The organism is Tardiphaga sp. 215_C5_N2_1, assembly GCF_052076055.1.
Classification (GTDB): domain Bacteria; phylum Pseudomonadota; class Alphaproteobacteria; order Rhizobiales; family Xanthobacteraceae; genus Tardiphaga; species Tardiphaga robiniae.
The window spans coordinates 3803885-3859156 of the sequence record NZ_CP197240.1 but is presented as its reverse complement, the minus strand read 5'-3'; the positions used below and the strand labels follow the sequence as shown (position 1 = coordinate 3859156).

Sequence of the window (55272 nt, the reverse complement as noted above, 5' to 3'; positions counted from 1 at the left end):
ACCAGAGCGACATCATTCGTCTGGAGCCGACCGCGGAACATTACGATGCGCGCGGGCAATCCTATGCGCGCAACAACGCCTATGGCCGCGCGATTGCGGATTTCGACGCGGCGATCCGGCTGGAGCCGAAGGCCAGCTATTTCGTGAACCGCGGAAATTCCTTCAGCCTCAGCGGCGCATATGATCGCGCTATCACCGACTACACGACGGCGCTGCAGCTTCAGCCGGAGCTGGCGATGGCCTATAACAATCGTGGCGTCGCCTGGCGCGACAAGGGCGACCCTGCGCGGGCGCTGGCCGATTTCGACGCAGCCGTTCAGATCGATTCAACGCTGGATGTTGCTTTGCGACATCGCAAGCAGCTTGAGAAATATCGGGTGGCGGCGCGCAGGCCGGCGATCGGATTGCATCCATCCGCCGATGCGAGCACGCGATAGACAATGACTTTTCGCAATTCATATGTTGGCAGTGTATTGCGCGTTATCGGCGTCCTGCTCGTATTATGTTGCGTGGCTCCCGACAGGGCATGGCCGGCGGTCAACGAGCCCGCAGCCACCGCGCCCGTCGATCCCGCACTGTGCGTTGCGGCTGTCGCGTCAGGCGATGACGAGAAGATTCTCGCAGTTTGCAGCACGCTGATCGACAACGAAAAGACCGAGCGGCCCGACCGGCTGAAAGCGCTGATCGCGCGCGCCGGCGCCTATATGCGTAAGGATCAGACCGATCGCGCTATCGCCGATTATGACGCGGCGCTGCGGCTCGATCCGACGCAGGCCGTTCTGTTCAATGCGCGCGGCGAACTCTGGCGCAAGAAGGGTGATCGGCCGCGCGCAGTCCGCGATTTCGGTGCGGCGATCAAGCTCGATCCGCAACTCGACGTGGCGCGCGCCAATTACAAGGCGCTGGCGCAGGAGATCGAGCGGATCGGCGTGGAGATGTCGGTCAAGCCACAACCAAAGGCACCCTTGAAATAGCCTGTCATCCCGTGACAATGACGAGATAATGAACCCCGGCGGTAAAGCCGGGGCGGGAGAGACGCCATGACGACCAACGCATCCAGCCGCTATCACGACGTCCACGCGCAGTCGCTGTCCGATCCGGAAGGCTTCTGGGGCGAGGCGGCGAAGGCGATCGACTGGATTGCGCCAGCGAAGAAGGTGTTCGATCCGTCCATGGGGCTCTACGGCCGCTGGTTTGTCGGCGGCCTGCTCAATACCTGCTACAACGCGCTGGATCGCCATGTCGCCGGTGGCCGCGCCGATCAACTCGCGCTGATCCACGACTCGCCGCTGACGCGTGAGGTCCGGAAATTCACCTATGCGCAGCTGCTGCATGAGGTGCAGGTGCTCGGCGCCATCCTGCAGGACCTTGGCGTCGGCAAGGGCGATCGCGTCATCCTCTATATGCCGATGGTACCTGAAGCCGTGGTCGCCATGCTCGCCTGCGCGCGCATCGGCGCGGTGCATTCGGTGGTGTTCGGCGGTTTCGCGGCAAAGGAACTCGCGACACGCATCGACGATGCGCGGCCGAAGCTGATCCTGTCCGCGAGCTGTGGAATCGAGCCCGGCCGCATCGTGCAATACAAGCCGCTGCTGGATGAAGCGATCGCGCTCGCCAGCGCGAAGCCCGATGCCTGCATCATCCTGCAGCGCCCGCAGCATGGCTGCGATCTCGTGGAGGGCCGCGATCACGACTGGGCCGAATTGCGCAGCAAGGCCATCGCGGCGAAGAAGTCCGCGGAGTGCGTGCCAGTGCTGGCGACCGATCCGCTCTATATCCTCTATACGTCCGGCACGACCGGCAAGCCGAAGGGCGTGGTGCGTGACAATGGCGGCCACGCGGTCGCGCTCGCCTGGTCGATGTGGAATCTCTACGGCGTGAAGCCGGGCGAAGTCTGGTGGTGCGGCTCCGACATCGGCTGGGTGGTCGGCCATAGCTATATCGTCTATGCGCCGCTGTTCCATGGCGCGACCTCGATCATGTATGAAGGCAAGCCGGTCGGCACGCCCGATGCCGGCGCGTTCTGGCGCGTCATCTCCGAACACAGGGCCGTTGCTTTCTTCACGGCTCCAACTGCCTTCCGCGCCATCCGCAAGGACGATCCGGACGGCAGTTTCATTCGCAAATATGACCTGTCGAAATTCCGCACGCTGTTTCTGGCCGGCGAACGCGCCGATCCGCCGACGGTGGACTGGGCCGAGAAACAACTGAAGGTGCCGGTGATCGATCACTGGTGGCAGACCGAGACCGGCTGGTGCATCGCCGGCAACCCGGTGGGCCTTGGCCAGTTGCCGGTGAAGCATGGTTCGCCGACGGTGCCGATGCCCGGCTACAAGGTCGAGGTCGTCGACGAAGCGTCGAAGCCGCTGCCCGCGGGCACCATGGGCTCTATCGTGATCAAGCTACCGATGCCGCCGGGATGCCTGCCCACGCTGTGGGAGCAGGACGAGCGCTGCAAGGAAGCCTATTTCAACGAATTTCCCGGCTACTACAAAACCTCCGACGCCGGCTATCTGGATGACGACGGCTACGTCTATGTGATGGGCCGCACCGATGACATTATCAATGTCGCCGGCCATCGCCTCTCCACCGGCGGCATGGAGGAGATTCTGGCCTCGCATCCCGACGTCGCCGAATGCGCCGTGCTGGGCATCAAGGATGCCATCAAGGGCGAGGTGCCATGCGGCTTCCTAGTGCTGAAGGCCGGTGTTGAGCGGCCGGTTGCTGACATCGAGAAGGAAGTGGTCGCGCTGGTGCGCGACAAGCTCGGCCCCGTCGCGGCGTTTAAGCTCGCCATCGCCGTCGGCCGGCTGCCGAAGACGCGGTCCGGCAAAATCCTGCGCGGCACCATCAAGAAGATCGCGGACGGCGACAGCTGGACCATGCCCGCGACCATCGAGGATCCGAAGTCGCTGGACGAAATCGGCGCGGCGTTGAAGGGCAGGGTCTGAGCAGACCTTACAAATCCCGCATTTCGCGCTAAACACTCTCACGTCATGCCCGGGCTTGACCCGGGCATCCATCTTCCTTTCAAACGGCAAAGCTGGATTGCCGGGTCAAGCCCGGCAATGACAGAGAAGATCAAGTAACGGAACCATGCATGCGACTGACCTCGACCTCTCTCATCGCGCTGACGCTGACAGCAATGCTGCTCAGCGCCTGCGCGCGCCGCACCGACATTCCCATGTCGAGCCTTGGCGATGACGATGACGCGATCTGCCGCGCCAATGGGGTTGCTGTCGGCTCGCAGGAATATGCGGCCTGCCGCAAGGACCGCGACGTTCAGCGCAGCAATTCGATCCAGCGCGCCGATCGTGCGCAGCGCAATCTCGGCGAATACATGCTGAACAATCCGAGCCGGCCGTAACATCCGCGGATTGATATTCCGCAATATTGTGTCTCCCAAAGGCAACGACCGCGCAGCGAGACGCTGTGCGGTCGTTTGCTTTTGATGGAGATCAACGTGTGAGCGCCGCGGCGAGCGTCTTTCGGATTTGATCGGGTGAGATCGTTCACCCCGAACGAATCGAAAGACAGGGCGCTTCGCGATGAAGAGAATTCTGACGACCGTGTCGTTGCTGATGGCAGCAACGGCGATGACCAGCATGGCGACAACGGCAGACGCCGCCGATCTTCCGGCCGCGACGCCGTACACCAAGGCGCCGGTGGTCGAGGCGTGGAATCCATGGATGATCCGCCTGCGCGTGCTCGGCGTCATTCCGGAGAATGGCGGGTCGGTTCACCAGGTGCCGGGCTCCAGCCTGAAGACCTCCGATCAGGTCGTTCCCGAACTCGACATTTCGTATTTCTTCACGCCGAACCTCGCAGCCGAACTGATCCTTGGCGTCACCAAGCACCACGTCACCGGCGACGGCGCCATTGCCGGCCTCGATGTCGGCAAGGCCTGGCTGCTGCCGCCGACGCTGACCTTCCAGTATCACTTCACGCAGTTCGGCGCCTTCAAGCCCTATATCGGCGCCGGTGTGAACTACACCTGGTTCTTCAGCCAGAGTGCCAGCGGCGTGGGCGTGACGAGCAGCCGTCTGAAAGACACCGCGGCGCCGGTGCTGCAGTTCGGCTTCGACTACATGATCGACAAGCATTGGGGCTGGAACGTCGACGTGAAGAAGATGTGGATGCGCCCGGATTGGGAAGGCACGCTGGCCAGCGGCGCGGCGATCACCGGTCAGGTCAAGCTCGACCCGTGGCTGGTCGGTACCGGTATCACCTACAAGTTCTGATCCCTGGTATTTCTTGCTTCCCCTCTCCCCTTGTGGGAGAGGGTGCCTGAGCGAAGCGAAGGCGGGAGAGGGGAAGTGTTTTGCACCACCCCCTCTCCCGTCTCGAACCCGCTTCGCGTGTTCGATCCACCCTCTCCCGCCTTGCGCAGCTTCGCTGCGCGGGGGAGAGGGGAAGACAGGCACCCCGCAAAGGACAACATCATGGACATCAAGGTCAGGGATTCGAACGGCGCGCTGCTCGCTGAAGGCGATACCGTCACGCTGATCAAGGACCTCAAGCTGAAAGGCTCCTCCACCGTGCTCAAGCGCGGCACCGTGATCAAGAACATCCATCTCACCGATAATGAAGACGAGATCGAAGGCCGCACTGACAAGGTGAAAGGCCTAGTGCTGCGCACGGAATTTCTGAAGAAGGCGTGACGGCTACGATATCACTCCCGGCCTTCCTCATGCTCGCGGAACGTCGATAGCCGCGACAGGAATGCCAGCATCAGTCCGATGCCGCAGATCGAGAACAGCATCGTGAAGATTTTCGCGATGGCGGTGGTCGGCGACAGCGTGGCGTCGCCAACGGTGGTGAGCGCCATCGCGCTGAAATAGGCGGCGTCGATCCACGGCCAGCCTTCCACGGCGTGAAAGAATACGGCGCCGCCGGTCATGGCGATGGCCAGCAGAAACAGGATCGCGCGAAATTCGGGATCGCGCAGACCGCGGCGGAAGCCGGCCAGCAAGCGCATCAGACCAAGCCAGAGAGATGCCATCGTCGCCACTCCATGCGTTGCCGTCCATGCGCGATGTCGCAGGATTCGATGGCGTTTGGAAAGTGAAGATTATGCGTCGGGCGCGGCCATGAACCTTGCCTTACCTCTGCAGCACCAAGGAAGGCACCGCTCAGGCGGGATCCCCTACGCATAAGCGGAGTACATGATGGCAAACGAGTTCAGGTTCGAAGACTATCCCGATGCGATGACATTCAAGCCGGTGATGGACAAAGCCATAGCGGCTTTTGCCGCGGAGCAGGGCATCGAATTCTCGTCCGATTATACGGCGTTTCTGAAAGCGCATAACGGCTTCTATTTCGATCTCGACACAGCCGGCCCGCTGGCCGATGGCGTCGAGACATTCGATTCGGTGCGCTACCTCCGCGGTCTCGACACCGGCTTCGAATACAACGACCTGCGCGTGTTCCTCGCCGACGCCGATCTCTGGGACAAGGCCTTCCGTGCCTTCTGCTATCCGGTGGCGGAAAGTCACGGCGGCGATCCGATCGTCGAAATCTACAAGGGTAAGGCGAAGGGCAAGATCTACTTCGTCGATCACGAGGTCATCCCGGACATCAGCGAACTGGCTGATGCAGGCGTGAACCTGGAGAATGCCGACGACGTCCTCGCTTACATGATCGACAGACAGGGCTGCTTCATCGAAGTCGCCACGTCGTTCTCGAATTTCATCGGCAAGCTGGTGGCATATGACGATGACGGCAGCATCAATGTCAGCATCCGTCGCCCGCTGGCGTAAGCGGGCGGCGCATCACCTGAAACAAAAAAAACGCGGCGGGATGAACCGCCGCGTTTTCAATTCTGTCCTTGCCGCCGCGCATCTGCGCGCAGCGCAGGCGCTTATTCGTCGTCGTCCTGCTTCTTGCTGCCGCCGATGCCCTTCAGCTTGGCGAACACGGCGTCGACATTGAGGTCGCCGCTGCCGCTCTCGGCGGTCTCGAGCTCGTCCTTGCGGGTGGTTTCCGACGCGGGCAGCAGGGTCGCGCCGCCGTAAGCCTGGTCGGTCGGCTTTTCCTTGGCCGCGCGCTGCACTTCGAAATCGAGTTCGATCTGCGAGCACAGGCCGAGGGTCACCGGATCCATCGGGGTCAGGGTCGAAGCATTCCAGTGGGTGCGGTCGCGGATCGAGGCGATGGTGGTCTTGGTGGTGCCGACCAGCCGCATGATCTGGCTGTCTTTCAGCTCGGCATGGTTACGCACCAGCCACAGGATCGCGCTCGGGCGCTCGTGGCGGCGCGACACCGGGGTGTAGCGCGGGCCCTTCTTCTTGGCGGCTGGCGGCAGGATCACCTTGCTCTCTTCGAGCTTGAGCCGATAATTCTTGTCCTTCTCACCCTTTTCGATCTCGTCGCGGGTCAATTGCCCGTTGGAAATCGGGTCCATGCCCTTGATGCCCTGGGCGGCGTCGCCGTCGGCAATGGCGCGGATCTCGAGCGGGTGCATCTTGGTGAAATCGGCGACTTGATCGAAGGTCAGCGCCGTATTGTCGACCAGCCACACGGCCGTCGCCTTTGGCATCAGCGGGGCATTGCTCATGGCACATCTCCTTTGCGCTTCGCCCACCTCTTTCGGAGGCGAAGCCGTCTGGTCATCGGTGATGACGGGAATTAAGGCTCTATATAATCTGTCAGAGGGCAACCGCGCAATGCCCGGCAGTTCGGCCTTGACAGCGCCGCAAACCGGCCCCAAGTCCTTATTCAGACAAGCTCTTTGGCTGAATTTTGCCAATCTGACCCATAGCACCTGCCATTTTGGTGCCCAGGCCCCTGGATCGCCCCGATATGACGACCAAACCGTCCCTGAAAATCGTTCTTTGTTCGCCGCGCGGCTTCTGCGCAGGCGTCGTCCGGGCGATCGATACGGTCGAACGCGCACTCGCCATCCATGGCGCACCGGTCTATGTCCGGCATGAGATCGTCCATAACAAGTATGTGGTGGACAGTCTCAAGACCAAGGGCGCGATTTTCGTCGAGGAACTCGCCGAAATCCCGGACAATACCTCCGCGCCGGTAGTATTTTCCGCCCATGGCGTGCCGAAATCGGTTCCCGAGGATGCCCGTCAGCGCAATTTCTTCTCGCTGGACGCAACCTGCCCGCTGGTCACCAAGGTGCACCGCGAGGCGGCGATCCACTTCAAGCGCGGCCGTGAGATCCTGCTGATCGGGCATTCGCATCATCCGGAAGTGGTCGGCACCGTCGGCCAGCTGCCGCCTGGCGCTGTGCAGCTCATCGAGACCGCTGGAGACGCCCAGACCTTCCAGCCGAAGGATCCGAACAATCTCGCTTTCGTGACCCAGACGACGCTGTCGATCGACGACACCGCCGAGATCGTCGAAGTGCTGAAGAGCCGCTTCCCCACGATCAACGGGCCGCACAAGGAAGACATCTGCTACGCCACCACCAACCGCCAGCTTGCCGTGAAGAAGGTGGCGCCGGTGGTCGATGCGCTGATCGTTGTCGGTGCGCCGAACTCGTCGAACTCGCAGCGTCTGCGCGAAGTGGCCGAGCGCGAGGGCTGCAGGGTTTCGGTGCTGGCGCAGCGCGCCAGCGATCTCGACTGGAGCATGTTCGAGGGCATCACCAGCCTCGGCATCACCGCGGGCGCCTCGGCGCCGGAAGTGATCGTCGAAGAGATCATGGATGCCTTCGCGCAGCGTTATGAGCTGCATGTGGAGACGGTGTCGGCTGCTGAAGAAAACGAATTCTTCCCGCTGCCGCGTTCGCTGCGTCCCGAGGCCGCGGCGTAACCGCGATGGCGGTCTATACCGATGTTGCCGCCGATGATCTCGCGGACTTCCTGAAGAGCTACGATGTCGGCGAATTGCTCTCCTACAAGGGCATCGCCGAAGGCGTCGAGAATTCCAACTTCCTGATGCACACCTCCAAGGGCGCGTATATCCTCACGCTCTATGAGAAGCGCGTCGAAGCGGACGACCTGCCTTACTTCCTCGGTCTGATGGCACATCTCTGCGCGCGCGGCGTGAATTGCCCGCAGCCGCAGAAGAATCGCGACGGTGCGGTCTATGCATCGCTCGCCGGCCGGCCCGCCGCGATCATCAACTTCCTCGAAGGCATGTGGCCGCGTCGTCCCAACGCGATGCATTGCGCCGGTGTCGGCGAAGCGCTGGCGAGGATGCATGTCGCCGGGCGCGATTTCCCGCTGGTGCGCAAGAACAACCTGTCGGTCGATGGTTGGCGCGGTTTGCTCGACCTCGCAGCACCGCGCGCCGATACGGTTCAGCCCGGGCTGCGCGCTTTCCTGCAGACCGAACTCGACTATCTTGCCGCGCATTGGCCGAGCGATCTGCCTGAAGGCGTGATCCATGCGGATCTGTTTCCGGACAACGTGTTCTTTCTTGGCGACAAGCTCTCCGGCCTGATCGACTTCCCGTTCGCCTGCAATGACATGCTGGCCTATGACGTGGCGATCTGCCTGAACGCCTGGTGCTTCGAGCCGGATCTGTCGTTCAATGCCACCAAGGCGCGCGCTTTCCTCAATGCCTATGAGGCGGTGCGTCCGTTGACCAGTGCCGAGCGCGCGGCGTTTCCGCTGCTGGCACGCGGCGCGTCGATCCGTTTCTTGCTCACGCGTCTCGTGGATTTCCTCAATGTGCCGGAAGGCGCCTTCGTGAAGCCGAAGGATCCGGTCGAGTATGTCCGCAAGCTGCGCTTCCACCAGTCGGTGACGTCGATGGCCGACTACGGCGTCGAAGCGGCGAGGCAGCCCGCGTGACCACTGCGACGCCTGTGACGATCTATACCGACGGCGCCTGCTCGGGAAATCCCGGCCCCGGCGGCTGGGGCGCGATCCTTCGTTTCGGCGATGCCGAGAAGGAGCTGAAGGGCGGCGAGGCCCACACCACCAACAACCGCATGGAGCTGATGGCGGCGATTTCCGCGCTGGAAGCGTTGAAAAAGCCGTGTTCGGTGGATCTGCACACCGACAGTCAGTATCTGCGCAACGGCATCATGAGCTGGATTCACGGCTGGAAGAAAAACGGCTGGAAGACGTCGGACAAGAAGCCGGTGAAGAATGTCGACCTGTGGCAGCGCCTCGACGCCGCGCTGAAGACCCATGACGTGCGCTGGCACTGGGTCAAGGGCCATGCCGGCCATGCCGAGAACGAACGCGCCGATCAGCTGTCGCGCGACGGGCTGGCGGAGAACCGGGGCAGGTAGAAGCGGGCGGCATTTTGCGCTGACTGCACACCAAACTCTGCCGTCATGCCTGGCGAATGCCGGGTATCCACGTCTTGGCTCGCGGCGAAGACGTGGATGGCCGGGACATCTAGCGAAGGTTCGCTTCGCGCTGCCCGGCCATGACGGAGTTCGTGGTTCTCTAATCGAAGATCTCAGCTCAGAGCTGACCTAGCAGCGTGTCGCCGCCGGAGACTTCGACCTTGCCCGGTGCCGGCTCAAGGTTGAGCTTGGTCACCTTGCCGTCTTCCACCAGCATCGAATAACGATGCGAGCGGATGCCGAGGCCGTTGCCCGACGCGTCGAGCTCCATGCCGATGGCCTTGGTGAAGTCGGCATTGCCGTCGGCGAGGAACACCGCTTCGTCGCGCAGGTCGGTGTCTTTCTTCCAGGCGTTCATCACGAACACATCGTTGACGGAGATGATCGCGATGGTGTCGACGCCCTTGTCCTTGATGGCATAGGCGTTGAGGAAGATGCTCGGCAGATGCATCTTGTGGCAGGTGCCGGTATAGGCGCCGGGCACCGCGAACAGCGCCACTTTCTTGCCCTTGAAGATGTCGTCGGTGGTCTTCACGGCCGGACCTTCGGAGGTCATGACACGGAGCTTGGACTCGGGCAGCTTGTCGCCAACTTGAATGGTCATCGTCGATCTCTCCTGAAAGTAAGGGTGAGTGTGTTTAGACCGGCTGCATGACGCGGGCAATATTGAGGGGCGCTCAAAGGCAAGGCAGGGGCTTCTCATCTTCGTCATTGCGAGCGTAGCGAAGCAATCCAGAAAGCAACAAGGGAAGACTGGATTGCCGCGTCGCTTCGCTCCTCGCAATGACGAAGAGGGTCGGAGGCCAATTCTACCCGCCGAAGCCGCCGGCATCGAGAAACGCCTGTTCCTCCGCCGTGGTGCTGCGCCCCAGCACCCGGTTACGGTGGGGGAAACGGCCGAAGCGCCGGATGATGTCGGCGTGCTCGTCGGCGAATTTCAGGTTGTCGGTCTCGCCGGTGGCGCGAAACAGTGCGCAGCAGCGCTCCTGATCGGCGAGGTCTTCCGAATGCATCAGCGGCATATAGACGAACTGCTGCATCTGCTGGTCGACGCGCTGATCGACGCCGCGCGCGACGGCCCTGATCGTGAGCTCGCAAGCGAGGCGATCGCTGGAAAAGGCCCGCGCATCGTTGCGGAACATGTTGCGGGGAAACTGGTCGAGCACGAGGATCAGGGCGAGCGTACCCTCGTCACTGGCCTCCCATGACGCAAGGTTGCCTGCGACGGCCTCATCCCACAGCGCGCGAAAGCGGCGGGTGATCTCGGCATCGAAATCGTCGTTCTTGGCGTACCAGCAGTCCCAGCCGGCGTCTGTCCAGAAGGCGATGATGTCGGCGGGAGTCGTTGCAGTCATGCTGAGATCCATAGGGTGGGCCATGCGAAAGCGGGCCCACCCTATAGCAGTGTGTCAGGCCGCTGAGGCCTGCTTCTTCTCGTCGCGGAGTTCGCGGCGCAGGATCTTGCCGACATTGGTCTTCGGCAAAGCGGTGCGGAATTCGATCTGTTTCGGCACCTTGTAGTTGGTGAGCTGGGTGCCGCAGAACTTGATGATGTCCTCGGCGGTGACGTTCGGGTCCTTCTTGACGACGAAGGCCTTCACCGCCTCGGTGGTCTTCGGATCTGGCACGCCGATCACGGCGCATTCCAGCACGCCGGGATGGCTGGCGATGACGTCCTCGACCTCATTCGGATAGACGTTGAAGCCCGAGACCAGCACCATGTCCTTCTTGCGATCCACGATCTTGGTGAAACCGTCGGGGCTCATGATGCCGATATCGCCGGTGCGGAAGAAACCGTCTGCGGTCATCACCTTGGCGGTCTCGTCCGGCCGGTTCCAGTAGCCCGACATGATCTGCGGACCCTTGGCGCAAATCTCGCCGGGCTCGCCGAGCGGGACTTCGTTGCCGTCGTCGTCGCGGATCGAGATCCAGGTCGATGGCACCGGCACGCCGATGGAGCCGTTGAACTGATCGACATCGGCCGGGTTGCAGGTCAGCGTCGGCGAGGTTTCCGACAGGCCGTAGCCTTCGGCCACGAAGCAGCCGGTCGTCTTCAGCCATCGTTCGGCCACGGCCTTCTGCACCGCCATGCCGCCGCCGTTGGAAATCTTCAGCTTTGAGAAATCCACCTGGTCGAAACCGGGCGTATTCAGCAATCCGTTATAGAGCGTGTTGACGGCCGGGAAGCTGTTGACCTGATACTTCATCAGCTCCTTCACGAAGCCCGGCATATCGCGCGGGTTCGGGATCAGGAGGTTGACGCCGCCGGCGCGCACGGCCAGCAGGAAGCAGGCCGTCAGCGCGAAGATATGATACAGCGGCAGCGCGCAGACGATGAAGAGCTGGTCCACATGCGGCGGCTTGCGCAGTGCCGGCTGCAGCCAGGCATCGTTCTGCAGCACATTGGCCAGGATGTTGCGATGGCGCAGCGTGGCGCCCTTGGAAACGCCGGTGGTGCCGCCGGTATATTGCAGGAAAGCGACGTCGTCGGGCCCGAGCACCGGCTTCTTCATCTTCATGCTGCGCCCGGCGGAGACTGCATCGTTGAACCAGACGGCGCCCGGCAATTCATAAGCCGGCACCATTTTCTTTACCCGCCGGACCACGAGATTGACGATCACGCCCTTGAAGCCGAGCATGTCGCCCATGCTGCCAAGGATGACGTGCTTCACATTGGTCTTGGCGATCACCTGCTGCACCGTAGAGGCGAAGTTCTCCAGCACGATGATGGCTTCGGCACCGGAATCCTTGAGCTGATGCTCGAGCTCGCGCGGCGTGTAGAGCGGGTTGACGTTGACCACGGCATAGCCGGCGCGCAGCACCGCGGAGGTGGCGATCGGATATTGCAGCACGTTCGGCATCATCAGCGCGACACGGGCGCCCTTGGCGAGGCCCTTGCTCTGCAGATAGGCGCCGAGCGCCAGGGACATTTCGTCGAGCTCACGATAGGTGATCGACTTATCCATGCAGATGAAGGCTTTGCGATCGCGGAATTTGGCAAAGCTCTCTTCGAGCAGATCGACCAGCGACGGATACAGGCTGACGTCGATGTCGGCTGGCACGCCTGCCGGATATTGTTTGAGCCAGATACGCTCCATGACACTTCCCCCTCGATTTGATTATTTCGTCGAAGTATTGAGCAAAGCTGCCCTTGATAGCAAGGCGCGGCGCAACATGACGCAGCCGGAAACCGGCCGCGTTAACGATGATAGTTGAGCCTTGTCGACGAAGGTCTAAGTGCGCGGAGCTGCCGCAGCCGGCTTGGCTTCGCCGGTGGTAGCTTTCGGTGCGGGTTTGGCCGCTGCCTTCGGCTTGGCCGGCGTTGTGGCCGGAGCGGCGGTGGCCGCCGTGGCAGGCTTGGCAGCCGCGGGCTTGGCGGCGGCTGGCTTAGCTGCAGCGGCCGGTTTCGGCGCGGCTGCATCCGGTTTCACCGCTGCCTGTTTTGCAGCCGGTTTGGCCGCAGGTTTCGCGGCCGTTTTTGCCTCGGCCGATGCTGCGGTTTTGGCGTCCTTGCTGTCGGCTGCCGCGTCAGGCTTCTTGGCCGCGGTCTTGGTGCCCTTCTTGCCCTTGGGCTTTGGCGTCTGCCGGGCTTCTTCCACCGCATTGGCGGCGATCAGGTCGGCGCCGGTCTTCTTCGGTCCAATATAAACGATCACTGGCTCGACCGGTGCGGCGGCTGCGGCGATCATGTCGACCGGGCGCAGCGTTGGCGGCTGCAGACCGGCGGTGAAGAACGACATGGCCTGGCTGCTGGCTTCGTTGCTGGCGACGACTTCGTCATCGGCGTCGCTGGCCGGGCGCTTGCGTTTCGGTCCGCACATCTCGTCGCGCAGGTTGGGTGGCGCGGCGTCGATCGGTGCGAGGGCATCCACGGTGCCGAGCGCCGGCTGCAGCCAGGTCAGGCCGCCTGTGCCGGTGTTGAAGCCGCGCTCCAGCAGCTGCGCTGCCTTGACGGCGCGCGCCTGGCCGGACGAGGCGCCGAGCACCACCGCGATCAGCCGCTTGTTGCCACGGGTGGCGGTGGCGACAAGATTGTAGCCGGAGGCGCAGATGAAACCGGTCTTCATGCCGTCGGCGCCGGGATAGCGGCCGATCAGCTTGTTGAAGTTCGGCGTGATGCGGCGGCCGAATTTGATCGCGGGAATATGGACGAAATATTCGTATTCCGGCAGGTCGCGAATGATCGCACGCGCAAGGATCGCGAGGTCGCGCGCCGAGGTCACCTGCTCGTCCGCGGGCAGGCCGTTCGGATTGACATAGTGGGTTTGCGTCATGCCGAGCTTCTGCGCCGTGGCATTCATCATCGCGGAAAATCCGTCGACGGAGCCGCCGACGCCTTCGGCAAGCACGACGGCCATGTCGTTGGCGGACTTCACCATCATCATCTTCAGCGCGTTATCGATGGTGACCTGCGTGCCGGCCTTGAAGCCCATCTTCGATGGCGACTGTGCGGAGGCGATCGGCGACACTGTCACCACCGTGTCGAGGTTGATGCGTCCCTGCTTCACCGCCTGCAACGTGACATAGGTCGTCATCAGCTTGGTGACGGAGGCGGGATGCCACGGATAGGTCGCGTTCTCGGCCTGCAGGACCTTGCCGGTATCGGCTTCGACGAGCAGAAGCGCTTCAGCACTGGCCGTGCGCGGCGCAGTCACGCCGAGCGCAAGTGCCGCGGCGAGAATGAACCAGTTGAGTGATAGCAGGCGGCGCGATGCGAAGTGAAACTGCACTATCCGATTCCGGTCCTTTGCGGCCCGCCTGCAGTGCTCCAGCACCGCGCGCAGCAATTCTTGGATTTGAGGTTCGGGGCTCTCATGTCGGTCTGCCGTCACGCGGTGACGGCTGCAAACCTATACCGGCCGAGAGCATCAGAACAGTGGCGAGCCGGTTAAATCGGTGATGAAAGGGGCCAAATTTCGACCGGTTCTCCAAAGACATCAAAGGGGTTCGGCGACATCGGGCAGGGCCATGCTGGCGCGTGCGTCCTCCTGAACCATGAACTGGGCGGCGGCCAGACTGGCGAAATAGCCGCCCTGCATCACGAGTTCATCGAAAGTTCCCGCTTCGATCACGCGGCCGTTCTCAAATACGAGGATGCGCGTGGCGTTGCGGATGGTGGACAGCCTGTGCGCGATCACGAAGGTGGTGCGGCCCTTCATCACTTCATCGAGAGCGACGTTGAGCTTGGCCTCGGTCACGGCATCGAGCGCGCTGGTGGCCTCGTCGAGGATCAGGATCGGCGGATCCTTCAGCAGTGCACGCGCGATCGACAGCCGCTGCCGCTCGCCGCCGGATAGCATGCGACCACGCTCGCCGGCATTGGTGTTGAAACCGTTATCGCTGCGTTCGATGAAATCGAGCGCCTGGGCGCGGGCAGCGGCAATGCGCAACTCTTCGTCCGTCGCATCCGGCTTGCCGACGCGCAGGTTGTCGGCGATGGAGCGATTGAACAGCAGCGCCTCCTGGAACACGACGCCGATGTTTCGGCGCAGGCCCGACAGGGTGAGTGCACGGACATCCATACCGTCGATCGAGATGATGCCGGATTGCGGGTCGAAAGCCCGGTGCAGCAGTGCGATAGCGGTGGATTTGCCGGCGCCGGTGGCGCCGACCAGCGCGATGGTCTCGCCGGGCAGCGCCGTGAAGGACAGATCCGCGATGGCCGGCCGCTTGCCGTCATAGGAGAACGACACGTCGTTGAATTCGACCATGCCCTGCAGCCGGCCGGGATCCATGGCGTCGATGCGGTCGCGCACCGCGGGTACTGCATCGAGGACGTTCATGAAATCGCGCAGCCGCGGTGCTTCCATGAAGATGGTGTTGATGAAAGAAACCACCTGTTCGAGCTTCTGGATCAGCATCGTCGCAAAACTGACGAACATCACGATTTCGCCGACGGTGGTGAGACCTTGCTGATGCAGCGCGATGCCGACGGTGAAGATCGCGAGCACGGTGATGGTGGTGGAGGCGCGCGTCATCACCGAGACCAGTGCCCACCACGACAGCACCGGCATTTGCTTTTCGAGCAACTGGCTGGAGACGCCGCGCAGGCCCTGCACCTCGGCATCGATGCGCGTGAAGCTCTGCACCAGCGCGACATTACCCAGCGCATCGGAAGCACGCGCGGAAAGGTCGCCGTAATGCTCCTCGACGTCGCTCTGCATGCCCGATGTCTTGCGCACGACCATTGTGGTCAGCACCGTGAACACGACGCACAGGATCACGAGCAGGATCGCCAGCCGCCAGTTCAGATAGATCGACAGTGGCAGCAGCACGAACAGCGAGACGATGGAGGCGAAATGCTCGCGGAAGAAGCCGAGCCAGACACGCCAGAGGGCATCGGTGCCGGCCAGCATCACTTTCATCAGGCGTCCTGAATGCGTGCCGGTGTGGAAGGTCAGCGGCAGTTGCATGATGTGTTCGAAATAATCGGTTAGCACCGCCTGGCGCTGGCGATGCGCGAGGCGATCCGCATGAAGCGCCACCACCGCGCCGCAGACGATGGTGAACAGGCCGAACGCAACCCAGGCCGCCAGCAGCGGCCAGGGCGATGCGCTGTCCGTCTGCATCGCGGCTGTCGAGAGATTGCCGGAGAGCACATCGATGATCCGGCCGAACAGCACCGGTTCGGCGAATTGCGCGCCGGCGAGCAGCAGGTTGGCGCCCGCAAGGATCCAGCCAAGGCGCTTCTCCTTGCCGAGCAGCTCCAGCACACGGGTGTAAAGACGGATCATGGGAGGTCACTCAGCGCAGCGCGAACGGGATAACCGATTGCGCATAGTCTAAGCGGGGATGGCAGCCGAATACAGCTTCGGGAAAAGTTGTTCAGTTGAACTTCTTCAGTTCATCTTGCGGCCGACCGAGCCCGGCAGGAAGCTGTCATCGAAGATGTCCGCGGCTGAGGGGCGCTTCTTGAAGGTAAAATCTTCGGCGATCTCGTTGAGCGACGCCTCAAAGCGTGCGGCGTCGATGCCGCCCAGTCCGTCGCGGCGGACGTCGTCGGTCAGGATATTGTCGGTAATGGCAATGTGGAGCCGCGTCAGTTCGAGCTCGCGCGAACCATTCTCCATCTGGGTCACGACGTCGGTGATCGCCTTGGCCGGGTCCTGGATCGCCAACTGCGTCCCGGCGGTGACGGCACGAATGAAGGCTTTCACGGCCTCGGGTCTGGCGGCAGCGAATTTCGGATTGACGATCAGCGCGAGGCCATAGGCGGCGGAGCCGAACTCGGCGAAACGAAACACCGCCAAGTCATCCGCGGGGACGCCGCGGTCGCGCAGGTTGACCGCCGAGAGATAGGAGAAGCCGGTGACCGCATCGACCTGACCGGCCGAGAGCATCGGTTCGCGCACCGCGGCGCTGATCCTCTCCAGCTTCACGGCTGCAAGCTTGATGTTGTTGCGCTTGGCCAGTGCCGGCCATAGCCGGATCGCGAGATCGCGATCAGCGACCCCAAGCACTTTTCCTTCAAGGCTACCGAGCGAGATCACGCCGCGGCTCTTGCGGGCGACGATGGCGTAGGGGGCTACATTGAGCAGCACGAAGACGGCTTTCACTGTCGCGGCATCGGAATCGCCGCGATAGCGGATCAACGCATTGAGATCGGCCAGCGCCATGTCGCAGGCGCCGGAAGCGATCCGCGCGATGGCCTCCTTCGATCCTGCGGCGACGGTGGTGGTTACATTCAGGTTCTCGGCCCGGTACAGGCCGCGGGCATCGGCCAGCACGAAAGGTGCGGCAATCGCATCGACTGCGCGATCGAGCGCAAACTGGATATTGGTCGGTGTTTTGTCGTCAGCTGCCTTGTTGTCGTCGGCGGCCTGTCCCGATGATGCGCAAAAAGCGACGGAGCCCAGCGCACTCAGCGAGAGGAGGACATGCCGCCGGGAAATGTTGGTCGCGTTTCTGGGCATCAAGATACTTAACGACTGACGGACCGGCAGTTACCCCGCCGGGCATGTCTGATTGATGGCGGTATGGTGCGACATCTTGCGCGTCGTTTCTAACCGTAAAAGGCTGAACGGGAGATGACTGCCCCGATTTGGACACCGATCGTTCAGCTGCCGTTGGGGTTGGGGAACTCATAGTGGCCGAAGTGGTTGGCTATACAGAGGCCCACAGGGCCAGACGACCACGGAGGACATTGAGATGTTCGTACGAAATGGATTGTTTAATAAGACTGGCCGCGCCGCCATCGTGGCGAGTGTTGCGGCCATGACCATCTCGGCAATCGCGCCGACCGGAGCAATCGCGGCGCCTGTCGCCAAGAGCACGAGCCAGGCTGTTACAACTCACGGCACGAGCGATGCGACCGATTTCAGCAGCGCCCGTCGTCGCCATTATCGCGGTGGCGGCAATGCCGCTGGCCTTGCGGCCTTTGGCGCCATCGTCGGCACCATTGGCGCAATCGCTGCCACGCAGAGCCGTCGCGACTATTACTACGATAATGGCCCGGGCTACGGCTACTACGGCGGTGGCCCAGCCTATTATGATGGCGGTCCTGCCTATTACGGTGGCGTACCGTATCGCGGCTACGGCGGTGGTCATGGTTATGATAATTCGCGTCGTATGACCTGGTAGTTCGCGATCGGTCACAACTTATTCCGTCATGCAACTGTCACTTAACTATCAAACGCCGGTCGCGCTTGCGGCCGGCGTTTTGACGTCGTTGCAGACACTTGAATGGCAGCCGTTAACGCGCTGGCCACGGCTTTGGGATAGTGTAGTTGCATGAGTGATTCGCTCGACCGGCTTTATCAGGCGGTGATCGCGGCCAAGGATCTCGATCCCTCGGTCTCGCGAACGGCCCGGCTTTATCAGCAGGGGCCGGAAAAGATGGCGAAGAAGCTGGCCGAGGAGGCCATCGAGGTCGTCATCGATGCGATCAACCGCAAACCGGACGCCGTGATCCGTGAAAGCGCCGATCTTCTCTACAATTTGACAGTATTGTGGGCGGCCGCGGGCGTGCGTCCTGAGCAGGTCTGGGCCGAGATGAGCCGGCGTGAAGACATGCTCGGTATTGCCGAAAAGCTCCCGAAACCGCCGAAACGGCCCAAATCCATCGAGCAAAGCGCTGCGCGGCGGCCAATTGTCGCGCTCGAAGGTCGTCGCCTTCGCAAGTTGAGTTAAGCTTTTCGTCTCGCGCGTGTCAGCCCAGCCATAGACAAATCGGCTTCAGGATGGTTCATCGCGAACCATGCTCAGACGAATGTATGACTGGTGTATCGACGCCGCCCACAAGCCCTATGCCCTCTGGATTTTGGGCATCGTGTCCTTCGCGGAAAGTTCGTTCTTTCCGGTGCCGCCGGATGTGATGCTGATTCCGATGGCGCTGGCCCGGCCACAGAAGGCCTGGCTCTATGCGGGCATTTGCACCATTACCTCAGTGCTTGGCGGTGTGGTGGGATATCTCATCGGCGCGGTGCTGTATGACTCCGTCGGCCAATGGGTCATTCATTTCTATGGCTATGGCGACAAGGTCGAGGCATTCCGCGCCGGCTATGCCGAATATGGCGCATGGATCATCCTGCTGAAGGGGCTGACGCCGATCCCCTACAAGCTTGTCACCATCACGTCAGGCTTCGCCAACTATAATATCTGGATGTTCATCGCGCTGTCGGTGGTTGCCCGCGGCGTGCGCTTCTATGTCGTCGCCATCCTGCTCAACCGCTACGGCGTCTGGATTCGCGAGACCATCGAGAAGCGTCTGGGTCTGTGGGTTGCGCTGGGCGTCGGCGTTCTGGTGCTCGGGTTCATCATCGCATTCCGGATGTTCTAGATCTGGATGCTTCCCCCGGCGCAGGTGCCGGGATACGTTCCGCATCATGTTCGATTTGACCCGTCTCTTGGCTCCGGTAACCCGCAACTGCGTCGTCGCTGCGATCGCGGTGCTGACCGTGGTCGCAGCTACGATGTGCGCCTGGTCGCAGGCGATGCAGCAGCAGCCAGCGCCGCAGAAGTCGATCACGATTCAGGTTGTCCCGGCTCCCTCGGCCGCACCCCCGCCTGCCGCGGCTTTCGCGCCGGCGCCAATGGCTGAACAGGCGCCGCCGCCGTCACCGCCCCCGGCGCCCGAGAATCCCGGCCTGTTCAACGAGATCGGCAAGCTGTTCAAGAATTCCACCTCGCTGCTGCCGTCGCTGCCCACCATGCCGTCGCTCGGCACCGACAGCCTGACCAAGCTGAACACGGTGGTGAAGGGAAGGGTAGTCTGTCCGGTCGCTGCCAATGGCGCACCCGACTGCAAGGCGGCCTCAGACAAGCTCTGTCAGAGCAAGGGCTTCAAGGACGGCAAGAGCCTCGACACCGATGCAGCGCAAAGCTGCTCGCCCAGGGCCATGATCCCCGGCCGTGCGCCGGAGCCGGGCGATTGCAAGACGGAAAATTACGTCACCCAGGCGCTCTGCCAGTAGGTCTATGTCGGCAACAGACCCGCTGCGCGATAGCTCTCGATGAGCGTGTCATAGAGCGAGACATCCGCGCGGCTTCTTGCCATCAGCTGGGCGCCGGTGATGGCGGCGAAGATGGCGCGCGCACGAGGTTCGCTCTTCTCAGGGCTCAGCGCGGTTACAGCGACGAGAACCTTGCTCAGCCATGTCACATTGATATCGGTGAAGGTCCGGATCTCTTTCTTCACCGGCTCCGGCAGGTCGTCATATTCGGCGGCCATGAAGCTGCACAGGCACATGCGGTTGCCGCTCTCCAGCGCCTTGCGGAACGTGCCGGGATATTGGCGCAGGCAGGCGGCCGGATCCTTGGACTCGGCCAGCAGTGCCTCCAGATAGGCGGCCGAGTCCTCCCAATAGCGCCTGGCAACCGCGGCGCCTAGATCGGCCTTGCTCGGGAAGTGGTGGTAGATGCTCGCGGCCTTGATGCCCACATCTGCCGCAAGATCACGGAAATTCAGGCCGCTATAGCCATGGGCCTGCGCGGTCAGTTTCGCGGCCGCCAGGATGGCTTCTCTGGAATTCGAACTCATATCCCGGTCTCACAACCCCGTGTTTGCGGCCTACCAAGTGATAGATAGGCGTTGACGCCTGTAAATCAAAGCCGTAAATCACCCTACCAACTGATAGGTAGGATAGGCTAATGAATACTCAGATCTCCAATGGCGACGCAACAAAGCTGCCGATGATGACGATTCACGATTGGAGCACAGGGCCTTACCCGGCGCGCGTCCGGATTGCTGTGGCCGAGAAGAATCTTCGATCGCGCATCAATTTCGTGTCGGTCGATCTCACCAAAGGCGAGCACAAGAAGCCCGAATTCCTCGCCAAGAACTATTCAGGCACGTTGCCGGTGCTCGAACTCGACGACGGCACTTTCATTGCCGAATGCACGGCCATTACCGAGTATCTCGACGGACTTGACGGCTCCCCCACGCTCACCGGCGGCACGCCGCGGGAGAAGGGCTTGATCCACATGATGAGCAAGCGTGCCGAGCTGGAGCTGCTCGACGCCATTAGTGTCTATTTCCATCACGCGACACCAGGGCTCGGACCCCATGTCGAGATTTATCAGAATGCCGAGTGGGGATTTCGCCAGCGCGACAAGGCGCTCAGGGGCATGGCGTACTTTGACGGGGTGCTGAAAAAGCAGCCGTTCATTGCCGGCGAGTTTTTCTCAATGGCCGATATCACGGTAATTGGCGGCTTGATCTTCGCCGGCCTCGTGAAGCTGGAGGTGCCTGCGGAGTTCGCGGCACTTCAAGCCTGGTACGCAAGGATGAACGAGCGCCCCAGCGTCAAGAACCGTGTGACGATGTCAGAACCCGCTTGATGGGGCGCTTGCCGACAATCGATCAGTCATCCTGATAATGGGGCGCCACCTGGATAATGTGGTGCCCCATTATTCCGCGTACCGGACGAACGCCGCTCGGGGTCCGGCTTTTTTCTCCCGCAGCGCAATTGCCATCCGCCCCACGCTTCTGGCATCGTCCGCCCGCACCCGGATCGACCGGGAGCAGGCGCGCAGGATCGCGCACAAATCAAGAAAAGAAGTCGAGGAATTTCCCATGTCGATGCCGGCTTTGTTCAAGAACCGCCTGTCGCTGCCCGTGATCGGTTCGCCGTTGTTCATCATTTCGGTGCCGGATCTCGTCATCGCGCAGTGCAAGGCCGGTATCGTCGGCGCGTTTCCCGCGCTGAATGCACGTCCGGCGGCGCTGCTCGATGAATGGCTGCACCGGATCAAGGAAGAACTCGCCGCGCATGACAAGGCGCATCCGGATCGGCTCTCCGCACCCTTCGCGGTCAACCAGATCGTGCACAAGTCCAACAACCGGCTCGAGCAGGACATGGCACTTTGCGAAAAGCATAAGGTGCCGATGATGATCACCTCGCTTGGCGCGCGTGAAGAACTCAATCAGGCGGCCCATGCCTGGGGCGGCATCGTGTTTCATGACGTCATCAATCAGCGTTTCGCGCACAAGGCGATCGAGAAGGGTGCTGACGGCCTGATCCTCGTTGCGGCAGGCGCCGGCGGTCATGCCGGCGAGATTTCGCCGCTCGCGTTCGTCGCCGAGACCCGACAGTGGTTCGACGGTCCGATCGCACTGTCGGGCGCCATCGCCAACGGTCGCGCCATTCGCGCCGCGCGTATCCTCGGTGCCGACTTCGCCTATATCGGTTCGGCCTTCATCGCCACCACCGAAGCCAATGCGGTGCCGGGCTACAAGGATATGATCGCGGCTTCCGGCTCCGAAGACATCGTCTATTCGAATCTCTTCACCGGCGTTCATGGCAACTACCTGAAGCCGTCCATCGTTGCCGCCGGCATGGATCCGGATAATCTGCCGGAGTCCGATCCGACCAAGATGAATTTTGGCACCGACGCCAGTGGCGAGCGTGCCAAGCCAAAGGCCTGGAAGGAGATCTGGGGCAGCGGCCAGGGCATCGGCAGCGTGTCGAAGGTCGTGCCGGTGGCCGAGCTCGTTGCGCGCTTCAAGAAGGAATATGACGAAGCGATCGATCCGCCGCTCTGATCCTGCATTGAGAAGGCCGATCTGATGGACGCCATCTATCGCGTCGACGACAATCATGTCGTCACCAGCCCGCATGCTGCGGGTCCGTGGAATGAGACGATGCAGCACGGCTCGGCGCCATCGGCGCTGGTAACATGGCTTGCCGAGCAGATGCCGACCGCAAGTCCGATGCATGTGACGCGTGTCACCATCGACTTGTTGCGGCCGGTGCCGGTAGCGCCGCTCACTTTCGAGACGGAAGTGCTGCGCGAGGGTCGCAAGATTCAGCTCGTTGGCGTCAGACTGATGGCGAACGGTACAGTCGTGGTGCGTGCGACGGTGCTGAAGATCAGGGCGGAGGCGCAGGCGCTTCCGTCGGAGATCGCCGATCCGCCGGTCACGGTGCCGCCGCCGGATCAGGGTGGATTGCTGGAGCCACGTTACGCCAGCAGTCCCTTCGTCACCGGCATGACCATTCGCGCTGTGCGCGGCGGCTTCCTGTCGCTCGGGCCGGGCGCGATCTGGTACCGGGCCAACCGGCCGATCGTCGAAGGCGCCGGCCTCTCGCAGGTGATGCGTGCCGTCATCGCGGCCGACTTCAGCAACGGCTCGTCACCGGTGTTGAGTTTCGATGACTGGACCTTCCTGAATGCCGACCTCACCGTGAGCCTGTCGCGTCCGCCGGTGGGCGACTGGATCCTGCTGGACGGGGAGAGCTGGATCGGGCCGGATGGCGCCGGTCTTGCTGCGTCGAAGCTCGCCGATATCAATGGTTATTTTGGCCGGGCAGTGCAGAGCCTGGTCATTGAGAAACGTTGACGACCGCGCTTTTTAGAATTTTTGTCCTGGACAGGGAACCGATTGATATTGCCCCGGTTATCGCGCGTCAGGGGGCAGTATGAGTTCGACGCACGTGCAGGACGACAAAGCCAGGACCGGCATCTGGGGATTGGATAATATCCTCTCCGGCGGATTCTCCCGAGGTCACATTTTTCTTGTCGAAGGCGCGCCGGGGACAGGCAAGACCACGGTCGCGTTGCAGTTCTTGCTGGAGGGCGCGCGGATCGGAGAGAAGGGTCTCTACATCACGCTATCCGAGACGGATAGTGAGTTGCGCGATGGCGCAGCGTCCCATGGCTGGACCCTCGACAAGAGCATTGAAGTTTTCGAGCTCCTGCCGCCGGAAAGTCTGCTTGACGAGGATCAGCAACAGAGCCTGCTTTATTCGTCCGACCTCGAACTCGGCGAAACCACCAAGCAGATATTCGAGGCCGTGGAACGCACCCAGCCGAGCAGGGTCGTCTTGGACAGCCTGTCGGAAATCCGGCTGCTGGCGCAGAGCTCGTTGCGTTATCGCCGCCAGATACTGGCCATCAAGCATTACTTCGCAAAATTCGGCACGACAGTGATGTTGCTCGACGACCTCACGGCGGAAGTGGCCGACAAGACGGTGCACAGCGTCGCGCATGGCGTGCTGCGGCTCGAAGAACTGGCGCCGTCCTATGGCGCGGAGCGTCGGCGTGCGCGGGTGATCAAGTATCGCGGCGTCAAGTTTCGCGGCGGCTACCACGATGCCACCATCACCACGGGCGGCCTTAACGTTTTTCCTCGGCTGGTCGCATCCGAATTCCGCAACAGCATGGATCGCAAGACCAAGTCGAGCGGCATTGCGCAACTCGACCAATTGCTGGGCGGCGGCATCGAAACAGGCTCGAGCACATTGATCCTGGGGCCGGCGGGCACGGGCAAATCGCTGACCGCGATCGTCAATGTGGTCGCAGCGGTGAAGCGCGGCGAGAAGGCTGCAATGTTTATCTTCGACGAGGAGCTTGGACTGCTATTCGATCGCATGAAGGGGATCGGAATCGATCTCGCCGCCATGCAGGAAAGCGGGCATCTGTTTGTCGAACAGGTCGATGCCGCCGAATTGTCGCCGGGTGAATTTGCGCATCGCGTCCGTCGTCAGATCGACGAGCACAACATCAAGACCGTCGTGATCGACAGTCTGAATGGCTATCAGGCCTCGATGCCGGAAGAGAATTCGCTGATCCTGCACATGCATGAGCTGCTGCAATATCTAAATCGCAGGGGCGCAGCGACCTTCATGACGGTGGCGCAGCACGGCCTCGTCGGCGATATGAAGGCGCCGGTGGACGTCACCTATCTCGCCGATACCGTGATCCTGCTCCGTTACTTCGAAGCAAGCGGCAGCGTTCGCCGTGCGATGTCCGTGATCAAGAAGCGAACCGGTGCACATGAGTCGACCATTCGCGAGTACCGGATCGACGGGCGAGGCCTCACGATCGGCGCGCCGCTGAGCGAATTCCAGGGCGTGTTGCGTGGCGTACCCATTTACAACGGTCAAAATTCTCTGCTTGAGGGATCCTCGGCGTGAAACCGGGGCGTTCCTCCGAGCGCGCTGTCATCCTTGCTCCCACAGGGCGCGATTCTGCAGTGGCTGCGGCATTAATCCGCGAGGCCGGTTTTTACGCGCAACCCTGTGCGGATTTTCCGACGCTGCTCGACGAGATCAAGGGCGGCGCCGGCGTGGCTGTCATTGCTGACGAGGCGATCAAGACCGTTGATCTGCGCGGCCTCGGCAGCTGGCTGCATGATCAGCCGTCGTGGTCCGATTTCCCGATCATCCTGCTGACACGTCAGGGCGGCGGACCGGAGCGCAACCCGGATGCCGCGCGGCTCGGACAGTTGCTCGGCAATGTGACGTTCATCGAGCGCCCGTTTCACCCGACCACATTGATTTCGATCGTCGGTTCGGCCGTCCGCGCGCGCCGGCGTCAATATCAGACGCGTGCCATTCTCGAAGATCTCGGCGACAGTCAGGGGCTGCTGCAGACGGCGCTCGATGCGGGACGGCTCGGCACGCTCGAACTGCATCTGCCCGAGCTTCGGCTTGAGGTCTCGGACACGACCAAGGCATGCTTCGGCCGCCGGCCGGATCAATCATTCACGTTTAGCGAGTTGCAGGCCGCGGTTCATCCCGATGATCGCGAGCAACGCCAGCAGGCGCTCGATGCGACGCTGATGGCCGGCGCGGATTACAATGTCGAATACCGCAATATCTGGCCGGACGGCTCGGTGCATTGGGTCGAGACGCGTGCGCGCATGGTTCGTGGGTCTGACGGCAAGCCGAAAACGCTGGTCGGCGTCTCCGTCGATATCACGGCGCGAAAGTCTGCCGATATCGATCGCGACAACTTGCTGGAGCAGTTGACGGCGGAGCGGTCTGCGCTTGCCGAGCTTACGGCGACGCTCGAACAGCGCGTCGAGGAACGCAGCAACGACCTGATGAAGGAAGTTGCGGCGCGCGAGAAGGCGCAGGACCAACTGCGCCAGGCGCAGAAGATGGAGACCATCGGCCAGCTCACCGGCGGCGTCGCGCATGACTTCAACAATCTGCTGATGGCGGTGATGGGCAATCTCGATCTGCTGCGCAAGCGCATGCCGGATGATCCGCGCCTGAAACGACTGGTCGATGGTGCCATGCAGGGCGCCGAACGCGGCGCCTCACTGACGCAGCGGCTGCTGGCCTTTGCACGGCAGCAGGATCTGAAAGCCGTGGCTGTCGATCTCGGCGCGCTGGTCCGCGGCATGAGCGATCTGCTCGAGCGCTCGCTCGGGCCGCGCGTGGCGCTGCGTCTCGATATTCCCGACAATCTGCCGCGGGCACAGATCGATCCCAATCAGCTCGAACTCGCCATCCTCAATCTCGCGATCAATGCGCGCGACGCCATGCAGGACGGCGGCTCCATCGATATCAAGGTGAAGAAGCATAAGGTCGGCAAGGGCGACCCGATTCTGAAGCCCGGCGACTATCTCAAGGTGTCGATCATCGACAATGGCGCCGGCATGTCGCCGGAGACGTTGAAGAAGGCGATCGAACCGTTCTTCTCGACCAAGCCGCTCGGCAAGGGGACTGGTCTCGGTCTGTCCATGGTGCACGGTCTGGCTGTACAGCTCGGCGGCACGCTCGATCTCTCGAGCGTCGTCGGCAAGGGAACGACGGCGACCCTCGTGCTGCCGGTCACTGACAGGAAGCCGGAGGCCGCCGATACGGCCCATGTCATGCGTCATGCCGCGCGCTCTGCCGTGATCCTGTTTGTCGATGACGATCCCCTCATCGCGATGTCGACGACGGAGATGCTGGAGGATCTCGGCCATCGCGTGATCCCCGCGACTTCGGGGCGGCATGCGCTGGAGATTCTGAAAAGCGACGAGCCGCTCGATCTGATGATGACCGATCACATGATGCCCGGCATGACGGGCATCGAGCTTGCGGCTTATTCCCGCGAAATGCGGCCGTCGCTGCCGGTCCTGCTCGCTACCGGCTATGCGGATTTGCCCGAAGGCGCTCAGCTCGATCTGCCGCGGCTTGCCAAGCCGTACCATCAGGATCAGCTCCGGGACCGGCTAGATCAGCTGCTGGGCTGAGCCCACTCCGGCCGGGGTGGTATCAATCTGCCAGCGGCGCAGCAAAATTAACCATTCATTAAATCCTGTGGAACCAACAATGCCCCGATCGGGAATCAACCGATTCAGGGGCCATCATGGATATCGAAGCCTATTTCGCGAAGACGCCGGCTACGATCGAGGAGATCAAGGCACGCGTGGCCGCAGCTTTCGGCCGTCATCCGCTGTGCCGCGAGGTGCAGTTCGACATCGTCAGTACGCCCCGCGCCGGAAAGGGCGCGAACTGGACCATCAGCATGCAATCGGTCGCCCCGGATGCGCTGTGGGAAGCCTCCGATATCGTGAGCGATATCCAGGAAGCCTATGTTCTCGCCAACGCCGCCTGAACGTCTCTGAGTATTATCGCACCGTTCTGGTATGGTTAGGCCATAATTAATCTCCATTTGTGAGGACAGGTACCTCTGGTGGTCCTGAATTTCGGAGACTGGCTTGACGCGTGCGCTGACCCTTCTTGTGCTGGGCTGCCTGTTGCTGACCGGCGTCGCTGTTGCGAGCATCCTCGGTCGCGATAGCATCCCATCGCTGTCGCTGTCATATGACGACAGTGCCGCGCAAAATTCGGTCGCGGTGTCGCGCGGACCGGTTTCCAATACGCAAGGCAAGAAAGACAAGTTGCCATTGGCCGGCGCCATGATGGCGTCGCTCGATCCGCAGCAGGTCCCGAGCGTCGACGGCAGTCCGTTGCGCCAGGCCTTTGCATCCGACAGTCCGATCGAAGCACCCGGTTCGACGGTGCTTGCGCCGATCGTGGTGCCGCAGCCGACCGCCAAGCCCAAGGCTGCTGCCAAGCCGGTGCAGAAGACCTATACGCTGCTCAGCGATGCGCAGATTTCGGCGATCAAGACCCGGCTCAATCTGACGGCGTCGCAGGAATCGTACTGGCCCGGCGTCGAAGCGGCGCTGCGCAACGTGGCGCGTAGGATCCACGAGACCAAACAGACCAGTTCGTCGGCCGGCGCGCCGCCGATCGATCCCGATAGCGACGAGGTACAGCAGCTCAAGTCCGCTGCGATGCCGTTGCTGTTCCAGTTGCGCGAGGACCAGAAGCGCGAAGTCCGTGCACTGGCGCGCATGATCGGACTTGAAAAGGTCGCGTCGGCGATCTGAGCGCCTGTCACATGCCGGCCCGCCGACGACGCATGACTGTCACAACCCGTAACAGACAAATTGTCGCGCCTGTCATCCGGGCTTCGCATCCGTGGTGCAGAGATTAACGCCTCTTAACCTGTAACGGGGGCGTTTCATGACCGATTTCACTGCCAATCAATCGATTTCCGGAGGCGCGGCTGTTGAGCCGGCGTCGCGGCCAAATCTCGACAAGGGTTTTAACCCGCTGACGATGATCCTGTTTTTCGGGATACTGGCGGCCGGCCTCCTGTTCGTCGCCTACAGCATCTATGTCGACGTCAATGCCACCGGCACCCGCGTCACCAGCTATCTGCCCTATCTCCTGCTGTTCGTGGCTCTGCTGATCGCGCTCGGCTTCGAATTCGTCAACGGCTTCCATGACACCGCCAATGCGGTGGCCACGGTCATCTACACCCACTCGCTGCCGGCGGAATTCGCCGTGATGTGGTCGGGCTTCTTTAACTTCCTCGGCGTGCTGTTCTCCACGGGCGCGGTGGCTTTCGGCATCGTTTCGCTGCTGCCGGTGGAATTGATCCTTCAGGTCTCCAGCGGCGCCGGCTTTGCCATGGTGTTCGCGCTGCTGATCGCAGCAATCATCTGGAATCTCGGCACCTGGTATCTCGGCCTGCCGGCTTCCAGCTCGCACACGCTGATCGGTTCGATCATCGGCGTCGGTATCGCCAATGCGCTGATGCGCGGCCGTGACGGTACCTCGGGCGTGGATTGGGGCAAAGCCACCGAAATCGGCTACGCGCTGCTGCTGTCGCCGCTGTTCGGCTTTGCCTGCGCCGCCATCTTGCTGCTGGTGCTGAAGTTCGTCGTGCGTAACCCCGCTTTGTACGCAGCACCGGACGGCAACAAGGCGCCGCCGTTGTGGATCCGCGGCATCCTGATCGCCACTTGCACTGGCGTGTCCTTCGCACATGGTTCGAATGACGGTCAGAAGGGCATGGGCCTGATCATGCTGGTGCTGATCGGCACCGTGCCGACCGCCTATGCGCTCAACCGCGCATTGCCAGAATCCCGCGTCGCCCAGTTCCAGGTCAACTCCATCGCGGCCGCCAAGGTGATCGCAGCCAAGGGTGCCGGCCACAGCATCATCGGCGATCCTCGTCCGGCCGTGACCACTTACGTGTCGCAGCGTAAGATCAGCGAAGGCACCTATCCGTCGCTCGCCGTTCTCGTGCAGCAGGTCGGCGATCAGGTTCGCAGCTACGGCACGCTCGACAAGGTGCCCGCGGAATCCGTCGGCAACACCCGTAACGACATGTATCTCGCATCGGAAGCCATCCGCTTCCTGATGAAGGACAAGGAAAACGACCTCAACAAGGAAGATGTCGCGACGCTCAATGCCTATAAGGGCTCGCTCGATGCCGCCACCAAGTTCATCCCGGATTGGGTGAAGATCGCCGTGGCCATCGCACTCGGCCTCGGCACCATGGTCGGCTGGAAGCGCATTGTCGTCACCGTCGGCGAGAAGATCGGCAAGACGCATCTGACCTATGCGCAGGGGGCTTCGGCAGAACTCGTGGCTGCCGCCACCATCGGCGCGGCCGACGTGTTCGGTCTGCCGGTCTCGACCACCCACGTGCTGTCGTCCGGCGTCGCCGGCACCATGGCGGCGAACGGTTCGGGTCTGCAGATGGCCACCATCCGCAACCTGCTGATGGCCTGGGTGCTGACGCTGCCCTGCGCCATCATGCTCTCGGCCTCGCTCTACGTGCTATTCAGCCAGTTGTTTTGAGAACGGATGAGGCCGCTGCGGAAACGCCGCGGCCTCGCTTTTTTGCACGGTCGAAAGAGAGGCCCGCGCCGTTAATGCGCGGGCTTTTTCTTGTGGGGTAAGTACCCTTCGCCGTCATTGCGAGCGCAGCGAAGCAATCCAGAAGGAAAAAGCGAGGATTGGATTGCTTCGTCGCAAGAGCTCCTCGCAATGACGGGGAGGGGCCGGCGCTGAGCTTTTGTGAGAAGCGCTGCTGCCTCTACGAACTGCTCTCGCGATGCACGTCGTGCACCACGATGCCCTTGCCTTGCTCCGGCAGCGCCAGCCAGTCGCGGCGCTTCAATGTGCGGCGGGTATCGTCGAGGCCGCTCTGCCAGTGTTCGCGCATCGAGGTGGCCGAGAACTCGTGGTCCTTGGAATCGCCCTCATAGGCCTTCTGCTGATAGATCATTTGCAGGATGGTGATCTCCGGCAGATCCGACAGGCTGTCACGCCGCGCGCGTTCCTCGTCGCTGAGCTGGTCGTCGGGAATGCGCTGCAAGACCTTGTAGAGCTCCGACTTCAGATTGTTCATGCGTCGGTAGATGTCGGTGTTGTGGCGGGTGCGGGACGAATAGACGATGTCCTTGTGCCGGGCCAGAACCTCCTGGATATCGCGGGGCAACACACCGCGGGCGCTGAACAGGTCGACCTGGAAGACCAGCGAGTTCATCTTGTCTTCCTGGTCTAGCAGGTGCTGCAGCGGCGTGTTGGAGACGATGCCGCCGTCCCAGAAATGATCGGTGCCGATCTTCACCATCGGCAAAGCTGGCGGCAGTGCGCCTGATGCCATCACGTGCTCCGGCGCGATGACTTCCTTCTTGTTGTCGAAATACAGGAAGTTGCCGGTGATGACGTTGACCGCGCCGACTGCGAAATGGGTCTTGCGCGAGTTGATGAGATCGAAGTCGACCAGTTCGAGCAGGGTGTCGCGCAGCGGCGAGGTGTCGTAATAGCTTGTCGCCGTCTTCGCACCGGCCGGGCTGAACCACGGATTGACCTCGTGCGGCTTGAAGAAGCCGGGCTGGCCGAGGGTCGTGGTCATGAACGAGCTCGCGAGATTGCGGGCCTTGCGATAGACGTCGCCGTCCGGTGTATAGTGCCAGACCTTGCGGGCGGTGATGCGGTCCCAGAAGATCTGCAGCTTCTCCAGCCGGTCTTCCGGTGGATTGCCGGCGATGATCGCCGAATTGATAGCGCCGATCGATACGCCGCACACCCAGTCCGGCTCCATGCCTTGCTCATGTAGCGCCTGATACACGCCGGCCTGATAGGCGCCGAGGGCGCCGCCGCCCTGCAGCACCAGTGCTACACGATCGCAGCGGTCAGGGCGCCAGCCGGTCTCGGCCGTCATGTCTGAATCGGGTGTCCGCGCATCCATCTGGGTGTTCTCCTCAACGATCACATGATGTTGGCGGCAGAATTCAGATGAGCAGTGACGGCGTTGTGACAAATAGCAAATTCGATGACTGCGCGTCAGTCCATGAAGCGCGTCACGCGGCTGAAGGAAATTCCTCATACCGCCGTCAAACAGGATCGCTAGCAAAGAAGCAGATATTAACGTTTGCTTACGAAGGGTTGCGCGCATGCTGTCTGGAAAGTCCGCCATCATCACCGGCTCCACCAGCGGCATCGGCCTTGGCATCGCGCGCGGCCTTGCAGCCAGTGGCGTCAATATCGTGCTGAACGGCTTCGGCGACGCCAATGAGATCGAGGCGATCCGCAGCGAGCTTGCTGATAGCCATCAGGTCCGGGTGCTCTATAGCGGCGCCAACATGGCCGACGGCAATGACATCGCGGCGATGATGGCGCAGGCGGAGCAGGAGTTCGGCGGCGTCGATATCCTGGTCAACAATGCCGGCATTCAATATGTCGCGCCGCTCGAGGAATTCCCGGTCGAGAAGTGGGATGCGATCGTGGCGATCAACCTGTCGAGCGCGTTTCACACCACACGTCTCGCTATTCCCCACATGAAGGCGAAGTCCTGGGGCCGTATTGTCAACATCGCCTCGGCCCATGCGCTGGTGGCCTCGCCGTTCAAGTCGGCCTATGTCGCGGCCAAGCATGGCATTGCCGGGCTGACCAAGACGGCGGCGCTGGAAGTCGCCGAACACGGCATCACCGTGAATGCGGTATGCCCGGGCTATGTGATGACACCGCTGGTGGAGAAGCAGATCCCTGAGCAGGCCAAGGCGCGCGGTATCACCGAGCAACAGGTGATCTCGGACGTGCTGCTGGCCGCCCAGCCCACCAAACGTTTCGTGACCGTCGAAGAATTGTCCTCGGTCGTCAATTTCCTCTGCACCGACCACGCCCGTTCGATCACCGGCATCACGCTGCCGGTCGATGGCGGGTGGACCGCGCACTGAGTTTAAACCAGCGATTTCACACCCAAGGAGTTTCCGATGCGCCAGGAAGACATCCTCCGTTTGCCGTCGATGCCGATGGCCGGCCCGAGCTATCCCGCCGGTCCTTATCGCTTCATCAATCGCGAATTCCTCGTCATCACCTATGAGACCGATCCGGACCTGATCCGGATGGGTCTGCCCGAGCCACTGGAGCCGATCGAACAGCCGATCGTGCATTATGAGTGGATCAAGATGCCGGATAGTTCAGGCTTCGGCAGCTACACCGAGACCGGCCTCGTGATCCCCGCACGCTTCAAGGGCGAGGACGTCAACTTCGTCTCGCAGATGTATCTGGACGACGATCCACCGATCGCCGCCGGCCGCGAGATCTGGGGCTTTCCGAAGAAATACGCCCATCCGAAACTCGAAGTGGTCAAGGACACGCTGACCGGTACGCTGGAATATGCCGGGCAGCAGGTGGCCATGGGCACCATGGCCTACAAGCACGGCGCCATGGCGGGCAATGGCGAAGCGACGCTCGCTACGCTCTCCAAGACCCAGATCAATCTGAAGCTGATCCCCGGCGTCGATGGCAGCGCGGAAGTCTGTCAGCTGGTGGCGATCAACCTGACTGATATCACCGTGAAGGGCTCATGGTTCGGCCCGGGCCGTCTGCATCTGATCCCGCACGTCAACGCGCCGGTCGCCGACTTTCCGGTGCGCCGCGTGATCGGTGCCCATCATTTCCTGGCCGATCTGACACTGCCCTATGGCCGCGTCGTCCATGACTACAACAAGCAGAGCGATACACTCGCCGAAGCCGCCGAATAGAGCATGATCCGGAAAAGTGGGAACCGGTTTTCCGAAAGATCATGCTCAAAACAAAGAGATGAGATGATGGTCCGATTTTTCTAATCGGATCATCATCTCATCTCGGCTGACATATCCCTGTAACAAGGGTGTCATTAAGTGCCTGCGGCGGACTGACACAGTCGGAGAGCCGCAGGCAGATATTTTATCTTTTTGGTGGCGCATGCGTATTGCGTGGCGTGAAAAACGGTGGGTGTCCGATGCAGCTTGAAGTGCCGGTCACATCTGCAGAGGTGACGTCCATACCAGGCGTGTCCGATCCGATTCCGGGTCTGGTCTGGGCCTTCCGCATCCATTCCGACGGCAAGCCGGAGCCATTGCCGGTCGATGCCGGCATCGATCTCGTCCACGGCGGGCTGCTGTGGCTGCATTTCAACCTGACTGACGCGCGCGCGCTGCAATGGCTGGCGCAGATCCCATTGCATGCGCCGGAGCAGGCCCGTGCCTTGTTGCTGTCCAAGGACACATATCAGCAGCTCCATGCCACCGATGACAGTATCTATGGCGTGATCTCGGATCTGTTGCGCGATATCGACGAGGCGACCGAAGACACTGGCTATCTGCGCTTCGTGATGACCGAGCGCTTGCTGATCAGCGGCCGGCATCACGCGCTGTGTGCCGTCGATGCGACGCGCCGTTCGCTTGAGCAGGGCCAGCGGGTCGACAGCATGGCCGCGCTGCTTGAGACGATCGTGGAGAATGTTGCCGACACCATGGACGGCGTCGCCGACAGTTTGGCGATATCGCTCGACGAGATCGAGGAGCAGGTGGTCTCCGGCGACTCCCGTGACATGTTGCAGAAGCTCGGCCGTCTGCGCCGGACCTGCGTGCGGCTGCATCGGCAGCTGTCCGGGCTGCGCATCGTGTTCCAGCGGCTTGAGGCCAAAGGTCAGCGTGAGTTGAAACCGTCTCTGCAACTGCGTGCCGGCAAGCTGGCGCAGCGGCTCGATGGACTGGATCACAATGTGGTCGAGATGCGCGAACGCAGCCGGCTGTTGCAGGAAGAGCTGCATCTGCAGATCGAGGAACGCGGCAATGAAAGCCTTCGCGTTCTTTCAGTGCTAACCGCGCTTCTACTGCCGCCGACGCTGGTCACCGGTATTTTCGGTATGAACACCAAGGGTCTGCCGCTGACCGATGTCGAAACCGGATTTCTCTGGGCCGGCGCGCTGATATTGATTTCGTCAGCATCGGCCTATGCCGTGATGAAGCGCCTCAAGATCATCAGGTAGCTATCATGGTTGGTGTGTTTCCGTGCTGGATGGCCCGTGCGATGATGGCGCTCGCCGGCCTTGTCGTGTGTTGCATGATCTCGCTGTCATCTGCGCATGCCGGCGATTGGCGCGATAATGGCCTGAAGCCGATCAATGACCGGCTCGCCGAATGGGGTGTGGCGCTGTCAGCCACCTATATCGGCGAGGCGCTCGGCAATGCCTCCGGCGGCATCCGGCGCGGCACGGTCTATGAGGGGCGCTTCGATTTCGGTGTCGATGTCGATCTCGACAAGGCGATCGGCTGGAGCGGCGCGACCTTTCACGCCAATGTCTATCAGATCCACGGACTTGGCCTGTCGCGCGACTATATCGGCAATCTGATGCTGGTCAGTGGCATAGAAGCGCTGCCGGCGACGCGGCTCTATGAATTCTGGATCGAACAGTCGCTGTTCGGCGGCAGACTGCTGGTGAAGGTCGGTCAGCAGCCGTCCGATATCGAGTTCATCGACAGCAAGTATGACGATATCTTCGTCAATTCGGCGCTGGGCTGGCCCGGCATTACCGGCGTGATCCTGCCGGCGGGCGGACCCTCGCCGCCGCTCGCCGTGCCGGGCGTTCGTTTCAAGGCCAGTCTGTCGGATGCGTTCACGGCCTATCTGGCGGTGTTCAATGGCAGTGCGGCTGCGCCCGGCCTGAATGATCCGCAGATCGCCAACGCGCATGGTCTTGCATTTCGCGTCAACGATCCGCCGTGGATCATCGGGCAGCTGAAATACAGCTACAAGCTCGGGCCGTCTGAGCTGCCGGGGTCAATCACCGGCGGCGGCTGGGTGCATCTCGCCGAATTCGATGACGAGCGCTGGACCGCACAAGGCCTGTCGCAGGCCGATCCGGCCGGCACCGGCGAGCCGCTGATGCGGCGCGGCAATCGCGGCGTTTTCGCCGTTTACGAACAGCGGCTCGCTTTCAGTGCACTCGGCCCGGACAAGGGCATCGGCTTCTTTGCACGCACGTCGATCAGCCCGTCCGATCGTAATCTGATCAGCTTCTATCTCGATGGCGGCATTCAGGTCTCGGGCTTCTCGGCAGAGCGGCCGGATGACAGGTTCGGAATCGCGATGACTTATGCGCGTATCTCGGATGGCGCGCGCGGGCTCGATCGTGACGTGCAGCTTTTCACCGGCATCGCGACGCCGATTCGCGATTTCGAAGCCGTGCTGGAAGTAACCTATCTCGCTGCGGTCGCGCCGGGTGTCGCGGTGCAGCCGGTGTTTCAATATGTGATGCATCCCGCCGGCGGCGCCGTCGATCCCAACGATGCCACGCAGACAAAGCGCATCAAGGACGCCGCGGTATTCGGCGTCCGCACCACCATCAATTTCTGAGATGTCTCAGCAGGCAGCTTCGGCCGGCGTTTTACTCAGGCCCGCAGCGGCGTCGGCAATCATCTCATAGGACTTGAGCCGCGTGGCGTGGTCGTAGACGTCCGAGACGATCATCAGTTCATCCGCACCGGTCTCCTCGACCAGCGCGGCGATGCCGGCGCGAACCGTCTCCTTCGAGCCGATGATCGAACGCCGCAGCATGCCCATGGCCTGCATCTTCTCGGCCGGCGCCCAGTAGGTCTCGATATCGTCGATCGGCGGCGCGCTTAGCCCGCGGGTGCCGCGGAACATGTTGGTGAACGACATCTGCTGCGTGGTCCATAACCGCTTGGCTTCGGCATCGGTGTCGGCGGCGATGATGTTGACGCCGACCATCGCATGCGGCTTCGTCGACTGTTCGGAGGCTTCGAAGTGCTGGTGATAGATCTGCAGGGCCTGCAGCAACTGGTCGGGCGCGAAATGCGAGGCGAAAGCGTAGGGCAGGCCGAGCGCCGCGGCGAGCTGCGCGCCATAGGTCGAGGAGCCGAGAATCCATAGCGGCACGTTGGTGCCCGCGGCAGGCACCGCCTGCAGGCGCTGGTTTGGGCCGGCCGGGGCGAAATAGGCCTGCAGCTCCTGGATGTCCTGCGGGAAATTATCGGAATTCTGCAGCGAGCGGCGCAGCGCCCGCATGGTCATCTGGTCGGTGCCGGGTGCGCGGCCGAGGCCGAGATCGATGCGGCCGGGAAACAGCCGCGCCAATGTGCCGAACTGTTCGGCGATGACGATGGGGGCATGGTTCGGGAGCATGATCCCGCCGGCACCGACGCGAATGGTTTTGGTCCCCGCCGCGATATGGCCGATCACCACCGATGTGGCGGCGCTGGCGATGCCGATCATGTTGTGATGTTCGGCGACCCAGAAGCGCTGATAGCCCCAGCGTTCCGCATGGCCGGCGAGATCCCGGGAATTGTCGAGCGCGCCGCGCGCATCGGTGTCTTGGGTAACGCGGACGAGGTCGAGGATCGAAAGTGCGGTCATGACGGGGCTCCCATTGCCCTTGCCATGTGGGCATGGCTGGGGCGGATTGCCAGCCGGTTGCGCGGCCGGCATGGCAGCCCGGCGTTACTCCCGAGCGGTCAGGTCAGGCCCGCGTGGAAGGCGCGGACGATGGCGGCGCATTCGGCCGGCTTTTCCATCTGCATGAAATGCGAGGCGTCGGGCACGGTGGTGAAGGCGAAGCCGCCATCGCGCGCGAAGGCACGCTCCATGTCGACGAACGGGCTGGTTCTCGTCTTTGGCTCCCCGGCGACGAGTTGCACCGGCAGCCTGACGCTGCACATCCGCTCCCAGGCGCCGGGGAGATCTTGCATGGTGAAGATGCTGGCCTCTAATTCCCTGGCGCAGGCGAGCTCATAGAGCTGGCTGCCGTCGTTCCAGCGCAGTGTGGATGCGGCGAGTGCTTGCAGCCCGGCATCGTCGACACCCGCAAATGCCGAGCTACGGCGATAGGACTCGAACAGCTCCTGCACGTTCGGAAAGGTGGTGCGACGCTGCGCGGCGCGTCCGGCGAGCCTGTCATTTTCCGTGCGGAAACTCTGGAACTCCGGATAGCTTGCTGGCGGCGTCGCCGGTGGCTCGAAGCCAACGATGCCGATCCACGGCGTCTGATATTCGGCGGCATGCAGCAGGGTCGTCAGGGCGCTCATCGAATGAAACGCGCCGAGTTCGCGGGTGATCCCTTGCATGATCGCCTCATAGTCGCGGACGAGCTGCGGCCAGACATGCGGGATGGGCTGGCGATACGGACTGCTGCGGCCGTGATGACGGAAGTCGAACACCACGGTCTCATAGTCATCCGTGAAGAGACGCCAGAAGCTTTGAAAAGCATCGATGGCGAGGCCATTGCCATGGCTGCAGATGATCCGTGGACCCTTTCCGTACGAGCGTATGCTGGCTGTGGCGCCATCTTCGAGCAGAACCTGAAAAGCGTGCGTCTCGGCCGCAAGGGCCGGAGCGAAAGGCGCATAGTCCATATGGGGAAGAATCCGTTATATTTTGGAGCAGAAGGCGAAGCCGTCGCATGCTTGGCCGGACCGCAGAGTCTGAAAGACCTTGTCTGAAAGACTTTGCTGCTCACCGTCAGTTCGTACGCAGTTTCACGATACAAAGCGCGGCGGGGTGGTTCAAGCCACAGCCGGTCATACCAGCTCAGCTGGAACGCCGGACGATCGCCACGCGCCCGTCCAGCGGGATCGTCGCATGCCCGTCGGTCACCGGCACGCGGCGCCACTCGGCATCGTCATTCGGACGGTTGAAGGAGAGCGAAGCGGCAGGGCCATCGACGGCGATGTCGATCGGCTCCGTGGGCACCGGGATGTCTTCAGCCTTCTCCACATTCCAGCAGCGCACCGCGCGCCATACCGCAAGCAGCGGTTGTCCCTGCGCATCCTGAAACGCGATGTGCCGCAGGTCCGGTACCGTGGATGCCACGCGTAGCGCCGGATCGTTGTTGGCGCGGCGTGCGCCTTTCAATGCGGACAGGAGATTCCGGATCGCATGGTAGCCAGGCTTCGGCGAGCCGTCATTGCGGACGAGGCCCCAATGATGTTCTCCGTCGTTGGGATCGGTACCGCCATCGAAGAATTCGTAGAGGAATGTCCGGAGAATGCCGAGGCGGAAGTTGTTGAGCAGCAGCCGCGGCAGATAGAGCGCCGCCGCCGTTTCCGAGACGCCGGAGGTACCGGGCTTCACGACATTGCAATAGCCGCATTCGGTTGCCAGCGCGGGTGCGCCGGGTTTGAACGCGTCGCGCATATTGTGCAGATACCAGGACACGGCGGCATAGTCGTTGGTTGTTTCCGGCTCTTGCGCCTTCTGTACATAGGAATGGATGGCGACGGCATCGCTGAACTGCGCGGCCGGGCGCAGCAGCGCCACGTCGGCGGGCTTCCAGTTGATGACGCTGGGCGACAGCAGCGGCAACTCCGCCGCCGCATATCGCGCGCGCAGCGCAGCGTGCACCTCGCGCTGATAGTTAACGACAACATTGCTCCAGCCCGGCTTCGCCAGCGGCAGCGACAGAAACCAGTCACTGTTGCCCTCGTTCTGGCCCTCCATCGCCGAGACGCGCTCGATGCCCAATGCGGCGAGATAGGTCATCATCTCCGGCACGGTGTTGGTCGCCGGCGACACCACAGCATTGAACAGAATGTTCGAGCGTTTGTTCAGCGCGCGCCAGCGATCGAGATCGTTGCTAGGTCGCAACTCGTCGCGCAGATGGCGAATGCCTGATGCCGCAAGCAGCTCGTGAAACCGGTCGAAATTGCTCGCATATGGCTCGCTGCTGATATGCACGTTGACGCCGACACTGTCGGCGAAGGTGTCCGACGGGCCGGGAAGCGGCAGGGCAGCCAATGGATCGGAGCGCAGCATCATCGATGCCGCGCCTCCCATCAGGATGGCTCGTCTGCTCAGGCCGGGCATTTCGATCTCGCACGCTTGAAGCCCCAGTGACGCCTCGGGGCAGTCTGGGCCTGTTAGACTTAATAAACCGCCGATCGACAAGAGATGTTCTCGTCAGCGATCGACCGAAGGGGTCCGCTGGCCCGCAAGATCACTGTCATCGCGGCAACGAACCACTGTACGCGCTCGCAAAAACGTGAGCTGCGACGGCCCCCGGCCTGTCGGCTCCGGCCCGTCCCGTGCGTCTTCCACTCAGAGAGCGCTAACGTGGAGACCAGGAATGACCAATTCTCACTATCGCTGGGTAATCGTCGCCGCGGGCGGCCTTCTGGGCTGCGTCGCGATCGGCGGCATGTTTTCGTTGCCGGTGTTCCTGCAGCCGATCGCGCGGGATACCGGCTGGTCGGTTACCGGTATATCCAGCGCCATGACAATTGGCTTCCTCGCGATGGCTGTCACCAGCATGATCTGGGGCACCTTGTCCGACCGATTGGGGCCACTCCCAGTGGTGTTGACCGGGTCGGTCGTGCTCGCGTTAAGCCTGGTGCTGGCGAGCCTCGCGACATCTCTGGTCGCATTTCAATTTGTCTTCGGGCTGATGGTCGGCGGCGCCACCGCTGCGATCTTTGCGCCGATGATGGCGACGGTCACCGGCTGGTTCGATACGCATCGCAGCCTGGCCGTGTCGCTGGTTTCGGCGGGGATGGGCATGGCGCCCATGACCATGTCGCCGCTGGCGGCCTGGCTCGTTTCGAACCACGATTGGCGCACCTCGATGCAGATCGTGGCCCTCGTCGTGGCCGCGATCATGATTCCAGTCTCGCTGCTGGTGCGCCGCGCGCCGGCGCTGGAGGGCGCGCCTTCCGCTCCATCCGCCGAGCCGGTGCAAGCAGAGATGTCGCGCGCGCAGGCGCTACGCTCGCCACAGTTCATCATCCTGCTGCTGACGAATTTCTTCTGCTGCGCCACGCATTCTGGGCCGATCATCCATACTGTGAGCTACGCGATCAGCTGCGGCATACCGCTTGTCGCTGCGGTCACGATTTATAGCGTCGAGGGTCTGGCAGGGATGGGCGGCCGTATCGCCTTCGGCCTGTTCGGCGACCGTTTTGGCGCCAAGCGTGTACTGGTCCTTGGCTTGCTCGCCCAGGCGTTCGGGGCGCTCGGTTTTGTCTTCGTGCGTGAGCTCGGCGGGTTCTACACCGTGGCGGCGGTCTTTGGCTTCATCTACGCCGGCACCATGCCGCTCTACGCCGTTCTCGCACGCGAAAACTTTCCGCTGCGGATGATGGGCACGGTAATCGGCGGAACGGCGATGGCCGGCAGCCTTGGCATGGCGACTGGACCTCTCGCCGGAGGTTTGATCTACGACGCGTTCGCCAGCTACGCTTGGCTCTATATCGGCTCCTGGATCATGGGGCTCGGCGCTTTCCTGATTGCAATGACATTCAGGCCGATGCCGGTCGCGAAAGCGGAGCCCGCACCTCTGCCGGCGTGAGGACAAATCCTCCAGTCGTCATTTGCGGCTAACGCGCTTTTCGGAAATATAACCCGTCGTCAACGGATTATTGCTGATGACCTGTTGGTGCCCCTGGCCGGAATCGAACCAGCACTCCTTGCGGAACTCGATTTTGAGTCGAGCGCGTCTACCAATTCCGCCACAGGGGCATCCGGACGCCGGCCGGGGCCGAGGGTCGCGAAGCGGGCGGAATATAGCGGGCGCGGGCGGCGGGTCAACCTGCGGTTTGGCCAGATTGGCCGCCGCGCACACTCCAGTGTGATCGGGGCTGCCTCGACAGGCTGGTGAGCCCGGGATAGGACGCAGCAGCCACTCCGGAGAGCACCGTGACTGCCCAGACCGCACACACCTCCACGCCTGCGTCGTCGAACCCGGCGCTGGTCGCTGCATTGGCGGTCGGTCTGATTGCATTGGCGACGCTGGCGGGGGCCTGGTTCTTCCAGCTGGTGCTGGATATCCGGCCGTGCCCGCTCTGCCTCGAACAGCGCTATGCCTATTATCTCGCGATTCCGCTGGCGGTGCTGGTGGCGATTGCGGCCGCCAGGGACGTGCCGCGCGGCCTGGTTGTGACCGGACTCGTTGTACTGGCGTTGGCGGCGCTCGCCAATGCGGTGCTCGGCGGTTATCACGCCGGCGTCGAATGGACATTCTGGCAGGGTCCAACGGACTGTTCGGGTCCGGTGGTCGATCTCGGCAAGGCCGGCAGCCTGCTGGAGCGCCTCGACACCGTGAAGGTGATCCGCTGCGATGAGGTGCAGTGGCGCTTTCTGGGCCTGTCGCTGGCCGGCTACAATGTGCTGATCTCGCTGCTGATGGCGGCGATCGCACTGTGGGGCGCCGGCAAGACCGCGCGGCGCTGATTCGCCGCCGGTCCTGCCCGCTGAGGCACCGCTACCAGCGATAGCGCAGCGTGCCGATCACCGTGCGTCCCTGGCTCAAATAGCAGTAGCCGGAATTGCAGACCGCGACCTGCTCGTCGGCGACGTTGTTGGCGTTGATCGAGGCCTGATAGCCCGCAAACTTCGGTCCAAGCTTGGCGAAATCGTAACGCGCGGCCAGATCGAACAGCGTATAGCCGTTGTTGCGTGAGGTGTTGTCGTTCGACGTCCAGGTCGCGTCGATATAGCGGACACCGGCACCGAGACCGAGGCCTTCAAGCGAACCGTTCAGGAAGGTGTAGTTCATCCAGCTCGATGCGGTGTGCTTCGGCGTCACTGCAGGGGTCTTGCCGAGTTCCGACGCGATCGAGCTCCTGGTGATCTCCGCGTCGGAATAAGTGTAGGCCGTCACCGTTTCGAGTTCCGGCGTGAGTCGGGCGCGTGCCTCGAATTCGAAGCCCTGCACGCGGATCTCGCCGACCGAGGCGTAATAGGCGATGCCGTTGACATAGCCGGCTAGCTTGGCGGCGTTCTTCTCCTTGAGGTCGTAGATCGACGCCGTGAGCAGCACATCGGGCCGTGGCTGATACTTCACGCCGCCTTCGATTTGTTCGCCTTCGGATGGCGCCAGCACGATGCCGTCGAGGCCGAGTGAGGTCTCCGGCTGGAATGAGGTCGCATAGCTCACATAGGGCGCGATGCCGTTCTCGAAGTGATAGAGCAGGCCGGCGCTGTAGGAGAACGCGTTGTCGTTGCGCGCGCCTGTGACGGCGCCCGTATAGGAATTGATTTGCGTGCGATCGGTCCAGTCCTGACGGCCGCTGACCGACAGGTGCCAGTTGCCGAGTCGCATCTGGTCCTGCAGATAGACGCCGACCTGCTCCTGCGTCGAACGCGAACCGGACGTATAGCCCGGCGTTGGGCCGGCAATGCCGTAGACGGGATTGAGGATGTTGAGCGCATAGCCGGGATTCACCGCGCCCAGGCCGAGCTTGAAGTCCCAGGTATTGTGATCGTAATTCACGCCGAACAGTGTGCGGTGGACGACCGGGCCGGTGGCGAAGTCGGCCTGCAGCGCATTGTCGGTTTGCCAGCTCGTCTGGTCATCGCCGACGGCTACGGCACCGCGGTCATAGACGGTCGATGTTGGCGTCGCGAAGCTGCCGCTGACATAGCGCGATTCCGCATGCAGCACGCCGAACCGCGTGTGCTGGCGGAACGTGAAGACGTCGTCGAAGCGGTGCTCGAGCTTGTAGCCAACCTGCGCCTGCTGCTGCCGCAGATAGTCGTATTTCGGATCGCTCGATCGCAGCTTGATGGTCGCGCCGTTGACGTTCACCAGCTGGCCGTCGCGATTGAGCATGGCGACGCTGGCGTCGGTTTCGTCCTTCTGCAAGATGGCATATGCGGTCAGCGTGGTGTCGATGGTCGGTCGCCAGGTGATCGACGGCGCCAGCATCAGCCGCTCGTCGGCGATATCGTAATTGGTCTCGCCGGCGCGGCCGAGGCCCACCAGGCGGTACAGCAGCGACTTGTCGGAACTGGCACCGCCGATGTCGAACGCCGTTTGCATGCGGCCATAGGTGCCGCCTTCCAGTGAAATTTCGTTGACCTGATTCTCGACCGGGAATTTCGATCGGCGATCGACGAGGCCGCCGGGGACGGACTGTCCATAGAGCACGGCGGCCGGGCCCTTGATCACCTCGACGCTGTTGAGCTGATAGGGTTCGGTCCGGAATGTGGTGAAGCCGGAGGGGAACTGCTTCAGTCCGTCGCGGAAGTCGCCGAGCGTCGTCGTCGAGAAGCCGCGGACATAGATCTGATCGAAACGCGGATCGTAGCCGAAGCCGCCGGTGGTAACGCCGGCTGTGTAACGAACTGCCTCCGGAATGCTGGTGACGCCGCGATCATCGAGTTCCTTGCGGTCGATGACGCTCACCGAACGCGGCGTATCGATCAGCGGCGTATTCGTCTTCGACGCCGAACTGGCCTGACCTGCGACATAGCTGTTGTTGTCGGCTGCATACATGCGCTCATTAACCGATGGCGCGGGTGCAATCTGCGGCGTCGTCGCGCGTGTGCGTCGTGTTGCGCGTGCCGATGTCTGAGATCTCGTTGCTGTCGTGCTGCGTGCGCGCTGCTGTGGCTGCGGAGCATCCACCGTGACTGGCGGCAGGCTGGCCTGCGCGAATGCGTCGCGCGGAAGATCCGTCGCCAATGCCATCACACTGACGGTGCAAAGCAGTGCAGTCTGCTTCGTCGATTTTCTTGTTCTCAATTTCATTTCAAGGCCTCGATGATACTGGTCACGCCAGCTTGATCGAGCGTCTAACTTGATTGGTTCTGTGGCGCACTACGATGCGCGGTAGAATAGGTCTAGACCTTGCGACGCAGGCATCTGCAACGCTGCAAGGCGCTCATATTTGTTAGATCAATTCCATTGTTTCGATCGGTGTCTGCGAAGACTGAAGATCAGTCGTCGATATCGTCCTGCGCCTTGCCGAACAGATGCACGATGCCGGGCGTGACGATCGAGACATAGATGAAGCGCGACAGATGATGCGCGCCGACGAACACCGGATCGATATGCAGCGTCAGCGCCAGTGCGAGCATGGCGTCCATGGCGCCGGGCGCGAAAGCGACGACGACATCGCTCAGTTTCACAGTCGTGGTCAGCGCGATGATCGTCACGAACACGGCCGAGATGGCGATGGCGACCGCGAATGAGCCGAGCGCTGCCCAGACGTGGCTGAGAATAGTGCGCGGCGAGATCTTGCCGAAGCGAGAGCCGATCAGGCTGCCGATGCCGACGAGCGCGGTGATATAGGCCCATTGCGGCAGCGTGCCGTGGACCCAGCCGGTGCCGTGCAGGACGGACGAGGCCATCATCGCGCCGAACATCCAGCTCGCCGGAAATTTGATCCAGCGCATGAACAGCGCGACGGCGACAGCCGCGGCAGCGAGTTCGGCCAGTGCGAGCGGCGAGGCTTCCGGTCCGCGCGATGGCAGCGGGCCGTGGCCCATCAGGCCGGTGGCGGCGAGCAGCAGCGGGACCATGGCGGTGAGGATGATGACGCGGAAAATCTGCACGACCGCGATGCCCGGCACGTCGGCATTGCGCTCGGTGGCCAGCATGATGATCTGCGACAGCGCACCGGGGCTGCCGGCCAGCAGCGCGGAGGTGCGGTCCCAGCCATGGACGCGCTGCAGATAGATGCTGCTGCCGAAGGTGGCGCAGAACGTGGCCAGCGCCAGCAGGGCGATGGTCACCGGATAGGCGCTGAGATTGTGCACCATCTCTGGCGACACCATCGAGCCGAGCGACAGGCCGAGTGTCATCAGGATGACATGGGCCATCGGCTGCGGCAGGCCGACCGGGCGGCCGAAGATGCCGTAAGCCGCAACTGCGATCATCGCGCCGGAGATCAGCCCGCCTGGCAATTCCGCCCAATAGAATAGCGCGCCGCCGGTCGTGCCGATGACGAGGGTCTCAAGGGTGGTGCGGATCTGAAGGGAGCTGGGAAGAGAGATGGCCATTTGCACGGAAAGCTGAAGGAGCCCGCTTTATGGCAAAGTCCGCACCTGTCGACAAATGCAGTGTGGTCTACCTGTCCCTCGCTTTCCGGGCGAGGGACAGGCGGATGACGAGAGTTTAGTTCGGTTTCGTGGTCTTCTTGCATTCCGAACGGAATTTGCGGCGCTCGGTGCCATGCAGGCCCTTGGCATCGGCCTGTTTCGAACATTCAAGCGACGCTGCGGTGCGGGGTTTCTCGGCTGTCTTGTCCGCAGGCGCCATCTTCTCGGCGGGGGCCGCCTTGGCGGGCGCAGTCTTGGTGGCCGCCGGCGCAGGTGTCTGAGCGGTGGCCGCGCCGACCAGGAGGAAGGAGACGACGGCAGCGGTAGCTAGGCTGGAAGCGAATCGGATCATGGCAGCACCTCGAATTGAACAGGGAGGACAGGGTGGGCGCGCCGGGCTGAACGGCAGGTGAATGAGTTGAAATATATCTGATGCTGCGATCACGATAATTTTTCGCGGGGAGCTGCGATGTCGTTGCCACATGCAGCGGTAGCGATAGGATGCCGTCGTCTACTTTTACTTTGTGTAGCAAAGGGAGAGAACGTCATGACAATGCCCGTCAAATTCGCCTGCGCGATTGCAGTGTCCAGTTTTGCTTTGCTTGCCTTCAGTCCGGCCCATGCACTCACCGCAACTGAATGCAGTGCAAAATATCAGGCGGCCAAGACCGCCGGCACGCTGAACGGCCAGAAATGGAATGACTTCCGCAAAGCCGAATGCGGGACCGATGCCGCTGCGACGACGCCCGCCGCTGCGCCTGCTGCAGCCGCGGCGCCGAAGGCTGCCGAAGCCAAGCCTGCTGAAGCCAAGCCGGCAGCGGCTCCCAAACCTGCTGCAGCCCCCAAGCCGGCAGCGACGACAGCTGCGGCTCCGGCAGGCCCTGCCACCTTCCCGTCGGCGGTCGATCCGAAATACGCCAAGGAGACGGCTGGCAAAGCGCGGATGCACACCTGCGTGGATCAGTACAATGCCAACAAGGCCGCCAATGCCAATGGCGGCATGAAGTGGATCGAAAAAGGCGGCGGCTACTACAGCGAATGCACCAAGAAGCTGAAGGGTGCCGCCTGATCGGATCAGCCGCGCGCTGGGGTTGATCGACATCACTTGCTTCGCGGGCGATAACGATCCGTCACCCGCGGAGTCCCCATGATTGCCAGTCTGTCCCTGATCCTGCTGTGCCAGCTCGCTGGCGAGATCGCCGTGCGCGCTTTTGTATGGCCGGTGCCAGGCCCGGTGCTTGGCATGCTGTTGCTGCTCGTTCTGCTGTTGCTGCGTGACCGTGCCGTGCTGTTCGCGCAGGGGCCGCTGCAGGGCGGCGGCGTGGAGAATGCCGCGAAGGGCCTGCTCGCGCATCTGTCGTTGATGTTCATTCCCGCCGGTGTCGGCGTGGTGCAGAAGCTCGATCTGCTGGCCGAACATGGCACGGCCATCGTCGGCGTTCTGGCGATCTCGGTGGTGATCACGCTGCTGGTGACGGTGGCGACATTTCTTGTCATCAGCCGGGTCATGACCCGCGGGCGAAGCGCGTGATGACCGCCAATCCGTTCTCGCTCTGGGTTTATCTCTCGCAGCAGCCGCTGCTCTGGCTGACCGTGACCCTGCTGGTCTATGCGACGGCCGATGCGCTGTCGCTGGCGACCGGCCGGCATCCGTTCGCCAATCCGGTGTTCCACTCGATGTGGATCATCGCCGTGTTTCTGCTGATGACCGGGACGTCCTACACGACCTATTTCAGCGGTGCGCAATTCGTGCACTTCCTGCTCGGTCCGGCGACCGTGGCGCTCGCGGTGCCACTCTATGAGAATCGCAAGGTCGTGGCGGCAGCGATCGTGCCGATGCTCGCCGCGCTGGTGGTCGGCTGCGCCACGGCGATCGTCTCGGTCGTGTTGCTGGCAAAGGCCTTCGGCCTGCCGAACAACGTGGTGCTGTCGCTGGCGCCGAAATCGGTCACCGCCGGCGTCGCCATGGGCATCAGCGAGTCGCTCGGCGCTGACGCATCACTGACCGCGGTGGCGGTGGTGCTCACAGGCATCATGGGGGCGATCATCGTCACGCCGATGATGAACCGCATGGGCATCACCGATTATCGCGCCCGTGGCTTTGCCGTCGGATTGGCGTCGCATGGTATCGGCACAGCGCGGGCCTTTCAGGTCGATGCGGTGGCCGGGGTCTTCGCCGGCATTGCGATGAGCCTGAATGCGCTGGTGACCTCTCTACTGGTTCCGCTTGCCGTTACCCTGCTGGTGCGCTGATGGTCACGACAGCGTTTTCCCGGCAGGCGGATTTGTGATGCCGGCTGCATGGAGCCGGGCCGGAAAGGTCATTATGGTCACGCCGTTGCGTGCATGATCCGAACAAGTGGACACTGATTTTTTCGAAAGATCATGCTCAGATGAGAAGATGAGAATCAGCCGTTCATGATGACTGTGATGCAGGGGGCGCTCGGCCTGGCTTCGGGCGCACTGGTCGGCTTCTCGCTCGGCCTGGTCGGTGGCGGCGGCTCGATCCTCGCTGTGCCGCTGATGGTCTATGTCGTCGGCGTGCCTGAGCCGCATGTCGCGATCGGCACCAGCGCCATTGCGGTCGCGGCCAATGCGGCGGTCAATCTCGGCAATCATGCGCGTGGCGGCAATGTGCACTGGTCCTGCGCGCTGGTGTTTGCTGCTGCAGGAATCGCCGGTGCGCTCGGAGGCTCGATTCTCGGCAAGCAGGTGGATGGGCAGAATCTGCTGGCGCTGTTCGCGGTCCTGATGCTGGTGATCGCCGTGCTGATGCTGAAGACGCGCGCCCAAGTCGGCGAGCACCGGGTTGAGATCAGCATGTCGAACACGCCTTCGCTGCTTGCGTTGGGTCTTGTCACCGGCGCGCTGTCTGGCTTCTTCGGAATCGGTGGCGGCTTTCTGATCGTGCCGGCGCTGATGGCGGCCACGGGCATGTCGATCATGAGTGCGATCTCTTCATCGCTGGTGGCGGTCACCGCATTCGGTCTCACCACGGCATCGAGCTATGCCTGGTCCGGGCTGATCTCCTGGAAACTTGCGCTGGTGTTCATTCTGGGTGGTCTGCTTGGCGGACTGTTGGGAACCAGCCTGGCGCGGCATCTGTCGCTGCGGCGGGGCGCGTTGAATACCGTTTTTGCGTCTATCATTATCGTCGTGGCGCTCTATATGTTGGCCCGCAACATCTACATCACCTGAGCGCTGGCGCATGATGCGTCTTCGGAGAACATCATGACCGCCGCAATCCGCGAGACCTCGAAAACCGCCACGACGCGCCGCGCTGCGCTCGGGCTTCTCGGTGGCGCCATGCTGCTCGGCGCGTCCGGCAAGGTGCTCGCGGCATCTGGTGCCGCCAAGGACGAAGACGTCCTTAACGAAGCCGCGGTACTCCGCGATCCGGACATCCCGGCCGCCGGCAACCCGAAGGGCGACATCACCATCGTCGAATATTTCGACTACCAATGCCCCTATTGCCGCAAGATCGCCCCCGACCTGCGCGCCTTGGTGAAGGAAGACGGCAAGGTTCGCCTGGTGTCGAAGGATTGGCCGATCCTCGGGCCGGTGTCCGTCTATGCGGCCCGTCTCGTGCTCGCTGCCAGATACCAGAACAAGTTCATCGAGGCGCAGGAGGCCCTGATCAGCCTCGATACCAAACTGACGGAAGCGATCGCGCGCGACCGGCTCGCCAAGGCCGGCATCGATGTCGATCGCGCCGTCGCCGATCTGCAGAAAAATCAGGATGCGATCGTTGCCAAGCTGAAGCAGATCGATGAGCAGGCGACGGCTTTCGGCTTTAACGGCACGCCGTCCTTCATCGTCGGCAAGTTCCGCATTCCCGGCCCGATCACCAAAGAACAGTTCGTTCTCGCGATCGCCGATGCGCGTAAAGCCGCGGCTGCGAAGAAGTAAAGTCGGCACGTTCAAGACAGAAAAATGCCCCCGCTCATCGGCGAGGGCATCTTTGATCGGCGTAATCAGTCTTCTCGTTGCTGATGTGCTTACGACTTCACCTGCGAGGTGAGCTTGGCCCAATCCTGCTTGGTACGCGTCTTCAGTGCTTCCCACTCATTGGCAGCAACATCCCAGTTGACGATCGTCCGGCGCTCCTGCGCCGTCTGGCCGTTCGCCACTGACGAGGTCGACATCGAATCGTAGATGTAAACGCCGATGCCCAGGATCAGTGCACCCAGGATCATTCCAAAAAACGTCCGCATAGCGGTAGCCTCCATTGAACCCAAACAACGCGACGTCCGGGGCTTTGGTTCCCGGTTGCATGGTGCGCTATTGCCGCAGCGCATTCATTGGCAGCATTGATCTTGCGGTCACGCCGTGGTGATCCTTGGGAAGCATGACCGTTCATCTTACCGATCAATCCGTGCTCGACGACGCCGTTATGGAGCTGGTGAAGCTCGACCCGCGTCTGAAACCGATCCTGGCCATGGCCGGGATGCCGGCGCTGCGGCAACGCGCGCCGGGCTTCGAAGGACTTGCGCAGATCGTCTGCGGGCAGCAGGTCTCGGTGGCATCGGCTTCGGCGATCTGGGGCCGCGTCGCCGGCGCCTTCTCGCCATTCGATCATCATGCCATCCGCAAGGCGCGCACCGATCGTCTGGGTCGGCTTGGCCTGTCGGCGGCGAAGATCAAGACGCTGAAAGCGCTGGCGCGTGAACTCGTCGAGGAGCGGCTGAATCTCGACGTACTTGCCGAAGAAGACGCCGACGCCGCGCATAACACGCTGGTCGCGTTGCACGGCATCGGACCATGGACGGCCGACGTCTATCTGCTGTTTTGTCTCGGCCATGGTGACGCCTGGCCGGCGGGCGATGTCGCCATTCAGGAATCCATCAAGGTCGGGCTCGGTCTCAATGAGCGTCCGACCGTGAAGCAGATGGCGCCGCTGGCAGAACCATGGCGTCCGCTGCGCGGTGCGGCGGCGCATCTGTGGTGGGCTTACTATCACGCCATCAAGAAGCGCGAAGGCGTGATCGGCAAACCGGCGAAGTGAACACGTCGCGGGCAGCAGCATCGACTGCGCGGGCCAGGCTATTCCTCGGCAGGAGGCGAGGTGGATGTCCCTATGGCAGATACTGCGGCGTCGGACGCTGGCTTCCATACGAACCATGTGAGCAGTGCCTCGAGCGAAGGGCAAAGAGACTCGCCCCAATCCGTTAGCGCATATTCAACCTTCGGCGGCACCTGTGCATGCACGACGCGTCGAACGATGCCGTCGGCCTCGAGCTGCCGCAATTGCTGCGCGAGCATGTTCTGCGAGGCCGCAGGGATTGCGCGTTCGAGTTCGGAGAAGCGCAAAATTCGGCCGCCGAACAGACGAAACAGGATTTCCAGCTTCCAGCGTCCGCCGATCATCTTCAGCGACTGCTCGATCCCGTCGGATGCGGTCGTCGCAGTCCACGGTTCCTTACCTGGAGGTAAGCCCCCCACTTTCTCGTGCGTTCTTGTCATTCGGCAAACATATCCGCATTTCCCTCGCAGACAATGCACCGCGCTGTGCGGATGTGAAAATGAGGAACTGGACGATGACAAATCATCAGGCGGGCGGCGAACTCGCTGGCAAGCGGGCGCTCGTGACCGGTGGGACCAAAGGTATTGGTGCAGCCGTCGTCGCGTGCCTGCTGGCACAGGGTGCAGTGGTGCTCACGACAGCGCGCAACAGGCCGGCCGGCATGCCGGACCATGCCGGCTTCGTCGTTGCTGACGTTGCCACCGCCGACGGGTGCACGGCGCTCGCCGACGCGGTCCTGAAGCGCCTCGGCGGCATCGATATCATTGTCCACGTTGTTGGCGGGTCGTCCGCGTCTGCGGGCGGTTTCGCAAAGCTCGATGACGCTGCTTGGCAGCGCGCAATGGACCTGAATCTCTATGCTGCCGTCCGATTGGATCGCGCTCTGTTGCCGTCGATGCTGGAGCAGAAGTCCGGCGTGATCATTCATGTCACTTCGATCCAGCGTGTGTTGCCGCTGCACGATGCCACGATGGCCTACGCGGCAGCGAAAGCGGCACTTGGAAACTACAGCAAGGCGCTATCAAAGGAAGTTAGCCCGAAAGGCATCCGCGTGGTGCGCGTCTCGCCGGGCTGGGTGGAAACCGAGGCCGCTGTCGGGCTGGTGCGGACGATCGCCGACGAGAACAGCATCGATTATGAGGGCGCGCAGAGAATGCTGATGGATTCGCTCGGCGGTATTCCGCTCGGACGTCCGGCCAGGCCGCACGAAGTCGGGGACCTCGTGGCATTTCTGGCATCGCCGCGCGCGGCATCAATCACCGGTGCAGAATTCGTGATCGACGGCGGCACGGTTCCCACGGTGTAGTCGAACAGTGTTTGAAACGGACGTTGTTTTAAACAACTCCGCTGTCGCAAAACAGACATTGGTGAAAGGAATGATCGCTGCAGGGAAACGCAGCGGAGTTCGATCATGAACGCGTATACGCAATTCAACATAGCCAAGAATAATTTTCAGAACACCACGCTGGTGCAGATGTCGCTGCCGCGACTGGACGAACTGTCCGATGATTGCCTTCTGGTCGAGGTCGAACGCTTCGCTTTCACCGCGAACAACGTCACTTATGCGATGCTGGGTGACCGGATGAAATACTGGCAGTTATTCAAGGCGCCTGATGGCTTCGGCAACATTCCGGTCTGGGGTTTTGGCAGGGTGATCGCGTCGATGCACCCGCAGATCGCCGAAGGCGAGCGGCTGTTCGGCTATTTCCCGATGGCCTCGCATCTGGTGATCGAGGCCGCGGATGTCAGCAAGCGCGGCCTGCGCGACGGCGCGGCGCATCGGCAGGGCGTCGCGCCGGTCTACAATGCCTATGCGCGGGTGGCGGGTGATCCGGCCTTTGCTGGACGCAACGGCGACTATCAAGCCCTGCTGCGGCCGCTCTTCATGCTGTCGTTCCTGGTCGATGATTTTCTCGCCGAGGAGGAATTCTTCGGTGCACGCACTGTCATTCTCTCCAGTGCCTCCAGCAAGACAGCCTTCGGTCTCGCACATCTGCTGCATAGCAAGCGCAAACCGCTCCGCGTGATCGGCCTCACCTCGGCGGGTAATGCGGATTTCGTGCGGTCGCTCGGCTGCTACGACGATGTCGCGCTCTACGATCATATCGATGCGCTGCCCGCCGATCAGCCGGTGGCCTTCGTCGATATGGCCGGGAATGCCGACCTGCGCGGCCGGCTGCATCGGCACCTCAAGGACAAACTCGTTTATAGCGGGCGCGTCGGGCTCACCCATCAGGATACAGCGGTGGATGAGGAGCTTCCCGGTGCCAAGCCCGCATGGTTCTTCGCGCCGGACCAGATACGCAAGCGCGCCAAAGAATGGGGACCGGGCGGCATCGATAGCCGGTTCAACGCGGCGTGGTCGGGATTCCTGCTGCTGCTGGAACAGTCGCTCACAGTTGCCGAGAACCGTGGCCCTGTCGCCGTCGAGAATATCTATCGCGATACACTGGCCGGCCGGGTGCCGCCCGATCAGGGGCATATGCTGTCGCTCGCGGACGGCTAATAGCGGACCATCACATCTCGCCGAGGGCTTCGCGGCGGCGCTGCTCGGACTCTTCGGCGTAGCGCCGTGTCGCGTGGGCTTCCGAGAGCGTGCCGAGCACGCGGTGGCTTTCGGCCTCCACCACCGCCAGCGATTCCGCTTCGGCGCCCTCGAATACCACCATGGCGTCGCGGATGTTCATGTCCGGATGCAGGACGACGTCGCGACAATGCAGCAGGCTGTCGAGCCGAAAGGCAGTCACGTCAGGCGAATGCGCTTCAGCGACGATGGCGAGGCCGACATAGCGGCCTTCGGGATCGACGGCGACGACCTGGGTCTTCGAGCCGAGCGGGAATTTCTCGCGGAATTCGTCGAGCGGCATGGTGGAGTCGACGGTCGGGACGTCCGGGCGCAGCAGCCGCCTGACGGTGAGATCGCGGATCCAGCCGACGTCCGCGGCGCTGCGGATGGTCTCGCCGCGCAGATGCAGGCGCCATGTGGCGAAGGAGTAGCCGAACAGCTCGCGCGTCATTTGGGTGGAGATGATGACAGCGACCAGCACCGCGGTGGTGAGCCAGAGATTGCCGGTGGATTCGAGCGCGATGAACGACATGGTGAGCGGCCCACCGATCACCGAGGCCGACAGCGCGCTCATGCCGATGATGGTGTAGACAGCGGGGTCGATGGTGAAGCCGGCGCCGATCGCATTGAAGCCGACCGCGAACAGATGGCCGCCGAGCGCGCCGAGAAACAGCGTGGCAAAAAACAAACCACCACGAAAACCTGTCCCGAGCGAGATGATCGAGGCGAGCGTTTTCAGCGCCATCACGAAGGCCACCAATGCGACTGGATAGGCCGTCATGCCGCCGAAATGCAGCGCGCCGTGTCCGGATGCCATGACTTGCGGCGTCAGCAGCGCCATCAACCCGACCAGCAGCCCGCCCAGCGCCGGACGCAGCGGCGGCCACAGTTTGATTTTGGTGAGCAGCGCTTCGGTCCAGGCGACGACACGCATGATGCCGATACCGAAGGTCGCGGCGAACACGCCGAGCAAGGCCGCCACTGCGAGATCATGACCGAGCACGTCGCCGAACCGGCCGGCAACGACGCCAAGCGACAACGGATCGAAGGCATGGGCTACGAAATAGCCAATCACCGCGGCGATGCCGACCGGCATCAGACTCGCCGATGTGTAGCCGCCGATCACCAGTTCGAAGGCATAGAACGCGCCGGCCAGCGGCGCACCGAATGCGCCGGCGATCGCGGCGGCCGCACCGCAGCCGACCATCACGCGCTGATCGCCGCGACGAAGGTGGAAGGCGCGTCCGATGGAGGCACCGAGCCCGCTGGCGAGCTGGGTGTAGCCGGCCTCGAGACCGACCGAGGCCCCGACGCCGCTGGACCACACGGTTTGCAGCGCGACGATGACGCTGCCGCGGAACGACATCCGCCCCCCATGGAGCGCGTTGGCCTCGATGGGGTCGACCTCGCGGGCCGGTCGCCAGCGCAACAGCAGCAGGAAGGCGACCCCCAGCAGCAGCCCGCCAAAGGTGGGAACCAGAATCGCGCGCACCGGATCAATCCAGAACTGGCTGGAGAGCCGCTGGCCCCATTCCAGATTGAACAACACCGCGTGAAGAACGCTGACCGCAGCGCTCATGGCGGCCACCACGAGACCGCCGATCACGCCGATCAGCGCTGCCAGAATCGCAAGGCTGGTTTCATGCGCACGGACAAAGGCGCGCAGCCGTTGCGGGGCCTCGAGATAGCGGGAGGAAGGGACCATCGGGCAGCGTCCGGTATTTGCGGCCGCGAACCGGGCGCGCGCCACGGGGTTTAGCGGCAGGCGCTGCGACAGACCACCCGCAGTTCCCAGAAAAGCGACCCAACGCGGCGCTTTTGTGAGGGGATAAGGTCTGCCCTATGCCCTTCACAACCCTGTCACGCTGCCTGTAGTATGTGGAGACAGGTTGCTTCGCAGCCATATGTGGGGGTCAGGAGCGTTACTTGAACGCACATGTCTCGCAAGGCGGTTGGCCGGTTCTGGTCCTCAATGCGGACTTCCGGCCGCTGAGTTACTACCCACTGTCGCTGTGGTCGTGGCAAGACGCGATCAAGGCAGTGTTTCTCGACCGTGTGAATATCGTAGAGCACTACGATCACGCGGTGCGGAGTCCTTCGTTCGAATTTCAGCTGCCCAGCGTGGTGTCGCTGAAGTCGTTCGTGAAGCCGACGACGCATCCCGCCTTCACCCGGTTCAACGTTTTCCTACGCGACCGCTTCTCCTGTCAGTATTGCGGCTCGCATGACGATCTGACCTTCGATCATATCATCCCACGCTCCAAGGGTGGCCAGACCACCTGGGAGAACGTTGTTGCGGCCTGTTCGCCTTGCAATCTGCGTAAGGGCAACATGACCACGCAGCAGGCGCGCATGTTCCCGCGCCAGACGGCGTTCGCGCCGACGGTGCACCAGCTGCATCGCAACGGCCGGCTGTTTCCGCCGAACTATCTGCACGGCAGCTGGCTGGACTATCTCTACTGGGATACGGAACTGGATCCGTAGGGGCGTCGGGCGCTACTACGCCTAGGTCGCTATTCCTGCTTCAGCTCGAGCTTGCGGATGATATCGCCCCATTTGGTGATCTCTCCGCGCACATAGGTCTGGGAGTCGGTCACAGAACCGCCAACAGCCGCGAAGCCGATGCGGTCGAATTGTTCGCGAACACCTGCATCTGCAAGCGTCTTGTTCACGTCGGCGTTGAGCTTGTCGATGATTGCCTGCGGCGTCTTGGCCGGCACCAGGAATGCCACCCAGGTTGCATCCTCGTCGTCACTCAGTCCGAGCTCGCGCGCGGTCGGGACATCCGGAAGCGATGGCATGCGCTCGCGGCTTGTCACGGCCAGCGCCTTGACCTGTTTGCCCTTCACCA

Annotated in this window: 57 protein-coding genes and 1 tRNA gene (2 of these 58 only partly in view); 37 read left to right on the top strand and 21 right to left on the bottom strand. The window is 62.3% G+C overall.

All coding sequences use genetic code 11. The features are described from left to right. From AB7828_RS18405 to AB7828_RS18380, 6 genes are all read left to right on the top strand, one after another. Positions 1–437 carry the end of a tetratricopeptide repeat protein gene (locus AB7828_RS18405; RefSeq protein WP_441230825.1) on the top strand. The gene continues 565 nt to the left of window position 1, outside the view, so only the last 437 of its 1002 coding nucleotides appear in the window; the start codon falls outside the window, past its left edge; the stop codon is at positions 435–437. A 3-nt stretch (positions 438–440) separates the two neighbouring features. Further along, entirely contained in the window at positions 441–974 is a 534-nt protein-coding gene (locus AB7828_RS18400; RefSeq protein ID WP_231078985.1) for a tetratricopeptide repeat protein, read from the top strand. A gap of 66 nt (positions 975–1040) precedes the next feature. Then, a complete protein-coding gene (locus tag AB7828_RS18395; protein WP_441230824.1) occupies positions 1041–2951 on the top strand; it encodes a propionyl-CoA synthetase in 1911 nt (636 codons plus the stop codon). Positions 2952–3100: 149 nt separating this feature from the next. After that, a complete protein-coding gene (locus AB7828_RS18390) occupies positions 3101–3367 on the top strand; it encodes a hypothetical protein (protein WP_441230823.1) in 267 nt (88 codons plus the stop codon). Positions 3368–3548: 181 nt separating this feature from the next. Then, positions 3549–4241, top strand: a complete 693-nt coding sequence (locus tag AB7828_RS18385; RefSeq protein WP_441230822.1) for an OmpW/AlkL family protein — start codon at positions 3549–3551, stop codon at positions 4239–4241. 201 nt (positions 4242–4442) lie between these two features. Next, positions 4443–4661 (top strand): alkylphosphonate utilization protein, encoded by a 219-nt coding sequence (locus AB7828_RS18380; RefSeq protein WP_011665834.1) that lies wholly within the window; start codon positions 4443–4445, stop codon positions 4659–4661. 11 nt (positions 4662–4672) lie between these two features. Here AB7828_RS18380 and AB7828_RS18375 read toward each other — a convergent pair whose 3' ends face one another. Beyond that, on the bottom strand, positions 4673–5002 hold the full coding sequence (locus AB7828_RS18375) for a potassium channel family protein (protein WP_093757451.1): 330 nt from the start codon (positions 5000–5002) through the stop codon (positions 4673–4675). 166 nt (positions 5003–5168) lie between these two features. Here AB7828_RS18375 and AB7828_RS18370 point away from each other — a divergent pair, with 166 nt between their 5' ends. Then, positions 5169–5759, top strand: coding sequence for an SMI1/KNR4 family protein (locus AB7828_RS18370; RefSeq protein WP_441230821.1), 591 nt, complete (start codon positions 5169–5171; stop codon positions 5757–5759). A gap of 101 nt (positions 5760–5860) precedes the next feature. Here AB7828_RS18370 and AB7828_RS18365 read toward each other — a convergent pair whose 3' ends face one another. Continuing rightward, positions 5861–6556 (bottom strand): DUF1013 domain-containing protein, encoded by a 696-nt coding sequence (locus tag AB7828_RS18365; protein WP_089267677.1) that lies wholly within the window; start codon positions 6554–6556, stop codon positions 5861–5863. A 245-nt stretch (positions 6557–6801) separates the two neighbouring features. Here AB7828_RS18365 and ispH point away from each other — a divergent pair, with 245 nt between their 5' ends. From ispH to rnhA, 3 genes are read left to right on the top strand one after another with little or no spacing between them, the layout of a single operon-like run. Continuing rightward, positions 6802–7767 carry a 4-hydroxy-3-methylbut-2-enyl diphosphate reductase gene (ispH, locus tag AB7828_RS18360; RefSeq protein WP_089267676.1) on the top strand — a complete coding sequence of 322 codons (966 nt, stop codon included), beginning with the start codon at positions 6802–6804 and terminating at the stop codon, positions 7765–7767. Positions 7768–7772: 5 nt separating this feature from the next. Continuing rightward, complete coding sequence (locus AB7828_RS18355; protein ID WP_120287322.1) at positions 7773–8753, top strand: homoserine kinase; 981 nt, start codon at positions 7773–7775, stop codon at positions 8751–8753. Then, complete coding sequence (gene rnhA, locus AB7828_RS18350; RefSeq protein ID WP_089267674.1) at positions 8750–9199, top strand: ribonuclease HI; 450 nt, start codon at positions 8750–8752, stop codon at positions 9197–9199. The genes AB7828_RS18355 and rnhA overlap by 4 nt, the downstream gene beginning before the upstream one ends. Before the next feature lie 178 nt (positions 9200–9377). Here the strand turns inward: rnhA and AB7828_RS18345 are convergent, their stop codons facing one another. The 6 genes from AB7828_RS18345 to AB7828_RS18320 form a co-directional block, all read right to left on the bottom strand. After that, positions 9378–9863 (bottom strand): peroxiredoxin, encoded by a 486-nt coding sequence (locus tag AB7828_RS18345; RefSeq protein WP_089267673.1) that lies wholly within the window; start codon positions 9861–9863, stop codon positions 9378–9380. A 205-nt stretch (positions 9864–10068) separates the two neighbouring features. Next, a complete protein-coding gene (locus AB7828_RS18340) occupies positions 10069–10614 on the bottom strand; it encodes a DUF924 family protein (protein WP_441230820.1) in 546 nt (181 codons plus the stop codon). 54 nt (positions 10615–10668) lie between these two features. Further along, entirely contained in the window at positions 10669–12357 is a 1689-nt protein-coding gene (locus AB7828_RS18335) for a long-chain fatty acid--CoA ligase (RefSeq protein ID WP_089267671.1), read from the bottom strand. Between the two features lie 135 nt (positions 12358–12492). Beyond that, complete coding sequence (locus AB7828_RS18330) at positions 12493–13989, bottom strand: D-alanyl-D-alanine carboxypeptidase family protein (protein WP_093757447.1); 1497 nt, start codon at positions 13987–13989, stop codon at positions 12493–12495. A 207-nt stretch (positions 13990–14196) separates the two neighbouring features. Next, entirely contained in the window at positions 14197–15993 is a 1797-nt protein-coding gene (locus tag AB7828_RS18325) for a glucan ABC transporter ATP-binding protein/ permease (RefSeq protein ID WP_093757446.1), read from the bottom strand. A 105-nt stretch (positions 15994–16098) separates the two neighbouring features. Beyond that, positions 16099–17172, bottom strand: coding sequence for an ABC transporter substrate-binding protein (locus AB7828_RS18320; RefSeq protein WP_441230819.1), 1074 nt, complete (start codon positions 17170–17172; stop codon positions 16099–16101). 235 nt (positions 17173–17407) lie between these two features. Between AB7828_RS18320 and AB7828_RS18315 the strand changes: the two genes are divergently transcribed. The 4 genes from AB7828_RS18315 (at position 17408) to AB7828_RS18300 (ending at position 19671) form a co-directional block, all read left to right on the top strand. Further along, a complete protein-coding gene (locus AB7828_RS18315; protein ID WP_441230818.1) occupies positions 17408–17839 on the top strand; it encodes a hypothetical protein in 432 nt (143 codons plus the stop codon). Positions 17840–17989: 150 nt separating this feature from the next. Beyond that, positions 17990–18388: a phosphoribosyl-ATP diphosphatase gene (hisE, locus tag AB7828_RS18310; protein WP_089267666.1), complete on the top strand. Its 399-nt coding sequence runs from the start codon at positions 17990–17992 to the stop codon at positions 18386–18388. A 67-nt stretch (positions 18389–18455) separates the two neighbouring features. Continuing rightward, the gene (locus AB7828_RS18305; RefSeq protein WP_320445697.1) at positions 18456–19037 is read left to right on the top strand and encodes a YqaA family protein; all 582 of its coding nucleotides are present in this window, start codon (positions 18456–18458) and stop codon (positions 19035–19037) included. A 46-nt stretch (positions 19038–19083) separates the two neighbouring features. Next, positions 19084–19671, top strand: coding sequence for a hypothetical protein (locus AB7828_RS18300; protein WP_441230817.1), 588 nt, complete (start codon positions 19084–19086; stop codon positions 19669–19671). Between the two features lie 2 nt (positions 19672–19673). Here AB7828_RS18300 and AB7828_RS18295 read toward each other — a convergent pair whose 3' ends face one another. Beyond that, complete coding sequence (locus AB7828_RS18295) at positions 19674–20237, bottom strand: TetR/AcrR family transcriptional regulator (protein WP_441230816.1); 564 nt, start codon at positions 20235–20237, stop codon at positions 19674–19676. Between the two features lie 155 nt (positions 20238–20392). On the opposite strand from AB7828_RS18295, the gene AB7828_RS18290 reads away from it, so the two are divergent. The 8 genes from AB7828_RS18290 to AB7828_RS18255 all read left to right on the top strand — a co-directional run bounded on the left by AB7828_RS18290 (position 20393) and on the right by AB7828_RS18255 (position 29580). Continuing rightward, entirely contained in the window at positions 20393–21037 is a 645-nt protein-coding gene (locus tag AB7828_RS18290) for a glutathione S-transferase (RefSeq protein ID WP_441232265.1), read from the top strand. Between the two features lie 235 nt (positions 21038–21272). Continuing rightward, positions 21273–22241 (top strand): NAD(P)H-dependent flavin oxidoreductase, encoded by a 969-nt coding sequence (locus AB7828_RS18285; RefSeq protein ID WP_068729293.1) that lies wholly within the window; start codon positions 21273–21275, stop codon positions 22239–22241. A 24-nt stretch (positions 22242–22265) separates the two neighbouring features. Then, on the top strand, positions 22266–23039 hold the full coding sequence (locus AB7828_RS18280) for a thioesterase family protein (protein WP_441230815.1): 774 nt from the start codon (positions 22266–22268) through the stop codon (positions 23037–23039). Positions 23040–23118: 79 nt separating this feature from the next. Continuing rightward, a complete protein-coding gene (locus tag AB7828_RS18275; RefSeq protein ID WP_441230814.1) occupies positions 23119–24615 on the top strand; it encodes an ATPase domain-containing protein in 1497 nt (498 codons plus the stop codon). A gap of 59 nt (positions 24616–24674) precedes the next feature. Next, complete coding sequence (locus AB7828_RS18270) at positions 24675–26669, top strand: ATP-binding protein (RefSeq protein WP_441230813.1); 1995 nt, start codon at positions 24675–24677, stop codon at positions 26667–26669. 116 nt (positions 26670–26785) lie between these two features. After that, the gene (locus AB7828_RS18265; RefSeq protein WP_068729285.1) at positions 26786–27034 is read left to right on the top strand and encodes a hypothetical protein; all 249 of its coding nucleotides are present in this window, start codon (positions 26786–26788) and stop codon (positions 27032–27034) included. A 103-nt stretch (positions 27035–27137) separates the two neighbouring features. Then, positions 27138–27815, top strand: coding sequence for a hypothetical protein (locus AB7828_RS18260; protein ID WP_441230812.1), 678 nt, complete (start codon positions 27138–27140; stop codon positions 27813–27815). A gap of 136 nt (positions 27816–27951) precedes the next feature. Then, positions 27952–29580: an inorganic phosphate transporter gene (locus AB7828_RS18255; RefSeq protein ID WP_093757439.1), complete on the top strand. Its 1629-nt coding sequence runs from the start codon at positions 27952–27954 to the stop codon at positions 29578–29580. 238 nt (positions 29581–29818) lie between these two features. On the opposite strand, the gene AB7828_RS18250 is transcribed toward AB7828_RS18255, so the two are convergent. Then, positions 29819–30979: a patatin-like phospholipase family protein gene (locus AB7828_RS18250; protein WP_439059942.1), complete on the bottom strand. Its 1161-nt coding sequence runs from the start codon at positions 30977–30979 to the stop codon at positions 29819–29821. 205 nt (positions 30980–31184) lie between these two features. On the opposite strand from AB7828_RS18250, the gene AB7828_RS18245 reads away from it, so the two are divergent. The 4 genes from AB7828_RS18245 (at position 31185) to AB7828_RS18230 (ending at position 35415) form a co-directional block, all read left to right on the top strand. Then, positions 31185–31967 carry a 3-hydroxybutyrate dehydrogenase gene (locus AB7828_RS18245; RefSeq protein ID WP_089267658.1) on the top strand — a complete coding sequence of 261 codons (783 nt, stop codon included), beginning with the start codon at positions 31185–31187 and terminating at the stop codon, positions 31965–31967. A 36-nt stretch (positions 31968–32003) separates the two neighbouring features. Continuing rightward, on the top strand, positions 32004–32777 hold the full coding sequence (locus tag AB7828_RS18240; RefSeq protein WP_115032796.1) for an acetoacetate decarboxylase: 774 nt from the start codon (positions 32004–32006) through the stop codon (positions 32775–32777). 239 nt (positions 32778–33016) lie between these two features. Next, on the top strand, positions 33017–34048 hold the full coding sequence (locus AB7828_RS18235; RefSeq protein WP_441230811.1) for a transporter: 1032 nt from the start codon (positions 33017–33019) through the stop codon (positions 34046–34048). Positions 34049–34053: 5 nt separating this feature from the next. Then, on the top strand, positions 34054–35415 hold the full coding sequence (locus AB7828_RS18230) for a carbohydrate porin (protein WP_441230810.1): 1362 nt from the start codon (positions 34054–34056) through the stop codon (positions 35413–35415). A 6-nt stretch (positions 35416–35421) separates the two neighbouring features. Here AB7828_RS18230 and AB7828_RS18225 read toward each other — a convergent pair whose 3' ends face one another. The 3 genes from AB7828_RS18225 to AB7828_RS18215 form a co-directional block, all read right to left on the bottom strand. Continuing rightward, a complete protein-coding gene (locus AB7828_RS18225; protein WP_441230809.1) occupies positions 35422–36435 on the bottom strand; it encodes an LLM class flavin-dependent oxidoreductase in 1014 nt (337 codons plus the stop codon). A gap of 98 nt (positions 36436–36533) precedes the next feature. Next, positions 36534–37430, bottom strand: coding sequence for an alpha/beta fold hydrolase (locus AB7828_RS18220; RefSeq protein ID WP_441230808.1), 897 nt, complete (start codon positions 37428–37430; stop codon positions 36534–36536). A 175-nt stretch (positions 37431–37605) separates the two neighbouring features. Continuing rightward, a complete protein-coding gene (locus tag AB7828_RS18215; RefSeq protein ID WP_441230807.1) occupies positions 37606–38880 on the bottom strand; it encodes a hypothetical protein in 1275 nt (424 codons plus the stop codon). Positions 38881–39139: 259 nt separating this feature from the next. Here AB7828_RS18215 and AB7828_RS18210 point away from each other — a divergent pair, with 259 nt between their 5' ends. Further along, positions 39140–40357, top strand: a complete 1218-nt coding sequence (locus AB7828_RS18210) for an MFS transporter (protein ID WP_441230806.1) — start codon at positions 39140–39142, stop codon at positions 40355–40357. A gap of 85 nt (positions 40358–40442) precedes the next feature. Here the strand turns inward: AB7828_RS18210 and AB7828_RS18205 are convergent. Next, positions 40443–40527 (bottom strand) — tRNA-Leu (locus AB7828_RS18205). 177 nt (positions 40528–40704) lie between these two features. Here AB7828_RS18205 and AB7828_RS18200 point away from each other — a divergent pair. Continuing rightward, positions 40705–41238 (top strand): disulfide bond formation protein B, encoded by a 534-nt coding sequence (locus AB7828_RS18200; RefSeq protein WP_441230805.1) that lies wholly within the window; start codon positions 40705–40707, stop codon positions 41236–41238. A gap of 31 nt (positions 41239–41269) precedes the next feature. Here AB7828_RS18200 and AB7828_RS18195 read toward each other — a convergent pair whose 3' ends face one another. The 3 genes from AB7828_RS18195 to AB7828_RS18185 all read right to left on the bottom strand — a co-directional run bounded on the left by AB7828_RS18195 (position 41270) and on the right by AB7828_RS18185 (position 45184). Further along, positions 41270–43540 (bottom strand): TonB-dependent siderophore receptor, encoded by a 2271-nt coding sequence (locus AB7828_RS18195; RefSeq protein ID WP_441230804.1) that lies wholly within the window; start codon positions 43538–43540, stop codon positions 41270–41272. 188 nt (positions 43541–43728) lie between these two features. Further along, a complete protein-coding gene (locus AB7828_RS18190) occupies positions 43729–44793 on the bottom strand; it encodes an AbrB family transcriptional regulator (protein WP_441230803.1) in 1065 nt (354 codons plus the stop codon). A 115-nt stretch (positions 44794–44908) separates the two neighbouring features. Further along, complete coding sequence (locus AB7828_RS18185; RefSeq protein WP_441230802.1) at positions 44909–45184, bottom strand: PsiF family protein; 276 nt, start codon at positions 45182–45184, stop codon at positions 44909–44911. A gap of 195 nt (positions 45185–45379) precedes the next feature. Here AB7828_RS18185 and AB7828_RS18180 point away from each other — a divergent pair, with 195 nt between their 5' ends. The 5 genes from AB7828_RS18180 to AB7828_RS18160 all read left to right on the top strand — a co-directional run bounded on the left by AB7828_RS18180 (position 45380) and on the right by AB7828_RS18160 (position 48741). Further along, positions 45380–45901 carry a hypothetical protein gene (locus AB7828_RS18180; protein WP_441230801.1) on the top strand — a complete coding sequence of 174 codons (522 nt, stop codon included), beginning with the start codon at positions 45380–45382 and terminating at the stop codon, positions 45899–45901. Between the two features lie 78 nt (positions 45902–45979). Next, positions 45980–46363 (top strand): CidA/LrgA family protein, encoded by a 384-nt coding sequence (locus AB7828_RS18175; protein WP_441230800.1) that lies wholly within the window; start codon positions 45980–45982, stop codon positions 46361–46363. After that, entirely contained in the window at positions 46363–47085 is a 723-nt protein-coding gene (locus AB7828_RS18170; protein WP_441230799.1) for an LrgB family protein, read from the top strand. Before AB7828_RS18175 ends, AB7828_RS18170 begins: the two co-directional genes overlap by 1 nt. Positions 47086–47250: 165 nt before the next feature. Beyond that, a complete protein-coding gene (locus tag AB7828_RS18165; protein ID WP_068729255.1) occupies positions 47251–48030 on the top strand; it encodes a sulfite exporter TauE/SafE family protein in 780 nt (259 codons plus the stop codon). Between the two features lie 33 nt (positions 48031–48063). Next, complete coding sequence (locus tag AB7828_RS18160; protein WP_441230798.1) at positions 48064–48741, top strand: DsbA family protein; 678 nt, start codon at positions 48064–48066, stop codon at positions 48739–48741. Between the two features lie 89 nt (positions 48742–48830). Here the strand turns inward: AB7828_RS18160 and AB7828_RS18155 are convergent, their stop codons facing one another. Beyond that, positions 48831–49046 carry a hypothetical protein gene (locus AB7828_RS18155; protein ID WP_068730379.1) on the bottom strand — a complete coding sequence of 72 codons (216 nt, stop codon included), beginning with the start codon at positions 49044–49046 and terminating at the stop codon, positions 48831–48833. Between the two features lie 134 nt (positions 49047–49180). On the opposite strand from AB7828_RS18155, the gene AB7828_RS18150 reads away from it, so the two are divergent. Continuing rightward, the gene (locus tag AB7828_RS18150) at positions 49181–49837 is read left to right on the top strand and encodes a DNA-3-methyladenine glycosylase family protein (protein WP_441230797.1); all 657 of its coding nucleotides are present in this window, start codon (positions 49181–49183) and stop codon (positions 49835–49837) included. A 38-nt stretch (positions 49838–49875) separates the two neighbouring features. Here AB7828_RS18150 and AB7828_RS18145 read toward each other — a convergent pair whose 3' ends face one another. Further along, positions 49876–50295 (bottom strand): winged helix-turn-helix transcriptional regulator, encoded by a 420-nt coding sequence (locus tag AB7828_RS18145; protein WP_441230796.1) that lies wholly within the window; start codon positions 50293–50295, stop codon positions 49876–49878. A 74-nt stretch (positions 50296–50369) separates the two neighbouring features. On the opposite strand from AB7828_RS18145, the gene AB7828_RS18140 reads away from it, so the two are divergent. Next, positions 50370–51161, top strand: a complete 792-nt coding sequence (locus tag AB7828_RS18140; RefSeq protein WP_441230795.1) for an SDR family oxidoreductase — start codon at positions 50370–50372, stop codon at positions 51159–51161. A gap of 105 nt (positions 51162–51266) precedes the next feature. Continuing rightward, positions 51267–52361 (top strand): DUF2855 family protein, encoded by a 1095-nt coding sequence (locus tag AB7828_RS18135; RefSeq protein ID WP_441230794.1) that lies wholly within the window; start codon positions 51267–51269, stop codon positions 52359–52361. 10 nt (positions 52362–52371) lie between these two features. Here AB7828_RS18135 and AB7828_RS18130 read toward each other — a convergent pair whose 3' ends face one another. Continuing rightward, positions 52372–54126 (bottom strand): chloride channel protein, encoded by a 1755-nt coding sequence (locus tag AB7828_RS18130; RefSeq protein WP_441230793.1) that lies wholly within the window; start codon positions 54124–54126, stop codon positions 52372–52374. A gap of 221 nt (positions 54127–54347) precedes the next feature. Here AB7828_RS18130 and AB7828_RS18125 point away from each other — a divergent pair, with 221 nt between their 5' ends. Next, positions 54348–54905 carry an HNH endonuclease gene (locus AB7828_RS18125; protein WP_089267641.1) on the top strand — a complete coding sequence of 186 codons (558 nt, stop codon included), beginning with the start codon at positions 54348–54350 and terminating at the stop codon, positions 54903–54905. 29 nt (positions 54906–54934) lie between these two features. Here AB7828_RS18125 and AB7828_RS18120 read toward each other — a convergent pair whose 3' ends face one another. Beyond that, a protein-coding gene (locus AB7828_RS18120) for a Bug family tripartite tricarboxylate transporter substrate binding protein (RefSeq protein ID WP_441230792.1) crosses the window boundary here: on the bottom strand, positions 54935–55272 show its 3' portion. It continues 640 nt past the right edge of the window; 338 of the gene's 978 nt are visible here — the last part of the coding sequence; its start codon lies off the right edge, out of view; its stop codon occupies positions 54935–54937.

Bases quoted from the DNA above. Each gene is read 5' to 3' on its own strand.
- AB7828_RS18400 (WP_231078985.1), top strand. From the start codon at position 441: ATGACTTTTCGCAATTCATATGTTGGCAGTGTATTGCGCGTTATCGGC.
- AB7828_RS18395 (WP_441230824.1), top strand. From the start codon at position 1,041: ATGACGACCAACGCATCCAGCCGCTATCACGACGTCCACGCGCAGTCG.
- AB7828_RS18390 (WP_441230823.1), top strand. From the start codon at position 3,101: ATGCGACTGACCTCGACCTCTCTCATCGCGCTGACGCTGACAGCAATG.
- AB7828_RS18385 (WP_441230822.1), top strand. From the start codon at position 3,549: ATGAAGAGAATTCTGACGACCGTGTCGTTGCTGATGGCAGCAACGGCG.
- AB7828_RS18380 (WP_011665834.1), top strand. From the start codon at position 4,443: ATGGACATCAAGGTCAGGGATTCGAACGGCGCGCTGCTCGCTGAAGGC.
- AB7828_RS18375 (WP_093757451.1), bottom strand. From the start codon at position 5,002: ATGGCATCTCTCTGGCTTGGTCTGATGCGCTTGCTGGCCGGCTTCCGC.
- AB7828_RS18370 (WP_441230821.1), top strand. From the start codon at position 5,169: ATGGCAAACGAGTTCAGGTTCGAAGACTATCCCGATGCGATGACATTC.
- AB7828_RS18365 (WP_089267677.1), bottom strand. From the start codon at position 6,556: ATGAGCAATGCCCCGCTGATGCCAAAGGCGACGGCCGTGTGGCTGGTC.
- ispH (WP_089267676.1), top strand. From the start codon at position 6,802: ATGACGACCAAACCGTCCCTGAAAATCGTTCTTTGTTCGCCGCGCGGC.
- AB7828_RS18355 (WP_120287322.1), top strand. From the start codon at position 7,773: ATGGCGGTCTATACCGATGTTGCCGCCGATGATCTCGCGGACTTCCTG.
- AB7828_RS18345 (WP_089267673.1), bottom strand. From the start codon at position 9,863: ATGACCATTCAAGTTGGCGACAAGCTGCCCGAGTCCAAGCTCCGTGTC.
- AB7828_RS18340 (WP_441230820.1), bottom strand. From the start codon at position 10,614: ATGACTGCAACGACTCCCGCCGACATCATCGCCTTCTGGACAGACGCC.
- AB7828_RS18335 (WP_089267671.1), bottom strand. From the start codon at position 12,357: ATGGAGCGTATCTGGCTCAAACAATATCCGGCAGGCGTGCCAGCCGAC.
- AB7828_RS18325 (WP_093757446.1), bottom strand. From the start codon at position 15,993: ATGATCCGTCTTTACACCCGTGTGCTGGAGCTGCTCGGCAAGGAGAAG.
- AB7828_RS18320 (WP_441230819.1), bottom strand. From the start codon at position 17,172: ATGCCCAGAAACGCGACCAACATTTCCCGGCGGCATGTCCTCCTCTCG.
- AB7828_RS18315 (WP_441230818.1), top strand. From the start codon at position 17,408: ATGTTCGTACGAAATGGATTGTTTAATAAGACTGGCCGCGCCGCCATC.
- hisE (WP_089267666.1), top strand. From the start codon at position 17,990: ATGAGTGATTCGCTCGACCGGCTTTATCAGGCGGTGATCGCGGCCAAG.
- AB7828_RS18305 (WP_320445697.1), top strand. From the start codon at position 18,456: ATGCTCAGACGAATGTATGACTGGTGTATCGACGCCGCCCACAAGCCC.
- AB7828_RS18300 (WP_441230817.1), top strand. From the start codon at position 19,084: ATGTTCGATTTGACCCGTCTCTTGGCTCCGGTAACCCGCAACTGCGTC.
- AB7828_RS18295 (WP_441230816.1), bottom strand. From the start codon at position 20,237: ATGAGTTCGAATTCCAGAGAAGCCATCCTGGCGGCCGCGAAACTGACC.
- AB7828_RS18290 (WP_441232265.1), top strand. From the start codon at position 20,393: ATGACGATTCACGATTGGAGCACAGGGCCTTACCCGGCGCGCGTCCGG.
- AB7828_RS18285 (WP_068729293.1), top strand. From the start codon at position 21,273: ATGTCGATGCCGGCTTTGTTCAAGAACCGCCTGTCGCTGCCCGTGATC.
- AB7828_RS18280 (WP_441230815.1), top strand. From the start codon at position 22,266: ATGGACGCCATCTATCGCGTCGACGACAATCATGTCGTCACCAGCCCG.
- AB7828_RS18275 (WP_441230814.1), top strand. From the start codon at position 23,119: ATGAGTTCGACGCACGTGCAGGACGACAAAGCCAGGACCGGCATCTGG.
- AB7828_RS18265 (WP_068729285.1), top strand. From the start codon at position 26,786: ATGGATATCGAAGCCTATTTCGCGAAGACGCCGGCTACGATCGAGGAG.
- AB7828_RS18255 (WP_093757439.1), top strand. From the start codon at position 27,952: ATGACCGATTTCACTGCCAATCAATCGATTTCCGGAGGCGCGGCTGTT.
- AB7828_RS18250 (WP_439059942.1), bottom strand. From the start codon at position 30,979: ATGGATGCGCGGACACCCGATTCAGACATGACGGCCGAGACCGGCTGG.
- AB7828_RS18245 (WP_089267658.1), top strand. From the start codon at position 31,185: ATGCTGTCTGGAAAGTCCGCCATCATCACCGGCTCCACCAGCGGCATC.
- AB7828_RS18240 (WP_115032796.1), top strand. From the start codon at position 32,004: ATGCGCCAGGAAGACATCCTCCGTTTGCCGTCGATGCCGATGGCCGGC.
- AB7828_RS18235 (WP_441230811.1), top strand. From the start codon at position 33,017: ATGCAGCTTGAAGTGCCGGTCACATCTGCAGAGGTGACGTCCATACCA.
- AB7828_RS18230 (WP_441230810.1), top strand. From the start codon at position 34,054: ATGGTTGGTGTGTTTCCGTGCTGGATGGCCCGTGCGATGATGGCGCTC.
- AB7828_RS18225 (WP_441230809.1), bottom strand. From the start codon at position 36,435: ATGACCGCACTTTCGATCCTCGACCTCGTCCGCGTTACCCAAGACACC.
- AB7828_RS18220 (WP_441230808.1), bottom strand. From the start codon at position 37,430: ATGGACTATGCGCCTTTCGCTCCGGCCCTTGCGGCCGAGACGCACGCT.
- AB7828_RS18215 (WP_441230807.1), bottom strand. From the start codon at position 38,880: ATGCCCGGCCTGAGCAGACGAGCCATCCTGATGGGAGGCGCGGCATCG.
- AB7828_RS18210 (WP_441230806.1), top strand. From the start codon at position 39,140: ATGACCAATTCTCACTATCGCTGGGTAATCGTCGCCGCGGGCGGCCTT.
- AB7828_RS18195 (WP_441230804.1), bottom strand. From the start codon at position 43,540: ATGAAATTGAGAACAAGAAAATCGACGAAGCAGACTGCACTGCTTTGC.
- AB7828_RS18190 (WP_441230803.1), bottom strand. From the start codon at position 44,793: ATGGCCATCTCTCTTCCCAGCTCCCTTCAGATCCGCACCACCCTTGAG.
- AB7828_RS18185 (WP_441230802.1), bottom strand. From the start codon at position 45,184: ATGATCCGATTCGCTTCCAGCCTAGCTACCGCTGCCGTCGTCTCCTTC.
- AB7828_RS18180 (WP_441230801.1), top strand. From the start codon at position 45,380: ATGACAATGCCCGTCAAATTCGCCTGCGCGATTGCAGTGTCCAGTTTT.
- AB7828_RS18175 (WP_441230800.1), top strand. From the start codon at position 45,980: ATGATTGCCAGTCTGTCCCTGATCCTGCTGTGCCAGCTCGCTGGCGAG.
- AB7828_RS18170 (WP_441230799.1), top strand. From the start codon at position 46,363: ATGACCGCCAATCCGTTCTCGCTCTGGGTTTATCTCTCGCAGCAGCCG.
- AB7828_RS18165 (WP_068729255.1), top strand. From the start codon at position 47,251: ATGATGACTGTGATGCAGGGGGCGCTCGGCCTGGCTTCGGGCGCACTG.
- AB7828_RS18160 (WP_441230798.1), top strand. From the start codon at position 48,064: ATGACCGCCGCAATCCGCGAGACCTCGAAAACCGCCACGACGCGCCGC.
- AB7828_RS18155 (WP_068730379.1), bottom strand. From the start codon at position 49,046: ATGCGGACGTTTTTTGGAATGATCCTGGGTGCACTGATCCTGGGCATC.
- AB7828_RS18150 (WP_441230797.1), top strand. From the start codon at position 49,181: ATGACCGTTCATCTTACCGATCAATCCGTGCTCGACGACGCCGTTATG.
- AB7828_RS18145 (WP_441230796.1), bottom strand. From the start codon at position 50,295: ATGACAAGAACGCACGAGAAAGTGGGGGGCTTACCTCCAGGTAAGGAA.
- AB7828_RS18140 (WP_441230795.1), top strand. From the start codon at position 50,370: ATGACAAATCATCAGGCGGGCGGCGAACTCGCTGGCAAGCGGGCGCTC.
- AB7828_RS18135 (WP_441230794.1), top strand. From the start codon at position 51,267: ATGAACGCGTATACGCAATTCAACATAGCCAAGAATAATTTTCAGAAC.
- AB7828_RS18130 (WP_441230793.1), bottom strand. From the start codon at position 54,126: ATGGTCCCTTCCTCCCGCTATCTCGAGGCCCCGCAACGGCTGCGCGCC.